Annotated in this window: 55 protein-coding genes and 3 tRNA genes (2 of these 58 running past the window's edge); 19 read left to right on the forward strand and 39 right to left on the reverse strand. The window is 69.0% G+C overall.

The genetic code is table 11. From position 1 onward, the window contains the following. Positions 1–117: the beginning of a UDP-glucuronic acid decarboxylase family protein gene (locus tag ACGFW6_RS21830; protein WP_393512186.1), read on the reverse strand. 837 nt of this gene lie to the left of the window's left edge; the window shows 117 of its 954 coding nt (coding positions 1–117); the start codon lies at positions 115–117; its stop codon lies off the left edge, out of view. Positions 118–369: 252 nt separating this feature from the next. Here ACGFW6_RS21830 and ACGFW6_RS21835 point away from each other — a divergent pair, with 252 nt between their 5' ends. Next, on the forward strand, positions 370–1,857 hold the full coding sequence (locus tag ACGFW6_RS21835) for an oligosaccharide flippase family protein (protein ID WP_393512189.1): 1,488 nt from the start codon (positions 370–372) through the stop codon (positions 1,855–1,857). On the opposite strand, the gene ACGFW6_RS21840 is transcribed toward ACGFW6_RS21835, so the two are convergent. Next, positions 1,851–3,263 carry a sugar transferase gene (locus ACGFW6_RS21840; protein WP_393512191.1) on the reverse strand — a complete coding sequence of 471 codons (1,413 nt, stop codon included), beginning with the start codon at positions 3,261–3,263 and terminating at the stop codon, positions 1,851–1,853. The genes ACGFW6_RS21835 and ACGFW6_RS21840 overlap by 7 nt on opposite strands. Positions 3,264–3,766: 503 nt before the next feature. On the opposite strand from ACGFW6_RS21840, the gene ACGFW6_RS21845 reads away from it, so the two are divergent. Genes ACGFW6_RS21845 through ACGFW6_RS21860 form a run of 4 tightly spaced genes read left to right on the forward strand, consistent with a single transcriptional unit; the run spans position 3,767 to position 8,264 of the window. Continuing rightward, positions 3,767–4,930: a glycosyltransferase family 4 protein gene (locus ACGFW6_RS21845; RefSeq protein WP_393512193.1), complete on the forward strand. Its 1,164-nt coding sequence runs from the start codon at positions 3,767–3,769 to the stop codon at positions 4,928–4,930. A 57-nt stretch (positions 4,931–4,987) separates the two neighbouring features. Continuing rightward, a complete protein-coding gene (locus ACGFW6_RS21850) occupies positions 4,988–6,373 on the forward strand; it encodes an O-antigen ligase family protein (RefSeq protein WP_393512195.1) in 1,386 nt (461 codons plus the stop codon). Next, positions 6,370–7,443 carry an NAD-dependent epimerase/dehydratase family protein gene (locus ACGFW6_RS21855; protein ID WP_393512197.1) on the forward strand — a complete coding sequence of 358 codons (1,074 nt, stop codon included), beginning with the start codon at positions 6,370–6,372 and terminating at the stop codon, positions 7,441–7,443. Before ACGFW6_RS21850 ends, ACGFW6_RS21855 begins: the two co-directional genes overlap by 4 nt. An 11-nt stretch (positions 7,444–7,454) precedes the next feature. Continuing rightward, a complete protein-coding gene (locus tag ACGFW6_RS21860; RefSeq protein ID WP_393512199.1) occupies positions 7,455–8,264 on the forward strand; it encodes a WecB/TagA/CpsF family glycosyltransferase in 810 nt (269 codons plus the stop codon). Here ACGFW6_RS21860 and pqqE read toward each other — a convergent pair whose 3' ends face one another. From pqqE to ACGFW6_RS21980, 24 genes are all read right to left on the reverse strand, one after another. Next, entirely contained in the window at positions 8,265–9,395 is a 1,131-nt protein-coding gene (pqqE, locus tag ACGFW6_RS21865) for a pyrroloquinoline quinone biosynthesis protein PqqE (RefSeq protein ID WP_393512201.1), read from the reverse strand. It lies immediately after the preceding gene. Beyond that, positions 9,392–9,664 carry a pyrroloquinoline quinone biosynthesis peptide chaperone PqqD gene (gene pqqD, locus ACGFW6_RS21870; protein WP_393512204.1) on the reverse strand — a complete coding sequence of 91 codons (273 nt, stop codon included), beginning with the start codon at positions 9,662–9,664 and terminating at the stop codon, positions 9,392–9,394. The genes pqqE and pqqD overlap by 4 nt, the downstream gene beginning before the upstream one ends. Further along, positions 9,661–10,398 carry a pyrroloquinoline-quinone synthase PqqC gene (pqqC, locus tag ACGFW6_RS21875; RefSeq protein WP_393512207.1) on the reverse strand — a complete coding sequence of 246 codons (738 nt, stop codon included), beginning with the start codon at positions 10,396–10,398 and terminating at the stop codon, positions 9,661–9,663. Before pqqC ends, pqqD begins: the two co-directional genes overlap by 4 nt. Then, positions 10,395–11,294 carry a pyrroloquinoline quinone biosynthesis protein PqqB gene (pqqB, locus tag ACGFW6_RS21880; RefSeq protein WP_393512210.1) on the reverse strand — a complete coding sequence of 300 codons (900 nt, stop codon included), beginning with the start codon at positions 11,292–11,294 and terminating at the stop codon, positions 10,395–10,397. Before pqqB ends, pqqC begins: the two co-directional genes overlap by 4 nt. Before the next feature lie 8 nt (positions 11,295–11,302). Continuing rightward, complete coding sequence (gene pqqA, locus ACGFW6_RS21885) at positions 11,303–11,443, reverse strand: pyrroloquinoline quinone precursor peptide PqqA (RefSeq protein WP_393512213.1); 141 nt, start codon at positions 11,441–11,443, stop codon at positions 11,303–11,305. A gap of 48 nt (positions 11,444–11,491) precedes the next feature. Further along, positions 11,492–12,598, reverse strand: a complete 1,107-nt coding sequence (locus tag ACGFW6_RS21890; RefSeq protein ID WP_393512216.1) for a PQQ-dependent sugar dehydrogenase — start codon at positions 12,596–12,598, stop codon at positions 11,492–11,494. A 223-nt stretch (positions 12,599–12,821) separates the two neighbouring features. Beyond that, positions 12,822–13,922, reverse strand: a complete 1,101-nt coding sequence (locus ACGFW6_RS21895) for a PQQ-dependent sugar dehydrogenase (RefSeq protein WP_393512219.1) — start codon at positions 13,920–13,922, stop codon at positions 12,822–12,824. Between the two features lie 202 nt (positions 13,923–14,124). Continuing rightward, positions 14,125–15,318, reverse strand: coding sequence for an elongation factor Tu (gene tuf, locus ACGFW6_RS21900; protein WP_030046358.1), 1,194 nt, complete (start codon positions 15,316–15,318; stop codon positions 14,125–14,127). Between the two features lie 154 nt (positions 15,319–15,472). Next, positions 15,473–17,599 (reverse strand): elongation factor G, encoded by a 2,127-nt coding sequence (gene fusA / locus ACGFW6_RS21905; protein ID WP_030046357.1) that lies wholly within the window; start codon positions 17,597–17,599, stop codon positions 15,473–15,475. A gap of 38 nt (positions 17,600–17,637) precedes the next feature. Beyond that, a complete protein-coding gene (gene rpsG / locus ACGFW6_RS21910) occupies positions 17,638–18,108 on the reverse strand; it encodes a 30S ribosomal protein S7 (protein WP_003992340.1) in 471 nt (156 codons plus the stop codon). 2 nt (positions 18,109–18,110) lie between these two features. Continuing rightward, positions 18,111–18,482 (reverse strand): 30S ribosomal protein S12, encoded by a 372-nt coding sequence (rpsL, locus tag ACGFW6_RS21915; protein WP_003948652.1) that lies wholly within the window; start codon positions 18,480–18,482, stop codon positions 18,111–18,113. 411 nt (positions 18,483–18,893) lie between these two features. Continuing rightward, on the reverse strand, positions 18,894–19,358 hold the full coding sequence (locus ACGFW6_RS21920; RefSeq protein WP_393512224.1) for a DUF1707 and DUF4190 domain-containing protein: 465 nt from the start codon (positions 19,356–19,358) through the stop codon (positions 18,894–18,896). Positions 19,359–19,668: 310 nt separating this feature from the next. Further along, positions 19,669–23,568: a DNA-directed RNA polymerase subunit beta' gene (locus ACGFW6_RS21925; protein WP_393512226.1), complete on the reverse strand. Its 3,900-nt coding sequence runs from the start codon at positions 23,566–23,568 to the stop codon at positions 19,669–19,671. 98 nt (positions 23,569–23,666) lie between these two features. Continuing rightward, the gene (gene rpoB, locus ACGFW6_RS21930) at positions 23,667–27,152 is read right to left on the reverse strand and encodes a DNA-directed RNA polymerase subunit beta (RefSeq protein WP_393512229.1); all 3,486 of its coding nucleotides are present in this window, start codon (positions 27,150–27,152) and stop codon (positions 23,667–23,669) included. A 579-nt stretch (positions 27,153–27,731) separates the two neighbouring features. After that, positions 27,732–28,115 (reverse strand): 50S ribosomal protein L7/L12, encoded by a 384-nt coding sequence (gene rplL, locus ACGFW6_RS21935; protein WP_393512789.1) that lies wholly within the window; start codon positions 28,113–28,115, stop codon positions 27,732–27,734. 122 nt (positions 28,116–28,237) lie between these two features. Continuing rightward, a complete protein-coding gene (rplJ, locus tag ACGFW6_RS21940) occupies positions 28,238–28,768 on the reverse strand; it encodes a 50S ribosomal protein L10 (RefSeq protein WP_380853549.1) in 531 nt (176 codons plus the stop codon). Between the two features lie 282 nt (positions 28,769–29,050). Continuing rightward, positions 29,051–29,899 carry a hypothetical protein gene (locus tag ACGFW6_RS21945; protein WP_393512232.1) on the reverse strand — a complete coding sequence of 283 codons (849 nt, stop codon included), beginning with the start codon at positions 29,897–29,899 and terminating at the stop codon, positions 29,051–29,053. Positions 29,900–30,006: 107 nt separating this feature from the next. Further along, positions 30,007–30,822, reverse strand: a complete 816-nt coding sequence (locus ACGFW6_RS21950; protein WP_393512235.1) for a hypothetical protein — start codon at positions 30,820–30,822, stop codon at positions 30,007–30,009. Between the two features lie 130 nt (positions 30,823–30,952). Continuing rightward, positions 30,953–31,678, reverse strand: coding sequence for a 50S ribosomal protein L1 (rplA, locus tag ACGFW6_RS21955; protein ID WP_393512238.1), 726 nt, complete (start codon positions 31,676–31,678; stop codon positions 30,953–30,955). An 80-nt stretch (positions 31,679–31,758) separates the two neighbouring features. Beyond that, positions 31,759–32,193 carry a 50S ribosomal protein L11 gene (gene rplK / locus ACGFW6_RS21960; RefSeq protein WP_028805116.1) on the reverse strand — a complete coding sequence of 145 codons (435 nt, stop codon included), beginning with the start codon at positions 32,191–32,193 and terminating at the stop codon, positions 31,759–31,761. Positions 32,194–32,453: 260 nt separating this feature from the next. Next, complete coding sequence (locus ACGFW6_RS21965) at positions 32,454–32,981, reverse strand: hypothetical protein (RefSeq protein WP_393512241.1); 528 nt, start codon at positions 32,979–32,981, stop codon at positions 32,454–32,456. Between the two features lie 263 nt (positions 32,982–33,244). Then, on the reverse strand, positions 33,245–34,063 hold the full coding sequence (nusG, locus tag ACGFW6_RS21970; protein ID WP_393512244.1) for a transcription termination/antitermination protein NusG: 819 nt from the start codon (positions 34,061–34,063) through the stop codon (positions 33,245–33,247). Positions 34,064–34,143: 80 nt separating this feature from the next. Then, complete coding sequence (secE, locus tag ACGFW6_RS21975; protein WP_380853560.1) at positions 34,144–34,428, reverse strand: preprotein translocase subunit SecE; 285 nt, start codon at positions 34,426–34,428, stop codon at positions 34,144–34,146. 108 nt (positions 34,429–34,536) lie between these two features. After that, positions 34,537–34,609: transfer RNA gene (locus ACGFW6_RS21980), tRNA-Trp, on the reverse strand. Between the two features lie 284 nt (positions 34,610–34,893). Between ACGFW6_RS21980 and ACGFW6_RS21985 the strand changes: the two genes are divergently transcribed. Both ACGFW6_RS21985 and ACGFW6_RS21990 read left to right on the forward strand, forming a co-directional pair. After that, on the forward strand, positions 34,894–36,120 hold the full coding sequence (locus ACGFW6_RS21985) for a pyridoxal phosphate-dependent aminotransferase (RefSeq protein WP_393512248.1): 1,227 nt from the start codon (positions 34,894–34,896) through the stop codon (positions 36,118–36,120). A 123-nt stretch (positions 36,121–36,243) separates the two neighbouring features. Next, the gene (locus tag ACGFW6_RS21990; protein ID WP_393512250.1) at positions 36,244–37,281 is read left to right on the forward strand and encodes an adenosine deaminase; all 1,038 of its coding nucleotides are present in this window, start codon (positions 36,244–36,246) and stop codon (positions 37,279–37,281) included. Positions 37,282–37,554: 273 nt separating this feature from the next. Here ACGFW6_RS21990 and ACGFW6_RS21995 read toward each other — a convergent pair whose 3' ends face one another. Next, entirely contained in the window at positions 37,555–38,151 is a 597-nt protein-coding gene (locus ACGFW6_RS21995; protein ID WP_393512253.1) for a TetR/AcrR family transcriptional regulator, read from the reverse strand. A 107-nt stretch (positions 38,152–38,258) separates the two neighbouring features. On the opposite strand from ACGFW6_RS21995, the gene ACGFW6_RS22000 reads away from it, so the two are divergent. Further along, entirely contained in the window at positions 38,259–38,891 is a 633-nt protein-coding gene (locus ACGFW6_RS22000; protein WP_393512256.1) for an NAD(P)-dependent oxidoreductase, read from the forward strand. A 172-nt stretch (positions 38,892–39,063) separates the two neighbouring features. Here ACGFW6_RS22000 and ACGFW6_RS22005 read toward each other — a convergent pair whose 3' ends face one another. The 9 genes from ACGFW6_RS22005 to ACGFW6_RS22045 all read right to left on the reverse strand — a co-directional run bounded on the left by ACGFW6_RS22005 (position 39,064) and on the right by ACGFW6_RS22045 (position 44,395). Continuing rightward, complete coding sequence (locus ACGFW6_RS22005; protein WP_393512259.1) at positions 39,064–40,119, reverse strand: UDP-N-acetylmuramate dehydrogenase; 1,056 nt, start codon at positions 40,117–40,119, stop codon at positions 39,064–39,066. An 86-nt stretch (positions 40,120–40,205) separates the two neighbouring features. After that, entirely contained in the window at positions 40,206–40,586 is a 381-nt protein-coding gene (locus ACGFW6_RS22010; RefSeq protein ID WP_393512262.1) for a DUF3291 domain-containing protein, read from the reverse strand. Positions 40,587–40,653: 67 nt separating this feature from the next. Beyond that, positions 40,654–42,114: a DHA2 family efflux MFS transporter permease subunit gene (locus tag ACGFW6_RS22015; protein ID WP_393512265.1), complete on the reverse strand. Its 1,461-nt coding sequence runs from the start codon at positions 42,112–42,114 to the stop codon at positions 40,654–40,656. Positions 42,115–42,212: 98 nt separating this feature from the next. Next, a complete protein-coding gene (locus ACGFW6_RS22020; protein ID WP_393512268.1) occupies positions 42,213–42,776 on the reverse strand; it encodes a TetR/AcrR family transcriptional regulator in 564 nt (187 codons plus the stop codon). Between the two features lie 112 nt (positions 42,777–42,888). Then, entirely contained in the window at positions 42,889–43,317 is a 429-nt protein-coding gene (locus ACGFW6_RS22025; RefSeq protein ID WP_393512271.1) for a MaoC family dehydratase, read from the reverse strand. Positions 43,318–43,323: 6 nt separating this feature from the next. Further along, entirely contained in the window at positions 43,324–43,788 is a 465-nt protein-coding gene (locus ACGFW6_RS22030; protein WP_393512274.1) for a MaoC family dehydratase N-terminal domain-containing protein, read from the reverse strand. Between the two features lie 161 nt (positions 43,789–43,949). After that, positions 43,950–44,114 (reverse strand): 50S ribosomal protein L33, encoded by a 165-nt coding sequence (rpmG, locus tag ACGFW6_RS22035; protein WP_003948671.1) that lies wholly within the window; start codon positions 44,112–44,114, stop codon positions 43,950–43,952. Positions 44,115–44,203: 89 nt separating this feature from the next. Continuing rightward, positions 44,204–44,276, reverse strand: a tRNA-Met gene (locus tag ACGFW6_RS22040). 46 nt (positions 44,277–44,322) lie between these two features. Beyond that, positions 44,323–44,395 (reverse strand) — tRNA-Thr (locus tag ACGFW6_RS22045). Positions 44,396–44,625: 230 nt separating this feature from the next. Between ACGFW6_RS22045 and ACGFW6_RS22050 the strand changes: the two genes are divergently transcribed. Together ACGFW6_RS22050 and ACGFW6_RS22055 are read left to right on the forward strand one after the other, a co-directional pair. Continuing rightward, positions 44,626–45,888, forward strand: coding sequence for an amidohydrolase family protein (locus ACGFW6_RS22050; protein WP_393512277.1), 1,263 nt, complete (start codon positions 44,626–44,628; stop codon positions 45,886–45,888). Between the two features lie 508 nt (positions 45,889–46,396). After that, on the forward strand, positions 46,397–47,053 hold the full coding sequence (locus ACGFW6_RS22055) for an SDR family oxidoreductase (protein WP_393512280.1): 657 nt from the start codon (positions 46,397–46,399) through the stop codon (positions 47,051–47,053). A gap of 308 nt (positions 47,054–47,361) precedes the next feature. Here the strand turns inward: ACGFW6_RS22055 and ACGFW6_RS22060 are convergent, their stop codons facing one another. Further along, a complete protein-coding gene (locus ACGFW6_RS22060) occupies positions 47,362–47,574 on the reverse strand; it encodes a hypothetical protein (RefSeq protein WP_393512282.1) in 213 nt (70 codons plus the stop codon). A gap of 426 nt (positions 47,575–48,000) precedes the next feature. On the opposite strand from ACGFW6_RS22060, the gene ACGFW6_RS22065 reads away from it, so the two are divergent. Next, the gene (locus ACGFW6_RS22065) at positions 48,001–48,816 is read left to right on the forward strand and encodes a hypothetical protein (protein WP_393512285.1); all 816 of its coding nucleotides are present in this window, start codon (positions 48,001–48,003) and stop codon (positions 48,814–48,816) included. 2 nt (positions 48,817–48,818) lie between these two features. Next, entirely contained in the window at positions 48,819–49,982 is a 1,164-nt protein-coding gene (locus ACGFW6_RS22070) for a helix-turn-helix domain-containing protein (protein ID WP_393512288.1), read from the forward strand. Between the two features lie 78 nt (positions 49,983–50,060). Here the strand turns inward: ACGFW6_RS22070 and ACGFW6_RS22075 are convergent, their stop codons facing one another. Both ACGFW6_RS22075 and ACGFW6_RS22080 read right to left on the reverse strand, forming a co-directional pair. Continuing rightward, positions 50,061–50,738 carry an AAA family ATPase gene (locus ACGFW6_RS22075; protein ID WP_393512291.1) on the reverse strand — a complete coding sequence of 226 codons (678 nt, stop codon included), beginning with the start codon at positions 50,736–50,738 and terminating at the stop codon, positions 50,061–50,063. Further along, complete coding sequence (locus tag ACGFW6_RS22080) at positions 50,735–51,493, reverse strand: GntR family transcriptional regulator (protein WP_393512294.1); 759 nt, start codon at positions 51,491–51,493, stop codon at positions 50,735–50,737. Before ACGFW6_RS22080 ends, ACGFW6_RS22075 begins: the two co-directional genes overlap by 4 nt. Positions 51,494–52,078: 585 nt before the next feature. Between ACGFW6_RS22080 and ACGFW6_RS22085 the strand changes: the two genes are divergently transcribed. The 7 genes in view from ACGFW6_RS22085 to traB are tightly spaced (at most 28 nt apart) and all read left to right on the forward strand, a layout consistent with a single transcriptional unit that may run on beyond the window. After that, positions 52,079–52,336 carry a DUF6284 family protein gene (locus ACGFW6_RS22085; protein WP_393512297.1) on the forward strand — a complete coding sequence of 86 codons (258 nt, stop codon included), beginning with the start codon at positions 52,079–52,081 and terminating at the stop codon, positions 52,334–52,336. Continuing rightward, positions 52,336–52,623: a DUF6303 family protein gene (locus ACGFW6_RS22090; RefSeq protein WP_393512300.1), complete on the forward strand. Its 288-nt coding sequence runs from the start codon at positions 52,336–52,338 to the stop codon at positions 52,621–52,623. Before ACGFW6_RS22085 ends, ACGFW6_RS22090 begins: the two co-directional genes overlap by 1 nt. Further along, positions 52,620–53,627, forward strand: a complete 1,008-nt coding sequence (locus ACGFW6_RS22095) for a DUF2637 domain-containing protein (RefSeq protein WP_393512792.1) — start codon at positions 52,620–52,622, stop codon at positions 53,625–53,627. Before ACGFW6_RS22090 ends, ACGFW6_RS22095 begins: the two co-directional genes overlap by 4 nt. Then, positions 53,627–54,010 carry an RRQRL motif-containing zinc-binding protein gene (locus tag ACGFW6_RS22100; RefSeq protein ID WP_393512303.1) on the forward strand — a complete coding sequence of 128 codons (384 nt, stop codon included), beginning with the start codon at positions 53,627–53,629 and terminating at the stop codon, positions 54,008–54,010. Before ACGFW6_RS22095 ends, ACGFW6_RS22100 begins: the two co-directional genes overlap by 1 nt. Before the next feature lie 28 nt (positions 54,011–54,038). Continuing rightward, a complete protein-coding gene (locus tag ACGFW6_RS22105; RefSeq protein ID WP_393512306.1) occupies positions 54,039–54,527 on the forward strand; it encodes a hypothetical protein in 489 nt (162 codons plus the stop codon). 19 nt (positions 54,528–54,546) lie between these two features. Beyond that, a complete protein-coding gene (traA, locus tag ACGFW6_RS22110) occupies positions 54,547–55,113 on the forward strand; it encodes a plasmid transfer protein TraA (protein WP_393512309.1) in 567 nt (188 codons plus the stop codon). Positions 55,114–55,125: 12 nt separating this feature from the next. Continuing rightward, positions 55,126–56,167, forward strand: partial view of a plasmid transfer protein TraB gene (traB, locus tag ACGFW6_RS22115; RefSeq protein ID WP_393512312.1) — the 5' portion only. It continues 1,010 nt past the right edge of the window; the window shows 1,042 of its 2,052 coding nt (coding positions 1–1,042); the start codon lies at positions 55,126–55,128; its stop codon lies beyond the right edge, outside the window.

A 56,167-nucleotide genomic window follows, 5' to 3' on the forward strand; every position in this document is an offset into this window, starting at 1 on the left:
CTCGGGCCGCCCCGTGCTCAGGTCGTCGAGGCACACCACGGCGTCTCCACGCCGCAGCAGCGCCTCACACAGATGCGAACCCAGAAAACCGCCCCCACCCGTCACGGCAACGCGCATGGCTTTTCTCCAGATACAGGAAAAGGAGGGACGTGCTCACACAGAGCCTCGAAAGGATATAAGCGGATGTTCGCTCTCTTCGGCGTGCGGCAAAGGCTGTGCACTGTTTGGCGGACACGCCACGGAGGACAGGAATTCGGCGTTACGGCGAGACAATCCACGTTGCTGCGATCCGGCCGATCACTCGCACGTGTGATGGAGCGCCCCGCGCGTCGCGCATTTCGCCGCGCAGGGTGACTGGATCCTGTCCCCATGTCGCAGCTGACGTCCGTCACGGTCCGGGGAATGCGCTGGACCTATCTCGCCGGCGCGGCAAGCGCCGCCGTCCAGATTCCCTACGCGGCCGCGATGGCCCGGCTGCTCACGCCCGAGGACTTCGGTCTGATGGCCCTGGCCTACCTGGTGCCGCGTTTCGCCCACCACTTCGCGCAGGGCGGCCTGAGCTCCGCGGTGGTCCAGCGGCCCTCACTCACCGACCGGGACCTACGCGTGATCTTCGCCCTGGCCCTCACCGTGGGCGGCTGCTGCTCCGCGGCGGTCTGGCTCCTCGCGCCGTACGGCACCGAGCTGATCCGTGGCCCGGCCGAACTGACCGGCATGATCCGGGCACTCGCCCTGGGTCTGCTGATCGCGGCTCTGGGCGCCCCCGCCACCGGACTGCTGAGCCGCGGTATGCGCTACCGGGCGGTCGCCGTCGCCGACTTCTTCTCGTTCGCCGTCGGCCATTGCGCCGTCTCGATCTGCTCCGCGCTTCTCGGCGCCGGCGTGTGGAGTCTGGTCTACGGCACGCTCGGCTGGGCTCTGCTGCAGACTCTGCTGTCCTACGCCCTCGTCCGGCACTCCCTGCGTCCCCTGTTCGACGTGCGGGCGATGCGGGAGGTGATGCGCTTCGCCGGCAAGGTGTCGGTGAACGGCTTCCTTGAGTACCTCACCGCGGATCTGCCCAAGCTCGCCATCGGCCGCCACGTGGGTGTCGCCGCCGCCGGACTCTACGACCGCGCCGCGCTGCTGGCGTCGTTTCCGCTGCAGCAGGTCCAGCAGGCGGCGAGCAAGGTGCTGCTGCCGGCCCTCAGCCGCATCCAGCACGAGACCGGCCGGCTCGCCTCCTCCTACGCCGACGCCACGTCCGTGACCGCGCTCGTCCTGTTCTCCCTGTGGGCGGTGATCGGCGCGAGCAGCGAGCAGTTGGTGGCCCTGCTGCTCGGCGGCCAGTGGCGGGGCAGTGCGGACCTGGTCCCGCTTCTGGGTCTGGTCAGTGTGCTCAGCCTGGTGGCGCAGTTCTCGGGCACGCTGGTGGAGGCGATGGGTTCGGTGGGACGCAAGGTGCTCATCCATCTCGTGCAGCTGCTGGTTCTCGTCGCCGGCACCGCCGTCGCGCTTTCCCTGGGTCACGGCATTCTGGGCGTGATGACGGCGATGCTGGTGAGTCAGCTCGTCAAGCAGGCCCTGTTCTCCTTCTGGCTGAACCGGCTCTTCCCCGCCGCTCGCCGGCCGGTCGCGCAGGCGTACGCGCAGGCTGTCGCCCTCTCCGGCGTGATCTGGTGCGCCCTGTGGTCCGTTCAGCGGGCACTGCAGGGAACCTGCCCCGTGCCGGTGATCCTCGCGGCCAAGCTCGCGGTCGCCGCCGTGGTGGCGCTTTCCTGCGTGCGGTACGGCACGGCCCTGCACGGTGTCCGGGTCGCCCGGGAACGCGGGCTGCTGCCGGCCGCGCTCACGCGCCCGCCGGCCCGGGGTCAGTAGGCGCCGTTGCCTTCGACGACGGCGCGCAGCGTGCGGGAGAGGATGCCCAGGTCGACGCCGGGAGACCAGTTGTCGACGTAGTGCAGGTCCAGGGCGACGGTCTCGTCCCAGGACAGGTCGGAACGCCCGCTGACCTGCCACAGACCGGTGAGCCCCGGCTTGACGCTCAGCCGCCGCAGCTCCACCTCGTTGTACTGCGCGACCTCTTCGGGCAGCGGCGGCCGAGGTCCCACCAGGGACATGTGACCCTGCAGCACGTTGACCAACTGGGGCAGCTCGTCCAGCGAGAACCGGCGGAGCACGCGGCCCACCCGCGTGGTCCGGGGATCGCGGCGCATCTTGAACATCAGGCCGTCGTGTTCGTTGGTCTTCGCGAGCTCGTGCTTGAGCTGTTCGGCGTCGGCGACCATGGTGCGGAACTTCGCCAGGGTGAAGCGGCGGCCCTGATGGCCGACGCGGACCTGGCGGTGCAGGACCGCCCCCGGCGAGTCCAGCCGTACGGCGACGGCCACCGCGGCGAGCACCGGGGCGAACAGGACCAGCAGCACCGCGGCGCCCACACGGTCCAGCACGTTCTTCACGAGGAGGGCGGCGCCCCGGGCGGGCGGAGTCACCTGCAGCGTCGTCAGGCCGGCCAGGGTCGAGACGGTGACGCGGCGCTGTACCACCTCGGTCAGACCGGGGACGACGACGAGCGGGCAGCCGTCCTCGTGCAGGGCCCAGGACAGCCGTCGCAGTCGCTCGGCGGCCATGGTCGGTCCGGACACGACGAAGGCCAGATCCACCTCCAGCTCGCGGACCGCGGCCAGTACCGGCGCGGAATCGTCGGACAGATGTGTGGGAAGCCGCGGGGCCAGCCGTGCCGCGACCGGGGCGATCAGGTTCGGGGCACCCTCACCGATGGGGCACACCCCGACCACCACGAACTCGTGGTCGGTGCGGCGGGAGAGACGGTTGACCAGGCCGTTCAGGGCGGTGGTCTCCCCGATCACGAGGGCCCTGCGGACACCGCGCCCGTCACGTCGCCGGGCCAGCAGATGGCGGTGTGTCAGGGCCTGGCAGGTGCCGGTGAAGGCGAGGCACATGACCAGGGCGGACGGCACGAGAGGGAACGGGGAGTCCTCACCCGTCGCCGCCCTCACGACGGTGAGCAGTCCCACCAGGACCATCCCGTCCCGCAGCAGGGGCCGGGCGCGGCCGCGTTCCCCCAGGGCGCGCCACGTGTACCGGGTGCGCGCGGCCCGTACGAGGACCCAGGCCACGGCCACGGCCGTGGCGTACCACGCGGCGTGCGCCTCACCGAAGAGACGGAAGGCGGTGTACACGGGTACGGCCGCGCCCACCGCGTCGACCGCGACGGCGGCCGGCGCGTACCAGGCCGGCTTGCCGCGCCGTCTTCGCCGCACGCGGGACGGCCCCCCGCCGGGACGCATCCGCGTGCGCCCCGGCAGCGGGACATGAGGCACCTCTCCCCGAACAGTCACTGCCACCATCTCCAACCGGCTCCAGCGGATCACTTGGGGTCCATGCGCCTGTCCATGGGATGAAGCCGGCGACGGTGGCCGTGAGGACCAGGGCCTCGGGCGAGGCGCGGCAGGCTGCGGACGGCATCGAGTCTGTCCGACGCACCCACGGCGGGACGGCCGGCGACGCTCATCACAACAAAACGATCACCCGATGAGCAGCATCGGCATCCCGAACCGGGTGCCGAACACCGGGCACGGGTTCGCTCGGCCAGGCGGGTGGACTCACCGCAACCGCCCCACCCAAACGTCACGGAGAGTCATCGACTGCGGAACGCTGTCCGGTATGCCCGAGTTGATGTGTGACGGCCGGAGGAACTAGTCGTGGCTGATACCGATGCGGTGGCACCCAGGACGGCGGGCGCCACGACCGAAGGCACGTCGCCATGAGGATCGCGGTGGTCCACAGCTTCTACACGGCCGCGACGCCCAGCGGGGAGAACGCGCTCGTACGGGATCAGGTGCGCGCGCTCGGCCGGGCGGGCCACGAGGTGGAGCTGTTCGACGCCCACACCGACGACCTCGCGCGTGACCCGCTCTATCCGCTGCGCGCGGCGGCACGTGTGGCGTCCGGCCGGGGCAGCAACCCGCTGGCCCGGCTGCGTGCGTACGCCCCCGATCTGGTGCACGTCCACAATCTCTTCCCCAACTACGGCCGATCCTGGGTACGGCACTGGTCGGGCCCGCTCGTGGCGACCCTGCACAACTACCGGCCGATGTGCGCCGCGGCGACCCTGTACCGAGCGGGGTCGGTGTGCACACGCTGCCCCGACGGCGACCGCTGGGCGGCCCTGCGGTACGGCTGCTACCGCGACTCCAGGGCGGCGACACTGCCGCTGGCCTGGGCCGGACGGCACGGCCCCGCACACGACCCGTTGCTGGCCCGCGCGGACCGGCTCGTCGTGAACTCCCGGCTGAGCGAGCGGACGTACCGGGACGCCGGTGTACCGGCCGAGCGCCTGCTGCTCGTCCCCAACTTCGTCGACGCGCCGCTGTCCGGCGACACCCCTGGCCCCGACAACGGCCGCTGGCTCGTCGCCGCGCGTCTCTCGGCGGAGAAGGGCGTCCTGGAACTGCTGCAGCAGTGGCCGGCCCACGAACCGCTGGACGTCATCGGCGACGGCGACCTCCTCGCCGCCTGCCGGGCGGCGGCCCCCGCCTCCGTCCGCTTCGTCGGTCAGCTCGACCGGGCGGAACTGTGCCGGCGGATGCCGTCCTACCGCGGCCTCGTCTTCCCCAGTCGCTGGTACGAGGTCCAGCCCTGTGTCCATGTCGAGGCCCTGGCGGCCGGGCTGCCGGTCCTGGCGTTCGAGGGCTCGTCGGTGGCCGAGGCGGTACGGGACCACGGCACCGGCCTGGTCACGAGGTGGAGCGAGCCGTTCGGTCCGGTCCTGGCTCAGGCGGCCGCCCGCTTCCCGGGGCTGCGCGACCACTGCCGTCGGGTCTACGCCGACCACTTCACCGAGCAGGCCTGGCTCAACCGCATCTCGGAGGCGTACGAGGAGGCGGCGCATGTCGCCCATGGCCGCGTCGCGGCGCCCAGCTCGTAGGAGGGCCTGCGTGGACAGGCGGGCGAGCGAGGGCGCTACGTGACAGCGAGAGTGGACATGGCGTATCCGAGAACCGACGTGGCCGCGCGCCCGCCCGCGCACCACCGCCCGCCGGGGCCCCCGGCGGGCGGACCGGGCGCCTCCGCGGACCGCAGGCTGGTCGCCGGCGTGGTCGCGGTCACCGTTCTGCTCGCCGGGAGCCGCTGGGGTTCACACATCCATGTCGGGCCTCTCTACATCGGCGACGTCCTGCTGTGTGCCGCCTTCCTGACCGCCACCTGGACGGCGTTGCTCTCCGGGAAGGAGACGAAGCGTGTCCACGGGCCGGGCATCCTCGTCCGGCTGCTGCTGCTGGTGACGGCGTTCCGGCTGCTCACCGTGCAGGACGACCTGCGGGTGGCCCTGCGGGACGCGGCGCCGTTCGCCTACGTGGCCATCGCCTGTCTCTCCGCGGGCGCCTACCAGAGAGTGGGTGAGCGCGGCCGGGAGCGCACGGTCCGGCTGCTGCACGGGGGACTGCTGCTGCACCTGGCGTGGATGGTGGTGGCCACGCTCGCACCGGGCTTCGTCGCGACCCTGCCCACCGTGGGCAGTACCCGCGTCTTCGAGATCAGGACCGACTTCGACGTGGCGGTGCTCGGTGTGCTGGCGGGCCTGTCGATCCTGCGGATGAGGCGGGGCCGGATCTGGCTGCACGCGTCAGTGACGGCCGCCGCGCTGGTGACGGGCCTCGCCCAGGTGAACAGAGCCGGGCTCTTCTCGTGCTGTGCGTGCGTCCTGGTGGCCGTCATGCTCCGGGTGGGCGGCGACGGTCGCCTCCGGCTCCGCGCGGTGGTGCTCGGCGCGATCGCGGTCCTCGCCGCGGTCGCGGTGCTCCCGATCTCCCCGGCCGGCCAGCGCCTCCTCGCGCTCAACAAGACCGCCACGGCGTCCTCCGAACTCGTGGAGAACGCGCACGGCACCACCCGCGCCCGGCTGATCGCGTGGGAGCGGGTGGTGACCTACACCCTCGACGATCCGGTGCGTTCGGCCGTCGGCGTGGGCTTCGGGCCGGACTTCCTGCAGCAGTCCAACGGTGATCTCCCCATCGGCCGGGGGATGGGTGTGCGCTCCCCGCACAACTACCTGGTCACGGCCTTTGCCCGGCTGGGCTTCGTCGGCCTCACCGTCGTCGTCGCCCTGCTGGCGAGTCTGGTGACCATCGCTGTCAGAACCGTCCGCAGAGGGCCGCCCGACGAACTGACGTCGTTGTGCGTGCTGGTGGTGGTCTCCCTGCTCATCGTCGCCCTGCTGGGCGTCATCCTCGAGTCGCCCTTCGGCGCCGCGCCCTTCTTCTGGGCAGCCGGAATCCTCCTCGCCGGCGAACGGTCGCGGCGGGCCCGCGTCCGACGGGAGCCGGAACGGCATCCCCTGGTCAGCTCTCCTCAGGAGGCGATTGCATGAGTGTCGCGGTGGTGACCGGCTCGGCCGGCCTGATCGGTGCCCAAGCGGTACGGCACTTCGCGCGCTTGGGCCTCGATGCCGTCGGCATCGACAACGACATGCGCGCACGGTTCTTCGGACACGAAGCGTCGACCGCGTGGAACGTGCGGCGGCTGTCGGCGGATCTCGGCAGCGCCTACACGCACCACGACGTGGACATTCGTGACCGGGACGCGCTGGCGGCCGTGTTCCGGAAGTACGGCCGGGACATCGCCGTCGTCATCCACACCGCGGCGCAGCCCTCCCACGACTGGGCGGCACGCGACCCCCTGCTGGATTTCGACATCAACGCCGGCGGCACCCTCAACGTGCTCCAGAACGTCCGCGAGCACTGCCCCGACGCCCCGCTGATCCACTGTTCCACCAACAAGGTGTACGGCGACCGCCCCAACTCCCTGCCGCTGGTGGAGCGGGAGACGCGCTGGGAGATCGCCGAAGATCACCCCTACGCCGGCGGCATCCGCGAGGACATGTCGATCGACGCCTGTCTGCACTCGGTGTTCGGCGCCTCCAAGGTGGCCGCGGACATCATGGTCCAGGAGTACGGCCGCTACTTCGGACTCAGGACCGCGTGCTTCCGCGGAGGCACCCTCACCGGCCCCGGCCACTGCGCCACGGAACTGCACGGATTCCTCGCCTATGTGATGCGCTGCGCCATGGAGGGACGTACGTACCGGCTCATCGGTTACAAGGGCAAGCAGGTGCGGGACGCCATCCACAGTCATGACGTGGTCACCGCGTTCGAGGCGTTCTTCCGCAACCCCCGCAGCGCGCAGGTGTACAACCTCGGCGGCGGCCGGCATTCCAACTGCTCCAATCTCGAGGCGATCGCCCTGGCCGAAAGGATCACGGGCAACGAGGTGCGGATCGAGCACGTGGAAACTCCCCGCACCGGCGACCACATCTGGTGGATCAGCTCCAACGCCCGTTTCGAGGCGCACTATCCGCAGTGGCGGCTGACGTACGACATCCCCATGATCATGAACGAGATCCACGAGGCCAACACGGACCGATGGACGCCGGCCCGGTGAGGGAGGAGCAGATGACGCCGGGGCCGGGGAAGAGGAACGTGCTGGGCGTCCTCGTCGACGCGACCACCTATGCCGCGGCGACGGACGCCGTGCTCGCCGCTGCCCGGGAATGCCGCCCGTTCGCCGTCACCGCGCTGGCCGTGCACGGCGTGATGACCGGCGTGCTGGACCGGGAGCACGGCGCCCGCCTCAACTCCTTCGACCTGGTGACCCCCGACGGCCAGCCCGTGCGCTGGGCACTGAACCTGCTGCACGGCACGGCCCTCCAGGACCCGGTGTGCGGCCCGGACCTGACGCTGCACGTCCTGCGTGCCGCGGCCGACGAGGGCCTGCCGGTGTATCTGTACGGCTCCACGGAGTCGACGCTGGAGAGTCTCGCGCTGCGCCTGGAGAACACCCTGCCCGCGCTGAAGATCGCCGGCCGTGAGGCGTCCGGCTTCCGCACCGCACGACCGGGCGAGGACATGGAGATCGCCGCGCGGATCACCGGATCCGGGGCCCGGCTGGTCCTGGTCGGGCTGGGCTGCCCACGCCAGGAGACGTTCGTGCACGCCATGCGCCCGCTGCTGCCGATGCCGCTGCTCGCCGTCGGTGCCGCGTTCGACTTCCACGCGGGAAATCTGCGCAGAGGGCCGCTGTGGATGCGCCGGCACGGGCTCGAGTGGCTGTGGCGGCTGTGCCTGGAACCGCGCAGGCTGTGGCGCCGGTACGTGGTGCTCAACCCGCACTACCTGCTGCTGCTCGCGGCCCAGTGGGCCCGGCTGAGGCCGGCCGTCCCGCCGCCCCCCGCTACGGACACACAGGTCGCGTTCCCGGTGTGATCAGCTCAGCCCGACCGCCTCGGGCCGGGCGGGTGCGCGCCGCGTGATGCGCTCGTGCCCGTCCGTGGCCCCGTCGGCCAGCTCCCGGATCAACCCATGGTCCGGGGAGAGTCCGCAGGCGGGATCCGTGCGGGCGGCGTCCCCCGTGAGCGCGTAGGCCTGGCAGCGGCAGCCGCCGAAGTCCTCCTCGCGGCGGGAGCAGCTCCGGCAGGGGTCGGGCATCCAGTCCGTGCCGCGGTAGCGGGTGAACGCCGGGGAGCGGTCCCAGATCCAGTCCAGCCGGTGGTCGCGGACGTTCGGGGGATCCAGGTCCGGCAGCGCGGCCGCGGCCGGGCAGGGCAGGACCGTGCCGTCAGGGGTGACGGTGAGCGAGACCGCCCCCCAGCCGCCCATGCACGGCTTGGCCACGCCGTCGAAGTAGTCGGGTACCACCCACACCAGCTCGGGGCCGGCCGGAAGCCGCTCGCGCCACCGCCGCACCGCCTCCTGCGCCCCGGCGAGCTGCTCGCGGGTGGGCAGCAGCGCGGCGCGGTTCAGCAGGCCCCAGCCGTAGAACTGCGCGTTGGCCAGCTCGACGCGGTCCACGCCCCAGGCCCTGCCCAGCTCGACGAGCGCGTCCAGGGCGTCGAGGTTCGCGCGGTGCAGGACGACGTTCAGGCCGAGGGGCAGGCCCGCGGCCCGCACCAGCTCGGCGGCCCGTTCCTTCTCGGCGAAGGACCGGCGCCCCGCGATGCGGTCGGAGGCGCGCGGGTCGGCGTGCTGCACGGACAGCTGGACGCTCTTCAGTCCGGCGGCGACGAGTGCGGCCAGGCGCGACTCGCTCAGGCCCACACCGCTGGTGACCAGCTGGGTGTAGATGCCCGCCGTCTCGGCGGCGGCGACGATCTCCGGCAGGTCCCGGCGCAGCAGCGGTTCGCCTCCCGACAGATGCATCTGCACGACGCCGAGTTCTCCCGCCTGGCGCAGCACGTCCGCCCACTGGTCCGTGGTCAGCTCCCTCGAACGGCGGGTCAGTTCAAGGGGGTTGGAGCAGTAGCCGCAGTGCAGCGGACAGGCGTGGGTGAGCTCGGCGAGCAGCGCCCAGGGGCGGGCCGGAGCGGCCGGGCCGGGGCTCGGGTCGGTCGGGGTCATCGCAGCCAGCCCTCCTCGCGCAGCCGCTCCAGGAACGGGGGCACGTCGGTGGCCACCGGCGCGCCGGGGAAGCGTCCGGCCAGTTCCGCGACGATGTCGCCGACGCCGCGGGAGCCGTCGCACAGGCCGAGCACCGCGACGGCCGAGCCGGTGAGGACGCCGACGCGCTCGGGGAGGAGCAGCAGGTCGGCGTGCCGTACGGGGTCGTGGCGGCGGACGGTGCCGGAGGCCAGGGCGGGCCGCCAGTCGGTGCCGGGCGGCGCGCTCACTCCCGCTCCCCGTCGCCCGCGCCGTCCACGGTGTCCAGCAGGGACCACAGGACGTCGCACTTGAAGCGCAGCGCGGCCACGGCCCGCTCCTGGTCGTCGCGGGTGCCGGCCCAGCGAAGCACCAGGTCGAGGGCCTCGCGGCTGTCGCGCCGACCCTGGGAGACCCGGGTGCGGAAGTAGGCGAGGCCGTCGGCGTCGATCCACGGGTAGTGGCGCTCGAAGGCGTCGATGCGGGTGCGCATCAGGTCCGGGGCGGACAGTTCGGTGAGCGAGGCGGCGACGGCTTCGAGGAGCGGGCGCAGCCGGCAGAAGTTGACGTATCCGTCGACCGCGAGGCGTACGCCCGGCAGTACCGCGTCGCCGCTCAGCAGCGTCTCGCGGTCCAGGCCCGCCGCCTCGCCGAGCCGCAGCCAGCGCTCGATGCCGCCCTCGCCGCTCTGCGAGCCGTCGTGGTCCTGGATGCGGCGCAGCCACATCCGGCGCAGCTCGGAGGTGGGCAGCTTGGCGGTGATGAGGGCGTCCTTGACGGGGATGTGGCGCTGGTAGTGGAAGCGGTTGACGATCCAGCGGCGCAGTTCCCCGGGATCGAGGTCGCCGCTGTGCATCCGCAGGTTGAAGGGGTGCCGGTCGTGATAGCGCTCCTCCCCCACCGCCCGCAGGCGTGCCTCGAACTCCGCGGGGCTCCAGGGCTCCGCGGCCGGTGCGCGGGGCGTGTTCACAGCTGCCGTGCTCATGGCTCGATCACCATCCCGTCGTGCGCCACCTCGATGCCCAGCCGGGCGAGCCGCTTGTGCTGGGGTGCGGCCGGGTCGACGAGGGGGTTGGTGTTGTTGAGGTGCGTGTACAGGCACCGGGCGGAGAGCGGGGCCAGCCGTTCGGCGGTGCCGCCCGGACCGTCGATGGGCAGATGACCCATGCCGGTGGCGGTGCGGGAGGAGATGCCGGTGCGCCGGGGCTCCTCGTCGTCCCAGAACGTGCCGTCGACGATGACGCAGTCGGCCTCGGCGGCGGCCTGCTGGAGGCGGTCCGGCCAGGCGGCCAGCGCCGGGGCGTAGAGGACCGAGGCGCCGGACGACGGGTCGTACAGCCGCAGCGCGACGACCCAGGCGTCGTCGTCCGGGGCGTCGGCGGCGTACCGCGGGCGCTTGCCGGAGACGGGGATGCCGCTGATCTGCAGGCCGGACGCCGTGCCGTCCAGCGGTTCGGCACCGTGCGCGGGCAGCTCCCGCCAGGCCACGTCGGTGTACGGCGCCAGGACCTCGCCGAGCCGCAGGCGCTCCAGCAGCGCCCCGCGGACCGGGGCCGTCGCCCGCACCTGGAAACCGTCGGCCTCGCGCAGCCGGGCGAGGCCGAGGGTGTGGTCGAGTTCGGCGTCGGTGAGGATCACGCCGGCGAGCGGGGTCTGCCGGGGGCCGGGCCCGGGGTGGAGTTCGGGCCGTTCCTCGATCTGGTCGCCGATGTCGGGGGTCGCGTTGACGACGTACCAGCGGCCCTCGCCGGTCCGCACCGCGAGGGAGGCGTGCCGGCGGCGCCGGTGCGGGTGGGCGCGTGCCCCGGAGCATCCGGGGCACGCGCAGTTCCACTGGGGGATGCCGCCGCCGGCGGCAGTGCCGAGTACCAGCAGCAGCATGGCAGCGGCTAGCGGGTGCTGAGCGAGTAGGCGGTGACCTCCAGCGCGGTGTCCACGACCTCGAAGGCGGGAGCCTGCCAGGTGGCGTCGTCCGGCTGCGCCGAGGTGGCCTGCTCGACCGGCTTCAGCGGTTCCTTGGTCTCGTGCATCGGTCGTACGTCCCTTCTGTCGGGGATACTCGGGGGAAGGGGCCGGGTTCACTTGATCGGGACACGGAGGATCTTGTCGTTGCCGTACCCCAAGTCGCTGGTGCCGACCCACAGTTCGTCCGCGCCGGGCACCTTGGCGATGGCGCGGAGCCGGCCGTATGTGCCGGGGTAGAAGGAGGTCTTCGTGCCGAGGCGTTCGCCGGTGCCGTCGATCGGGACCCGCCACAGCCGCTGCCCGCGCAGCGACGACACGTACAGCACGTCGCGTACGACGGCGAGCTGGGCCGGGACGCCCTTCTCGGGGCTGAACGTGGCCTTCGGGTTGGTCATGCCCTTGGCGGAGCAGACGCCCTCGCAGGTGGGCCAGCCGTAGTTGGCGCCGCGCTTGATCAGGTTCAGCTCGTCGTGGGTCTGCTGCCCGATCTCCACCGACCACAGCCGGCCCTTGCGGTCCCAGGCCAGGCCCTGCGGGTTGCGGTGGCCGTAGCTGTAGACGTGGTTGCCGAACGGGTTCCCGGGCGCCGGCTTGCCGGACTTCGTGATCCGCAGGATCTTGCCGTTGACCGAGCGCTTGTCCTGCGCGAGCTTGGGCTGGAGGGCCTCGCCGGTGGTGACGTAGAGGTACTTGTCGGGGCCGAAGGCGATCCTGCCGCCGTTGTGGTCCCCGCCCCGCCGGATGCCGGTGAGGATCGGCTTGTAGTGGCGCAGCGAGCGGCCGTCGTAGTCCATCCGCACCACACGGGTCTCGCTCTTGGTGGTGTGCATGAAGAACACCTGCTGGTCCTTCCTGCCGTCCCACGTCGGCGACGGAGCCACGCCCAGCAGTCCGCCGGCGCCCTCGTCATAGGGTTCCGGGACGGTGTACGGCACCTCGCCGACCCACTTCTTGGTGCCGTTCCGGTCCAGGCTGTAGACCTGGTAGGACAGGCGCTCGGTCACCAGGGCGGTCCGGCCGTTCGGCAGGAACGAGATGCCCCAGGGGGTGTGCCATCCCTTCGACAGCGTCTTGACGCCGGCCGGTGCGCCACCGTCGACGGCGGCCGGAGCGGCGGTGACCGGCTGGGCCAGGGCGGTCGCCAGCAGCGTGGCGGCGGTGGCGAGCACGGCAGCACCGAACCGGGAGGGATGCCGCGTCGAGCGGCGTATGTCGGTCATGTGGACGTCCTTCGTCGTTGCTCGATGTGACGGCTGAAGCGGCCGCCGGCCGACGGTGACGGCTGGGCGGCACCGGCCGACGGTGACGACGGCCAGGCGGTACCGGCCGAGGGTGACGGCTGGGCGGCACCGGCCGACGGTGACGGCTGGGCGGGCGACACCGGCCGACGGTCAGCGGCGGCCGAGCAGAGCTCGTCGACGGTCACGCGACGGCCGAGCGGCGCTAGCCGACGGTCACCCGGAGGATGCGGTCGCCGCCCGCGACTCTCGCGGTGCCCAGCCAGAGCTCGTTCCTGCCGGGGACCTTGGCGAGGGCACGCAGCGCGTAGCCCGAGAAGACCTTGGTCTTCTCGCGGTCGCCCCTGCCCTTCAGCGCGGCGGTGATGGGGACGCGCCAGAGCTGATAGCCCCGCAGCGACGACACGTAGAGGTTGTCGCCCACGACGGCGACCTGGGCAGGGGCCGTGGTGTGGTCCCAGGTGGCCTTCGGGTTGGTCATGCCCTTGGCGGAGCAGACGCCCTCGCAGCTGGGCCAGCCGTAGTTGGCGCCGCGCTCGATCAGGTTCAGCTCGTCCTTGGCCTCCTGCCCGATCTCCACCGACCACAGCCGGCCCTTGCGGTCCCAGGCCAGGCCCTGCGGATTGCGGTGGCCGTAGCTGTGGACGTGGTTGCCGAACGGGTTCCCGGGCGCCGGCTTGCCGGACTTCGTGATCCGCAGGATCTTGCCGTTGAGCGAGGTCCTGTCCTGCGCGAGCCTGGCGTGCGTGGCCTCGCCGGTCGCGACGTAGAGGTACTTGTCGGGACCGAAGGCGATCTTCCCGCCGTGGTGGTTGGAACCCCGTTTGAGGCCGCCGAGGACGACGCGGTAGCCGCTGAGCGACTTGCCGTCGTAGTTCATCCGCACCACCCGGCTCCCGGTCGCCGTGGTGTGCATGAAGAACACCTGCTGGTCCTTCCTGCCGTCCCACGTCGGGGACGGAGCGACACCCAGGAGCCCGCCCTTGGCGGCGTCACCGGGCTGGAGGACGGCGACCTTCGGCACCTTGCCGATCAAGGTCCGGCTGCCGTTGTCGCGCAGGCGGTAGACACGGGCGCTCTCGTTCTCCGTCACCAGTGCCGAGCGCCCGTCCGGCAGGAAGGAGATGGCCCACGGATTCGACCAGCCCGTGGAGAACCTGGCCACGTCGACGGCGGGCCGCGGAACGAGATCCGTGGCCGCGGCGGTCGTGGACGGCACCGCACCGGCCAGCAGAGCGGCCGCGGCGGTGAGCGAGGTTATGCAGAACCGGGACGAGTACCGCACCCAGTGACCTGAATGTGCCATGCCGACACCTTTCTTGATTCCTCACAGCAATCTTTGCGAGGCGTGATCGGCATGCCACTCGGGGTGAGCCGCGAGGGTGAGACCGCGACCGGCCCGCACCGCGTGACCCCCCTTCGGAAACAGCGAAAGGGCCCGTACGACCGAAGTCGTACGGGCCCCTTCAGGAGCTCGCGCTGGAGCTACCAGGTCAGACCGACAAGATTTACTTGTTGATCTTGGTGACCTGGCCGGCGCCGACCGTCCGGCCACCCTCACGGATGGCGAACTTCAGGCCCTCTTCCATGGCGACGGGCTGGATGAGCTCCACCTTCATCTCGGTGTTGTCACCCGGCATGACCATCTCGGTGCCCTCGGGGAGGGTCACGACGCCGGTCACGTCCGTCGTACGGAAGTAGAACTGCGGACGGTAGTTGTTGAAGAACGGCGTGTGGCGGCCACCCTCGTCCTTGGACAGGATGTAGGCCTGGGCCTCGAACTCGGTGTGCGGCGTGACCGAACCGGGCTTGATGATGACCTGGCCGCGCTCGACGTCCTCGCGCTTGATGCCACGGAGGAGCAGACCGACGTTCTCACCGGCCTGGCCCTCGTCGAGCAGCTTGCGGAACATCTCGATGCCGGTGACCGTGGTGGTGGTCTTCTCCTGCTTGATGCCCACGATGTCAACGGTCTCGTTGACCTTCAGGACACCACGCTCGATACGGCCGGTGACGACCGTACCGCGACCGGTGATCGTGAAGACGTCCTCGATCGGCATCAGGAACGGCTTGTCGACGTCACGCTCGGGCTGCGGGATGTTCTCGTCCACGGCCTTCATGAGCTCGAGGACGGTGTTGCCCCACTCCTTGTCGCCCTCAAGGGCCTTGAGCGCCGAGACCTTGACGACCGGCAGGTCGTCGCCCGGGAACTCGTACTCGGAGAGCAGCTCACGAACCTCGAGCTCGACGAGCTCCAGGATCTCCTCGTCGTCCACCATGTCGGCCTTGTTCAGGGCGACGACGATGTACGGAACGCCGACCTGGCGGGCCAGGAGCACGTGCTCCTTGGTCTGCGGCATCGGGCCGTCGGTGGCGGCGACCACGAGGATGGCGCCGTCCATCTGGGCAGCACCGGTGATCATGTTCTTGATGTAGTCCGCGTGACCGGGGCAGTCGACGTGGGCGTAGTGACGCGTCTCGGTCTGGTACTCGACGTGCGCGATGGAGATGGTGATACCGCGCTGGCGCTCCTCGGGAGCCTTGTCGATCTGGTCGAAGGCCGAGGCCTCGTTCAGGTCCGGGTACGCGTCGTGCAGCACCTTGGTAATGGCGGCCGTAAGGGTCGTCTTACCGTGGTCGATGTGACCGATGGTGCCGATGTTGACGTGGGGCTTAGTCCGCTCGAACTTCGCCTTCGCCACGGGGTCCTCCTGTGGAGTGGTTCTGAACGCCTTGCTTCATCGGCGCCAGGTGATCTTTGCTGGAAAGCCCGGGCCCGAGGGCATTCCCCCACGAATGCGGGTGAATGCCCCTCCAGGCTCCGGAGTCAAGCCTAAAGCGTGTGAACGCGGAGCGTTACTCGCCCTTGGCCTTCGCGATGATCTCCTCGGCGACGTTCCGCGGAACCTCGGCGTAGGAGTCGAACTGCATGGAGTAGCTGGCCCGGCCGGACGTCTTGCTGCGCAGGTCGCCGACGTAACCGAACATCTCCGAGAGGGGCACGAGGCCCTTCACGACGCGAGCACCCGCCCGCTCCTCCATGGCCTGGATCTGGCCACGGCGGGAGTTGATGTCGCCGATGACCTCACCCATGTAGTCCTCGGGCGTGGTGACCTCGACGGCCATCATCGGCTCGAGCAGCACGGGGCTGGCCTTGCGCGCGGCCTCCTTGAAGGCCTGCGAGCCGGCGATCTTGAACGCGAGCTCCGAGGAGTCGACCTCGTGGTAGCCACCGTCGATGAGGGTGACGCGCACGCCGGTCATCTCGTAACCGGCGAGGATGCCGAACTGCATGGCCTCCTGCGCACCGGCGTCGACCGAAGGGATGTACTCCTTCGGGATACGGCCACCGGTGACCTTGTTCACGAACTCGTACGAGGCGTCGCCGCCCTCGATCGGCTCGATCGCGATCTGCACCTTGGCGAACTGGCCGGTACCACCAGTCTGCTTCTTGTGCGTGTAGTCGACGCGCTCGACGGCCTTGCGGATCGTCTCGCGGTAGGCCACCTGCGGCTTGCCGACGTTGGCCTCGACCTTGAACTCACGGCGCATACGGTCGACCAGCACCTCGAGGTGCAGCTCGCCCATGCCACCGATGATGGTCTGGCCGGTCTCCTCGTCCGAGTGGACCTGGAAGGAGGGGTCCTCCTCCGCGAGACGCTGGATGGCGACACCCAGCTTCTCCTGGTCACCCTTGGACTTGGGCTCGATGGCGACCTGGATGACCGGCGCCGGGAAGTCCATGGACTCCAGGATCACCGGCTGCTTGTCGTCGCTCAGCGTCTCACCGGTGGTGGTCTGCTTCAGGCCCATGACGGCGACGATGTCGCCGGCGCCCACCGACTCGATCTCCTCACGCTTGTTCGCGTGCATGCGGTAGATCTTGCCGATGCGCTCCTTCTTGCCCTTGACGGAGTTCAGCACGGCGGTGCCGGACTCCAGGCGACCGGAGTAGATCCGGACGAAGGTGAGCTTGCCGAGGTGCGGGTCGCTCATGATCTTGAAGGCCAGAGCCGACAGGGGCTCCTCGTCGGACGGCTTGCGCTTGACGACGACCTCGGGGTCCTTGACGTCGTGGCCCTCGATGGCCTCGACGTCGAGGGGGGTCGGCAGGTAGCGCACGACCGCGTCGAGCAGGGGCTGGACGCCCTTGTTCTTGAACGCGGTGCCACAGAACACCGGGGTGACCGTGGTGTCGCTCGACTTGCCGGACGCGATGGTGATGCGACGGATCGCGGCGTACAGCTGCTCCTCGGTGGGCTCCTGGCCCTCCAGGTACAGCTCCATGATCTCTTCGTCGTTCTCGGCGACGCCCTCGATGAGCTTGCCGCGGTACTCCTCGGCAGCCTCGGTGTGCGTGGCCGGGATGTCGACGACGTCGTACATCTCGCCCTTGGCGGCCTCGGCGGACCACACGAGCGCCTTCATGCGGACCAGGTCCACGACGCCCTTGAAGTCGGCCTCGGCGCCGATCGGAAGCTGCATGACGAGCGGCTGGGCGCCCAGGCGGTCCGAGATCATGTCCACGCAGCGGTGGAACTCGGCGCCGGTACGGTCCAGCTTGTTCACGAAGCAGATACGCGGCACGCCGTAACGGTCGGCCTGACGCCACACCGTCTCGGACTGCGGCTCGACACCGGCGACACCGTCGAACACCGTCACGGCACCGTCGAGCACACGCAGGGAGCGCTCCACCTCAACGGTGAAGTCGACGTGCCCCGGGGTGTCGATGATGTTGATGGTGTAGTCGTTGTCCTCGAGCGGCCAGTGACAGGTGGTCGCAGCAGACGTGATCGTGATGCCACGCTCCTGCTCCTGCTCCATCCAGTCCATGGTGGCAGCGCCGTCGTGGACCTCACCGATCTTGTAAGACACACCGGTGTAGAACAGGATCCGCTCGGTGGTGGTCGTCTTGCCCGCGTCGATGTGGGCCATGATCCCGATGTTGCGGACCTTGGCCAGGTCAAGTGAAGTGGTAGCCATAGTGGCTCAGTCTTCTCTCGGTCTCGATGGGGTAGCGACTACCAGCGGTAGTGCGCGAAGGCCTTGTTGGACTCGGCCATCTTGTGCGTGTCCTCGCGCTTCTTGACGGCCGCACCGAGGCCGTTCGAAGCGTCGAGAAGCTCGTTGAGCAGACGCTCGGTCATCGTCTTCTCGCGACGGGCGCGGGAGTAACCGACGAGCCAGCGCAGCGCGAGCGTGTTGGCACGACCGGGCTTGACCTCGATCGGAACCTGGTACGTCGCACCACCGACACGGCGGGACTTGACCTCGAGGGTCGGCTTGATGTTCTCCAGCGCGCGCTTCAGCGTGATGATCGGGTCGTTGCCCGTCTTCTCACGCAGACCCTCCATGGCGCCGTAGACGATGCGCTCGGCGGTGGAGCGCTTGCCGTTCAGCAGCACCTTGTTGATGAGCGACGTGACAAGAGGAGAACCGTAGACCGGGTCGATGATGACCGGGCGCTTCGGGGCGGGGCCCTTACGAGGCATTCTTACTTCTCCTTCTTGGCGCCGTAGCGGCTGCGGGCCTGCTTGCGGTTCTTCACACCCTGGGTGTCAAGGGAACCGCGGATGATCTTGTAGCGAACACCCGGCAGGTCCTTCACACGGCCACCACGCACGAGCACGATGGAGTGCTCCTGCAGGTTGTGTCCCTCACCCGGAATGTAAGCGGTGACCTCGATCCCGCTGGTCAGACGCACACGCGCGACCTTACGCAGGGCCGAGTTCGGCTTCTTCGGGGTGGTCGTGAACACACGCGTGCAGACGCCACGACGCTGAGGGGAACCCTCGAGTGCGGGCGTCTTGTTCTTCTCGACCTTGTCCTGCCGGCCCTTACGGACCAGCTGCTGGATCGTAGGCACTACTTCTCCGGTTTCTGTGTGCCGAATGGTGAAGCTAACCTGGAACGTCGCCGACCCACGCGGTCGGGTGTGTCGAATCCGGCGGACTCCCGCCGCGAGGCGAAAAGAGCACAGATTGCGGTGGCCGCTCACAGCTCGTTATGCGGTTGAAGGCACGCACGAGAGCCAGGGCACACCCCAGGCACAAGGTCTGAGCGTACCTACCTCATTCGCTGCGGTCAAAACAAATGAACCTCGCCCGCATCGCCATACGGCCGATGTCAAGACCACGCGGCGGGTTTGATCTTCGAATCCACCTCCCGCCGAAGTGAGCGACGGTGCGGCGACGCCCCCGAAGGGGCGCGGGGAACCACGCGACCAGCGACGACGAAGCCCGCCCACGGTCACGTCCGCACGGCACCCCGCGGAGCACTACGCGGAGACCGCCGCGGCCACCAGCATCAGCGTCAGCAGGACCGCCCAGGCCGCGTTCGACAGCCACCCGAGCACCAGCCCGGTCAGGGCGAGCCCGTCACCGCCCTCCCCGGTCCGCCGTATCTCGGCACGCGCCGCGTGTCCGAGGACCACGGCCGGGATGCCGGTCAGCCCGAAGCTCACCAGGCACAGCACACCGCAGACGACCGAGCCGACCGCTTTGCCGTTGGTCTGCGGCCGGGCGACCGGCAGGAAGGTCCGCGGCACCGGCGTCACGGGGGCCGGCAGCGGCATCGGGCCCTGGGGCAGGTCCGCGACGAGCAGAGCCAGATCCCCCACCGTACGGGCCGTATAGGCGCGGGCGACCCGCTTCTCGAACTCGGGCTGCTCCAGCCGCCCCTCGCCGTACCCGGCCCGGAGCACGTCCACGGCCCGCTCGCGGTCGGCGTGCGAGGCGAGCATCCCCGCGGCGGTGGGCCCGGGCCACGGCTGGGGAGGCCCGCCGCCCTGCCACGGCTGCGGGACGCCCTCGGCGTGCCACGGCCGCGGTGGGCCGCTCCCCTGCCCCGGCTGCCACGGTTGCCCGGGCCTCCACGACGGTTGCCCCATGAAGAGCACCTCCCCCGTACTGGTCGGAGTCTCTCCATGATGCGCCGAACCGGCATTCCAGGCATCGGGGTCCACCCCGATAAAACCCCGACACTTCCGGGAACGCCGAAGGGCGGCCACCCCGGGAGGTGACCGCCCTTCAGTGCGTCAAGCCGACGCTCGCTTACTGGTTGTACGGACCGTAGTCGTAGTCCTCCAGCGGAACGGCCTGGCCGGAGCCGGTGCCGAACGGCGAGTAGTCGATGTCGTCGTAGCCGACGGCCGAGTACATCGCGGCCTTGGCCTCCTCGGTGGGCTCCACCCGGATGTTGCGGTAGCGGGACAGACCCGTACCGGCCGGGATGAGCTTACCGATGATGACGTTCTCCTTGAGGCCGATGAGGCTGTCGGACTTGGCGTTGATCGCCGCGTCCGTCAGGACTCGGGTCGTCTCCTGGAAGGAGGCGGCCGACAGCCAGGATTCCGTCGCCAGCGAGGCCTTGGTGATACCCATCAGCTGCGGACGACCGGAGGCCGGGTGACCGCCCTCCTGGACCACACGACGGTTCTCGGTCTCGAACTTCGAGCGCTCGACCAGCTCGCCGGGCAGCAGCTCGGCGTCGCCGGACTCGATGATCGTCACACGGCGCAGCATCTGCCGGATGATGATCTCGATGTGCTTGTCGTGGATCGACACACCCTGCGAGTTGTAGACCTTCTGGACCTCGCCGACCAGGTGGACCTGGACGGCACGCTGACCCAGGATGCGCAGCACGTCGTGCGGGTTGGTGGCACCCACGGTGAGCTTCTGGCCCACCTCGACGTGCTCGCCCTCGCTGACCAGGAGTCGGGCACGCTTCGAGATCGGGTACGCCGTCTCGTCGCTGCCGTCGTCCGGGGTGACGACCAGCTTCTTCGTCTTCTCGGTCTCCTCGATCCGCACGCGGCCGGTGGCCTCGGAGATCGGGGCGACACCCTTCGGGGTACGGGCCTCGAAGAGCTCGACGACACGCGGCAGACCCTGGGTGATGTCGTCACCGGCCACACCACCGGTGTGGAAGGTACGCATCGTCAGCTGGGTACCGGGCTCACCGATGGACTGGGCGGCGATGATGCCGACCGCCTCACCGATGTCGACCAGCTTGCCGGTGGCCAGCGAACGGCCGTAGCACATCGCGCAGGTGCCGACCTGGGACTCGCAGGTCAGGATCGAACGGGTCTTGACCTCCTCGACACCGTGGTGCACCAGCTGGTCGATGAGCACATCGCCCAGGTCCACGTTGGCCGGCGCGATCACCTTGCCGTCGATGACGACGTCCTCGGCGAGCATGCGGGCGTAGACGCTGGTCTCGACGTCGTCCGCCTTGACCAGAACGCCGGCGGCGTTCTTCGAGGCGATCCGCAGCTTCAGACCGCGCTCGGTGCCGCAGTCCTCCTCGCGGATGATGACGTCCTGGGAGACGTCCACCAGACGACGGGTCAGGTAACCCGAGTCGGCGGTACGAAGGGCGGTGTCCGCCAGACCCTTACGGGCACCGTGCGTGGAGATGAAGTACTCCAGCACGGACAGACCCTCACGGAACGAGGCCTTGATCGGACGCGGGATCGTCTCGTTCTTGGCGTTCGACACCAGACCACGCATACCGGCGATCTGACGCATCTGCATCATGTTGCCTCGTGCACCCGAGTTCACCATCATGAAGATCGGGTTGGTCTTCGGGAAGTTCTCGTTCATGGCCTCGGCAACCTCGTTGGTCGCCTTGGTCCAGATCGCGATGAGTTCCTGGGTGCGCTCGTCCTTGGTGATCAGACCGCGCTCGTACTGCTTCTGGACCTTCTCGTCCTGCGCCTCGTAGCCGCGGACGATCTCCTTCTTCGCCTCGGGAACGACGACGTCGGAGATGGCCACGGTGACACCGGAACGGGTCGCCCAGTAGAAGCCGGATGCCTTCAGGTTGTCGAGCGTCGCCGCCACGATGACCTTGGGGTAGCGCTCGGCGAGGTCGTTGACGATCTCGGAGAGCTGCTTCTTGCCGACCTCGTAGTCGACGAACGGGTAGTCCTCGGGCAGCAGCTCGTTGAAGAGCGCACGGCCCAGGGTCGTCCGCAGACGGAACGAGTCACCCTGCTGCCACTCCGGCTCGCCCTCCTCCTGCGCCGGCGGCATCCAGCCGCGGGGCGGGATGGTGCCGACCGGGAAGCGGATGTCGATCTTCGACTGGAGCGAGAGCTCGCCCGCGTCGAAGGCCATGATCGCCTCGGCCACGGACGCGAAGGAGCGGTCCTCGCCCTTGACGTTCCGCATCTCGGAGTCGGTGGTGAGGAAGAACAGACCGAGGACCATGTCCTGGGTCGGCATCGTCACCGGACGACCGTCGGCGGGCTTGAGGATGTTGTTCGAGGACAGCATCAGGATGCGGGCCTCGGCCTGCGCCTCCGCGGACAGCGGCAGGTGCACGGCCATCTGGTCACCGTCGAAGTCCGCGTTGAACGCGGTGCAGACGAGCGGGTGGATCTGGATGGCCTTGCCCTCGACCAGCTGCGGCTCGAAGGCCTGGATGCCGAGGCGGTGCAGGGTGGGAGCACGGTTCAGGAGAACCGGGTGCTCGGCGATGACCTCTTCGAGGACGTCGTACACGACCGTGCGGCCGCGCTCCACCATGCGCTTGGCGCTCTTGATGTTCTGCGCGTGGTTCAGGTCGACCAGGCGCTTCATCACGAACGGCTTGAAGAGCTCCAGCGCCATCGCCTTGGGCAGACCGCACTGGTGCAGCTTCAGCTGCGGACCGACGACGATCACGGAACGCGCGGAGTAGTCCACACGCTTACCGAGCAGGTTCTGACGGAATCGACCCTGCTTACCCTTCAGCATGTCGCTGAGGGACTTCAGCGGGCGGTTACCGGGACCGGTGACCGGGCGACCACGACGACCGTTGTCGAAGAGGGCGTCGACGGCCTCCTGGAGCATGCGCTTCTCGTTGTTCACGATGATCTCGGGCGCACCGAGGTCGAGAAGGCGCTTCAGTCGGTTGTTGCGGTTGATCACACGGCGGTACAGGTCGTTCAGGTCGGAGGTCGCGAAGCGGCCACCGTCCAGCTGCACCATCGGGCGAAGGTCCGGCGGGATGACCGGCACGCAGTCGAGCACCATGCCCTTGGGGCTGTTGGAGGTCTGCAGGAAGGCAGACACGACCTTCAGCCGCTTCAGCGCACGGGTCTTCTTCTGACCCTTGCCGGTGCGGATGATCTCGCGGAGCTTCTCGGCTTCCTCGTCGAGGTCGAAGGACTCCAGGCGCTTCTGCAGCGCCGCGGCACCCATCGAGCCGTCGAAGTACGTGCCGAAGCGGTCACGCAGCTCGCGGTAGAGGAGCTCGTCGCCCTCCAGGTCCTGGACCTTGAGGTTCTTGAACCGGGTCCAGACCTCGTCGAGGCGGTCGATCTCGCGCTGCGCACGGTCGCGCAGCTGCTTCATCTCACGCTCGGCACCCTCGCGCACCTTGCGGCGCACGTCGGCCTTGGCGCCCTCGGCCTCCAGCTCGGCCAGGTCGGTCTCGAGCTTCTTGGCGCGGGCCTCCAGGTCGGCGTCCCGGCGGTTCTCGACCTGCTGACGCTCCACGGAGACGTGCGCCTCCAGGGAGGGCAGGTCGCGGGTACGGCGCTCCTCGTCGACGAACGTGATCATGTACGCCGCGAAGTAGATGACCTTCTCGAGGTCCTTGGGAGCCAGGTCGAGCAGGTAGCCCAGCCGGCTCGGGACACCCTTGAAGTACCAGATGTGCGTGACGGGCGCGGCCAGCTCGATGTGGCCCATCCGCTCACGACGCACCTTGGCGCGAGTCACCTCGACGCCGCAGCGCTCACAGATGATGCCCTTGAACCGGACACGCTTGTACTTGCCGCAGTAGCACTCCCAGTCCCGGGTCGGACCGAAGATCTTCTCGCAGAAGAGTCCGTCCTTTTCGGGCTTGAGGGTGCGGTAGTTGATGGTCTCGGGCTTCTTGACCTCGCCGTGGCTCCACTGACGGATGTCGTCAGCGGTGGCCAGACCGATCCGGAGCTCATCGAAGAAGTTGACGTCGAGCACTATGCGTCAATCCCTCTCAGGGTTGTAAGTCTTGGGGTCTGAAACGGGGGCCTGGGGGTCGGCGGGGCCCTGTGGGTGAGGGCCCCGCCGGACTCCCGTCAGACCTCTTCGACGCTGCTCGGCTCGCGCCGGGACAGGTCGATGCCGAGCTCCTCCGCAGCGCGGAAGACGTCCTCGTCGGTGTCACGCATCTCGATGGACATACCGTCGCTGGACAGCACCTCCACGTTCAGGCAGAGCGACTGCATCTCCTTGATGAGCACCTTGAAGGACTCGGGGATGCCGGGCTCGGGGATGTTCTCGCCCTTGACGATGGCCTCGTAGACCTTCACGCGGCCGGTGACGTCGTCGGACTTGATGGTCAGCAGCTCCTGGAGGGCGTACGCGGCGCCATAAGCCTCCAGCGCCCACACCTCCATCTCGCCGAACCGCTGGCCACCGAACTGGGCCTTACCACCCAGCGGCTGCTGGGTGATCATGCTGTACGGACCGGTCGAGCGGGCGTGCAGCTTGTCGTCGACCAGGTGGTGCAGCTTCAGGATGTACATGTAGCCGACGGAGATCGGGTCCGGGAACGGCTCACCCGAGCGACCGTCGAACAGTCGCGCCTTACCGGTCGGGAGCACCATGCGCTCGCCGTCGCGGTTGGGGATGGTGTGCTGGAGCAGACCCGCGAGCTCGTCCTCACGCGCACCGTCGAAGACCGGGGTGGCGACGTTGGTGCCGGGCTCGACGCTGTCGGCGCCGATCACCTGCAGGCGCTGCGCCCACTCCTCCGCGAGGCCGGAGACGTCCCAGCCGCGGCTGGCGAGCCAGCCGAGGTGGATCTCCAGGACCTGTCCCGGGTTCATTCGGGACGGGACACCCAGCGGGTTCAGGATGATGTCGACCGGAGTTCCGTCCTCGAGGAACGGCATGTCCTCGATGGGCAGGATCTTGGAGATGACACCCTTGTTGCCGTGACGGCCGGCGAGCTTGTCACCGTCGGTGATCTTGCGCTTCTGCGCCACGTACACGCGCACCAGCTGGTTCACACCGGGGGGAAGCTCGTCGCCCTCCTCGCGGTCGAAGACGCGGACGCCGATGACCTTGCCGGTCTCGCCGTGCGGCACCTTCAGCGAGGTGTCACGGACCTCACGGGCCTTCTCACCGAAGATCGCGCGCAGCAGGCGCTCCTCGGGGGTCAGCTCGGTCTCACCCTTCGGGGTCACCTTGCCGACGAGGATGTCGCCGGCGATGACCTCGGCACCGATGCGGATGATGCCGCGCTCGTCGAGGTCGGCGAGGACCTCCTCGGAGACGTTCGGGATGTCCCGGGTGATCTCCTCGGGGCCGAGCTTGGTGTCACGGGCGTCGACCTCGTGCTCCTCGATGTGGATCGAGGAGAGGACGTCGTCCTGCACGAGGCGCTGCGACAGGATGATCGCGTCCTCGTAGTTGTGACCCTCCCACGGCATGAACGCCACGAGCAGGTTCTTGCCCAGCGCCATCTCGCCGTTCTGGGTGGCGGGACCGTCGGCGAGCACCTGGCCCGTGATGATCCGGTCGCCCTCGTTGACGATGACCTTCTGGTTGACCGAGGTGCCCTGGTTGGACCGGGAGAACTTGGCCAGGCGGTACGTGATGTACGTGCCGTCGTCGTTGGCGGTGGTGATGTAGTCCGCGGAGACCTCCTGGACCACACCGTCCTTCTCGGCCTTGACCACGTCACCGGCGTCGACGGCGGAGCGGTACTCCATGCCGGTGCCGACGAGCGGGGACTCCGACTTAATCAGCGGCACGGCCTGACGCATCATGTTCGCGCCCATGAGGGCACGGTTGGCGTCGTCGTGCTCGAGGAACGGGATCATGGCGGTCGCGACCGACACCATCTGGCGCGGCGAGACGTCCATGTAGTCGACGTCCTCGCCACCGACGTAGTCGACCTCGCCGCCACGGCGGCGGACCAGGACGCGGGCCTCGGCGAACCGCATGTCGTCGTTGAGCGTGGCGTTGGCCTGCGCGATGACGAAGCGGTCCTCCTCGTCGGCGGTCAGGTAGTCCACCTCGTCGGTGACCTGGCCGTCGACGACCTTGCGGTACGGCGTCTCGACGAAGCCGAACGCGTTGACCCGGCCGTAGGAGGCGAGCGAGCCGATCAGACCGATGTTCGGGCCTTCGGGCGTCTCGATCGGGCACATGCGGCCGTAGTGGGACGGGTGCACGTCGCGGACCTCGAAGCCGGCCCGCTCACGGGACAGACCACCCGGGCCGAGCGCGGACAGACGACGCTTGTGCGTCAGCCCGGACAGCGGGTTGTTCTGGTCCATGAACTGCGACAGCTGGCTGGTGCCGAAGAACTCCTTGATGGAGGCGACGACCGGCCGGATGTTGATCAGGGTCTGCGGCGTGATCGCCTCGACGTCCTGGGTCGTCATGCGCTCACGCACGACGCGCTCCATACGAGCCAGACCGGTGCGGACCTGGTTCTGGATGAGCTCGCCGACGCTGCGCAGACGACGGTTGCCGAAGTGGTCGATGTCGTCGGTCTCGACGACGATCGTCTGGCCGTTGTCCGCGGCCGTCTCGGTCTCGCCGGCGTGCAGCTTGACCAGGTACTTGATCGTCGAGATGACGTCCTCGACGGTCAGGACGCCCGCGTCGAGCGGAGCCTCCGCACCCAGCTTCTTGTTGACCTTGTAGCGGCCGACCTTGGCGAGGTCGTAGCGCTTCGGGTTGAAGTACAGGTTCTCCAGAAGCGTCTGCGCGGCCTCACGCGTGGGGGGCTCGCCCGGACGCAGCTTGCGGTAGATGTCGAGCAGCGCGTCGTCCTGGCCCTGGGTGTGGTCCTTCTCCAGGGTGGCGCGCATGGACTCGTACTCGCCGAACTCCTCGAGGATCTGCTCGGTCGTCCAACCGAGAGCCTTGAGCAGGACGGTCACGGACTGCTTGCGCTTGCGGTCGATACGGACACCGACCATGTCGCGCTTGTCGATCTCCATCTCCAGCCAGGCACCCCGGGACGGGATGATCTTGGCCGAGAAGATGTCCTTGTCGGACGTCTTGTCGATGGAGGAGTCGAAGTAGACACCGGGGGAACGGACCAGCTGCGACACCACGACACGCTCGGTGCCGTTGATGACGAAGGTGCCCTTGTTCGTCATGAGCGGGAAGTCGCCCATGAAGACCGTCTGGGACTTGATCTCACCGGTCTCGTTGTTGGTGAACTCCGCCGTCACGAAGAGCGGGGCGGCGTAGGTGAAGTCGCGCTCCTTGCACTCGTCGATCGAGTTCTTCGGAGGCTCGAAGCGGTGGTCCCGGAACGTCAGCGACATCGACCCGGAGAAGTCCTCGATCGGGGAGATCTCCTCGAAGATCTCCTCGAGGCCGGACTTGGTGGGGACGTCCTGACCGGACTCCAGAGCCTCCTCGACCCGACTCTGCCAGGCGGTGTTCCCGAGCAGCCAGTCAAAGCTCTCGGTCTGCAGCGCGAGCAGGTTGGGAACCTCGAGGGGCTCCTTGATCTTTGCAAAGGAGATGCGCAGCGGGGCGGTGCTGGCGCCGTTGTTCATATTCGCGGTCGAGGCGTTGCGCGAGGCGGCCAAGAGGGGGTCCTTCCGAGGGCTCGGACTCACTACGCGCGTACCGGCCCCTCACCGGCGCACAGAGACAGGGGTTTCCTTGTCCAACCAAAGAATGGCCAGGTCAGGGATGGTCCGGTCATCGATGCTCAAGCGAGGGCATGCCCCTGGTGACGGGCAGGGGACAGCTAACAGGCAGCGCAAAGGGTCAGTGTAGCCACTTGGCACACTGATGTCCAGTGCGGGTTTTTCGCGACCCTCGTTGTTCTCAACGCCCTCGGCATGCTCGCCCTCAATGCACGTTGATACTGCCCTCTTCGTCGCCGATCCATGCCTCGGATTCGGATCCTTGTGGCGACGCGTCCTGAGAATTGCGCGCTGCGTGCGGTTCGTCAAGGCCCCCATGCCCGAACCCTGGGGGCCCGGAGACACGACGAAGATCACCATACCCGCCGCCGTAGCGGGCGCAAGGCAACCGTGGCCGCGCCCCCAGGAACGCCGAAGAGCGACCACCCGAATGGATGATCGCTCTTCGATGCGACTGCGTTACAGCCTCAGAAGGCCGGATTCTGCAGCGCTACGGCCGTACTCGGCCGAGAGGTGTTACTTGACCTCGACGGAGGCGCCGGCGCCCTTGAGGGACTCGGCGGCCTTCTCGGCGGCGTCCTTGGCGACCTTCTCGAGAACGGGCTTCGGGGCGCCGTCCACGAGGTCCTTGGCCTCCTTCAGACCCAGGGAGGTCAGCTCACGCACGACCTTGATGACCTGGATCTTCTTGTCGCCGGCACCCGTGAGGATGACGTCGAACTCGTCCTTCTCCTCGGCCTGCTCGGCCGGGGCGGCCGGGCCGGCCGGGCCGGCAACGGCGACGGCGGCAGCGGCGGTGACGTCGAACTTCTCCTCGAACGCCTTCACGAACTCGGAGAGCTGGATGAGGGTCATGCCCTCGAACTCGGCGAGCAGTTCGTCCTGGGTGAGAGCCACGATGGCTTTCCTTCCACTAATTTCGGCTGGTGCCGGATGTACATGTCTGGCGGGCGTACGTTCGGCCCGCTACGACCACTGCCTCAGGCGAGCTGCCTCAGGCGGCGATCATGATGCGAGCCGAGTTACTCGGCACCGCCCTGCTCGTCCTGCTTGGCGCGAAGCGCGTCCACGGTGCGGACGAGCTTCGACGGGAGCGCCTGGAAGACCTGAGCAGCCTGGGTCTGCTTGCCCTTCAGGGCGCCCGCCAGCTTGGCGAGCAGAACCTCGCGGGACTCGAGGTCCGCAAGCTTCTTGATCTCGTCGGCGGACAGCGCCTTGCCGTCAAGGACACCGCCCTTGATGACGAGGTTCGGGTTGTCCTTGGCGAAGTCACGAAGACCCTTCGCCGACTCCACCGGGTCACCGGTGACGAAGGCGACCGCCGTCGGACCGTTGAACAGGTCGTCAAGCGTGTTGATCCCGGCCTCGTTGGCCGCAATCTTGGTCAGCGTGTTCTTCACCACGGCGTACTGGGCGTTCTCACCGAGCGAACGACGCAGCGTCTTGAGCTGCGCCACGGTGAGACCCCGGTACTCGGTCAGCACAGCGGCGTTCGAGCTGCGGAACTGCTCCGTCAGCTCGGCTACCGCGGCAGCCTTGTCGGGCCTTGCCATAGAGCGTCGGCCTCCTTCCGGGTGATGGGACCGCTCAGAAGGGGCTGGGAAAACGAAACGCCCCGGCGCAGGCGCACGGGGCGTAGCTCGACCGGGCATTCACAGCGTGAGCAGCGAACTCCGGGAGCACTTCCACAGTCACCTGCGCGGGTCGTCCGCAGTTCAGCGGATCCTTCGGCCACCGTGCTCTCTTACGAGGACACGGCAACGACCAGCGGTCTTTGGCTTCTGTAGGAGAGTACGGGACACGGTCACCGTCAGGCAAATCGGTCCCCGCGCTCGTCAGCTCCCCTTCTTCTCCAGCGGCTTCCGCAGGTCAGCGGTGTCGTCGGGGCGGGGGGCGCGGATCGTCACCGGCCTGTCGTCGAGGAGGGTGACGGTGAGATCGAGCTCACCGTGCCGGCCGAAGCCCTGGGTGCGCAGCCGTCGGACACGGTCGTCGCCGTCGATCCAGACGTCGAGGGTGAGCTCGTCGACGCCGGCCTTCTCGTACTGGTCGAGGCTGCGCTCGCGGCCCTCGCGGGCGGCCTTGTCCTCGACGTCCGCGAGCGAGGCGCGCAGCTCGTCGACAGCGGCCGTCCCCGTGTAGTGCGTGGTGTCGCCGCCGTCGATCTCCTCGTCGCCGACCCGCTTCACGTCCGGGGCACCGGCCAGGAAGGCGGCCTCGCGGGCCGGGTTGCGGGTGACGGAGTCACGCAGCGCTCCGACGTCCATGCGCAGACCGCCGTGGGTGGTGAAGTGGGCGGCCGGGCCGTAGCTGATCCAGTGCCGGCCACCGATCTCCCCGGCCATGTCGCCGGTCGCGCTGCCGTACAGCACCCCGTCGACCAGCCGCAGCTCGGTCTCGCCGCGCTCCGCGCCGCTCAGGGTCGCGGTCCGCAGGCTGCCCGTGACCGGCTTCGTGCGGACGGTTCCCTCGTCGGCTATGCGTCCCCGCTCCGGGAAGCGGCCGGTCACCTTGTAGTGCAGCGACGTGACGTTCTCGGTCTCCTCCACGGCACGCGCGACGGCGTCGGCGGCCGAGGTGCCTCCAGCGGTCCGTTCGGCGCCGGCTCCGGTGGCGCAGCCGGCGAGGAGCAGCACGGCGGCGGGCACGCCGGCCCGCGCGGCGGCACGTACGGAAAGCCTCATCGAATTCCCCCGGGGAACGCTCGGCCGGCGCACGGTGAGCGCACAGCAAGATCGGGAGCGTAGCCCAGCAGGCCCGACCGGTCCTGCGCATATGTACGCGCGCGGACTCAGGAGGCGCCGCCGAGAGTCCCCTCCTTCAGCAGTTTCTCCAGGTCCGCGGTGTCCCCCGCCGGGGGCCTGGCGACCGCGGCCTTCACGCCGTAGTCGCTGTAGTACGCGGTCTGGGTCAGCTGCCCCGTGGCCGTGCTGCCCTTCTCGACCTTCTTGACCAGCAGGTCCCGGTCGTCGACCCATATGTCGACGGTCTGCGACATGGCGCCCGCCGCCTGGACCGTGCCGGAGTAGCGCGTGGTGCGCTCGCCGCTCACGGTCTCCTCGCCGACCTTGCGCACGTCCGCGGAGGACAGCAGCAGCTTCACGGAGGTGTGCGGGGCGTTGCCGCGCATCTGGTCGGCGAGATCGGCGCCGGAGCTGCCGGCGAGCCGCTCCAGGTCGTCGTAGGCGTACTTGATCCAGTGCTTGCCGCCGGTCTTCTCGGCGAACGCCTCGCCCATGCGGGCGTAGTAGGCGTCGGGGAGATAGCGGGCCTGCATCGAGGTGGTGCCGAGGCGGCGCATCGTCTCCGCCGTGGTGCCGCCGGTGTACGTGATCGTCAGGGCGCCGGTGAGGCCGTCGTGCCAGGCGAGGGTGCCGTGGGCCTTCATGGACAGGGCCGAGCCCATCGTGGTCGTGGAGCGCACGCGCGCGGACTCGGCGCCGTCGGTGGACCGCTCGACGGTGCGCAGGGCGGCCGTGACGGCACCTGAGGGCGCCGGGCGGTCCCGCTCCTCGGAGCCGTCGGACGAGGTGCAGGCGGCCAGGGCCGCCGACGCGGTCAGCAGCGCCGTCCAGAACGCCGACCGGCGCGCCCTCGTGCTCGTCATCCGTCCCCCCAGTGCGAATCCCGTGAATGCACGTTAACCCAGGGCACTGACACACGGGGGCGGGAAAGGGGACGGGCCCCGCACCCGGGAAGGGTGCGGGGCCCGTCGTCGAGCCTGGTGAGCCGTTGGCTCAGACCGCGGCCGGGTCCTCCTCGACGAGGAGGTTGCGGGTGCGGTTGGGGTCGACCGGAATGCCGGGGCCCATCGTGGTGGTGATGGCGGCCTTCTTGATGTAGCGACCCTTGGCGGCGGACGGCTTCAGACGGAGGATCTCCTCCAGCGCGGCGCCGTAGTTCTCCACCAGCTTGGAGTCCTCGAAGGACGCCTTGCCGATGATGAAGTGCAGGTTCGAGTGCTTGTCGACGCGGAACTCGATCTTGCCGCCCTTGATCTCGGTCACGGCCTTGGCCACGTCCGGGGTCACGGTGCCGGTCTTCGGGTTCGGCATCAGACCACGCGGGCCGAGGACACGGCCGAGGCGGCCGACCTTGCCCATGAGGTCCGGGGTGGCGACGACGGCGTCGAAGTCCAGACGGCCCTTCGAAACCTCGTCGATCAGTTCGTCGGCACCGACGATGTCGGCGCCCGCGGCACGTGCGGCCTCGGCACGGTCACCGGTCGCGAAGACCAGGACCCGGGCGGTCTTACCGGTGCCGTGCGGAAGGTTCACGGTGCCACGGACCATCTGGTCGGCCTTGCGCGGGTCGACACCCAGGCGGAAGGCGACCTCGACGGTGCCGTCGAACTTGGTCGTGGACGTCTCCTTGGCGAGACGGACGGCCTCGAGCGGGGCGTAGAGCTTGTCCCGGTCGACCTTGGCGTCCGCAGCGCGGAGAGACTTGCTGCGCTTGCTCACTACTGCTCCTGTGTTGTCTTAGGAGTTGTGGTCCGGGCCGAGCAGGCCCCGCCACTCACTTCTGCTGGGGAGGGTTGAGGTCAGCCCTCGACCGTGATGCCCATGGAACGGGCGGTGCCGGCGATGATCTTCGCGGCGGCGTCCAGGTCATTGGCGTTGAGGTCGGGCATCTTGGTGGTGGCGATCTCGCGGACCTGCGCCTCGGTGATCTTGGCGACCTTGGTCTTGTGCGGCTCGCCGGAGCCCTTCTCGACACCAGCAGCCTTGAGGATCATCTTCGCGGCCGGCGGGGTCTTGGTGATGAAGGTGAAGGAACGGTCCTCGTAGACCGTGATCTCCACCGGGATGACCCAACCACGCTGCGACTCGGTCGCGGCGTTGTAGGCCTTGCAGAACTCCATGATGTTGACGCCGTGCTGACCCAGCGCGGGGCCGACCGGCGGAGCCGGGTTGGCCGCGCCGGCCTGGATCTGGAGCTTGATAAGCCCCGTGACCTTCTTCTTCTTGGGAGGCATGCTCTCTCCGGGTCCTTAGTGAGAGGTGTTCCGCCGCCATCCGTACCGCTGGTCACCTTCAACGGCGAACGTCCGGATCATCCGGATGGAGGCATACCGCACAACGATAACGGGTAACGCGTCAGGGCCAAAACCGGCAGCTCAGGCCACCGGTCGCCCGCCCCCTGACAGCGGTCGGCCCCCGGCGGCCCGTGCCCCGGACAGGAACGGGCCCCGGCCGCCGCGCGTCGGCCGGGGCCCGCAAGGGGGCGAGAGCGGGCTCAGCAGCGCTTGGCCGTGGTGGCCTGGCCCGGCACGGGGTCGCCGGGGGCACGCAGCGTGCCGATGGCCGAGGTGCACTCGCTGATCGTGTCGGCGGGGAAGGACCAGAACTCCTGGCTGTTGGTGGCGTTCCACCAGTCCTGGCCGACGACCTCGTCACGGGAGTAGCTGTAGACGCCGGTGCTGACGTCGTAGTCCTTGATCTTGTCGCGGAAGCTCTGCCAGACCCAGACGTAGCCGTAGTTGGCCTTGCAGCTGGGCGAGTAGAACTGCTTGACCGAGGCGGCGTGCACGCCACCGCGGTTGATGTAGGCGGTGGCGCCGATCTGATAGGCGTCGGAACAGACGCCGGCCGCCTGCGCCTTGGTGCTCAGCGGGTTGCCCGCCTCGGACGGGGCGGCCGAACGGGCGGTCGGGTTCTGCTTGTTGGGCGACGGGGCGGGTCCGGTGCCGGCCACCGCGGAGGTCGTCGGCAGCAGGACACAGGCGGACGCGGCCGCCACGACCAGGAGGGTGCGAGTGCGCATGAGGAAGGTCCCCCACTTCTCGGTCGGTGCGCGGGCAGCGAGCAGCGCAGGGCAAACCACCACAAAGAGTTGGAGATCACCGTGAAGAACGCTGTCCACGCGTTTCGGTCATCAAGTCAGACCGGCAGGGGCCGCCGATGGTTGTGGTGCACCACACATTTAATGGGAAACGGCGTCGGGCATCCGCCGACGCATACGACGAAAGGGCCTTCCACCAGCGGAGTCCGCCGGTGGAAGGCCCTTCGTTCAGAGCTGCTGTGCCGCTAGTTCTTCTGGATCTGGTCGAAGGAGAGCTCGACCGGCGTCTCGCGACCGAAGATCTCCACGAGGCCCTTGACCTTCTTGGAGTCGGCGTTGATCTCGTTGATCGTGGCCTGGAGCGTGGCGAACGGGCCGTCGGTGACGGTGACCGAGTCGCCGACCTCGAAGTCCAGGACCTGGACCTCGACCTTGCGCTGCGGGGCGGGCTTGCCCTCGGCCTCGGCGGCCTCGCGGGCGGCCTTCTCCTCGGCCTCCGGGGCGAGCATCTTGACGATCTCGTCCAGGGTCAGCGGGTACGGGTCGTAGGCGTTGCCCACGAAGCCGGTGACGCCGGGGGTGTTGCGGACGACACCCCAGGACTCGTTGGTCAGGTCCATCCGGACCAGCACGTAACCCGGCAGCTTGTTCTGCTTGATCGTCTTGCGGTCGCCGTTCTTGATCTGGACGACCTCTTCCTGCGGCACCTCGGCCTGGAAGATGTAGTCCTCGACGTTCAGCGAGACGGCGCGCTGCTCCAGGTTGGTCTTCACGCGGTTCTCGTAACCGGCGTAGGTGTGGATGACGTACCACTCGCCGGGCAGCGTCCGAAGCTCCTCGCGCAGGGCGGCGATGGGGTCGACCGGCTCGGTCTCCTCCTCGGCGGGCTCTTCCGCGTCCTCGGCGTCCTCGACGTGCAGCGCGGCCTCCTCGGCCGGCTCGCCCGCCTCGGCGTCGGCCACCTCGACCTCGTCCAGGTCCTCGTCCGCGCCCTCGACGATGTCGAGCTCGTCTTCCACGGACTCGTCCGGCTCGACGGCGTCGTTCAGGTTCTGGTCAGACACGGTGGCTGCTTCTTCCTGGATACAAGGGGTGGAACATGCGAAAAGGGGCGCCGGTAACCACGGCGCCCTTCGCTGTCGGCTCAGCCGAAGACGTACTTGGCGGCGTGGTCGAGCCCATAGTCAATCACGGTCACCAGGGCGATCATGATGGCGACGAAGAAGATCACCACGGTGGTGTACGACGTCAGCTGATTGCGCGTCGGCCAGACGACCTTGCGCAGCTCCGCGACGATCTGGCGATAGAAGAGGGCAAGCCGCTTCAGCGGGCCCTTCTTCGCGCGCTTACCGCCCTTGCGGGACTTCTTCTTTTCCTGCGCCTCATCCTGGGCGTCAGGCGTATCGATGGAGCCCACGGCGTCCGCCATCCGTCCTCACCTGATCCCGGGTCGTGGCCGTGCCGCGCCCGGTCTGAGCCGCACGGCGTTGCAATGCTGTACGTACATGCGCACACATCCTGGCGAAGGTGTGTGTAGCAGGGCCGGAGGGACTTGAACCCCCAACCGCTGGTTTTGGAGACCAGTGCTCTACCAATTGAGCTACGACCCTTTGTGTGTCCCCCAACGTACCGCATCCGGTCGAGTGCTCGCTGTGCACCGTGCGACTGCGGGCTGCTGAAGGCCAACGAGGTGAGAGTGTACGTGGTCCTGGGCGCGCCGTCGAACAGAAAGTGCCCGATGGGGGCTTGATAGGCGAAAGATCGCCGGGAGTTCGGCGGGGCCGCACCGCAAGATCGCCCAGGCCGCGGGCCGGATCCGTACGGATGTTCAGCCGATGTTCAGTCCGTGAAACCCGCGTGCCGCGCGCGTTTCCTGTCTGAAACGATGGGGCCCATGAGCGCTGCAACCCCTTCCACCGAGCGCCGGGTCTCCGCCCGAGTCGGCGCGATCTCCGAGTCCGCCACTCTCGCCGTGGACGCCAAGGCCAAGGCCCTCAAGGCCGCCGGGCGTCCGGTGATCGGCTTCGGCGCCGGTGAGCCCGACTTCCCGACCCCGGACTACATCGTCGAGGCCGCCATCGAGGCGTGCAAGAACCCGAAGTTCCACCGCTACACGCCGGCCGGCGGTCTGCCGGAGCTGAAGTCCGCGATCGCCGCCAAGACGCTGCGCGACTCCGGCTACGAGCCCGACGTCTCCCAGATCCTCGTCACCAACGGCGGCAAGCAGGCCATCTACGAGGCCTTCGCCGCGATCCTCGACCCGGGCGACGAGGTCATCGTCCCGGCGCCGTACTGGACGACGTACCCGGAGTCGATCCGCCTCGCCGGCGGTGTCCCCGTCGAGGTCGTCGCCGACGAGACCACGGGCTACCGCGTCTCCGTGGAGCAGCTGGAGGCGGCCCGCACCGAGCGGACGAAGGTCGTCCTCTTCGTGTCGCCGTCCAACCCGACCGGCGCCGTCTACACCGAGGCCGAGACCGAGGCCATCGGCCGCTGGGCCGTCGACAACGGCCTGTGGGTGCTGACCGACGAGATCTACGAGCACCTGGTCTACGGCGAGGCCGCCGCGGTCTCCCTGCCGGGGCTCTTCCCCGAGCTGCGCGACAAGTGCATCGTCGTCAACGGTGTCGCCAAGACGTACGCCATGACGGGCTGGCGGGTCGGCTGGGTCATCGGCCCGAAGGACGTGGTGAAGGCCGCGACCAACCTGCAGTCCCACGCGACGTCCAACGTCTCGAACGTGGCCCAGGTGGCCGCCCTCGCCGCCGTCTCCGGCGACCTGGACGCGGTCGCGAAGATGCGTGAGGCCTTCGACCGCCGCCGCAAGACGATCGTGCGGATGCTCAACGACATCGACGGCGTGGTCTGCCCCGAGCCCGAGGGCGCCTTCTACGCGTACCCGTCGGTCAAGGCGCTGCTCGGCAAGGAGATCCGCGGCAAGCGCCCGCAGAGCAGCGTCGAGCTGGCCGAGCTGATCCTGGAGGAGGCCGAGGTCGCGGTCGTCCCGGGTGAGGCGTTCGGCACGCCGGGCTATCTGCGGCTGTCGTACGCGCTCGGTGACGAGGACCTCGTCGAGGGCGTAAGCCGGATCCAGAAGCTGCTCGCGGAGGCCACGGACTGACATCCGCCCTCCGCCCACGGGGCCACCTCCGGTTTCGGAGGTGGCCCCGTTTGTTTGTGCGAGCAAGACCACTAAAGGGGAAACCGCTACCGGGACGGCGCGGGCGTGCGGCAGGATCCTGGAATGGAGCGTGTACGTGATGTCTCTGAACTGCCGAAAGCCCATCTGCACCTGCACTTCACCGGCTCGATGCGGCCGACGACCGTGCTGGAACTGGCCGACAAATACGGTGTGCGCCTGCCCGAGGCCCTGACCGACGCGCTGACCAGTGGGGAGCCTCCGAAGCTGCGGGCGACGGACGAGCGCGGCTGGTTCCGCTTCCAGCGCCTGTACGACGCCGCGCGCTCGTGCCTGCGGGAGCCGGAGGACATCCAGCGGCTGGTCAGAGAGGCCGCGGAGGAGGACCTCAGGGACGGCTCCGGCTGGCTGGAGATCCAGGTCGACCCGACGTCGTACGCGCCCCGGCTGGGCGGTCTGATCCCGGCGCTGGAGGTCATCCTGGACGCGGTGGAGACGGCGTCGCGGGACACGGGGCTCGGGATGCGCGTGCTGGTCGCCGCGAACCGTATGAAGCACCCGCTGGACGCCCGCACGCTGGCGCGGCTCGCGGTGCGCTACGCCGACCGCGGCATCGTCGGCTTCGGGCTGTCGAACGACGAACGCCGCGGCATGGCGCGGGACTTCGACCGTGCCTTCCACATCGCCCGCGAGGGCGGCCTGCTGTCGGCCCCGCACGGCGGCGAGCTGACCGGACCGTCCTCGGTCCGCGACTGCCTGGACGACCTGGACGCGCACCGGATCGGGCACGGGGTGCGGGCGGCGGAGGACCCGCGGCTGCTGAAGCGCCTCGCCGACCGGGGCGTGACGTGTGAGGTGTGCCCCGCCTCGAACGTCGCCCTCGGCGTCTACGAGAAGCCCGAGGACGTCCCGCTGCGGACCCTGTACGACGCGGGTGTGCCGATGGCCCTCGGCGCCGACGACCCGCTGCTCTTCGGCTCGCGGCTCGCCGCCCAGTACGACCTCGTGCGCCGCCATCACGCCTTCACGGACGAGGAGTTGGCGGAACTGGCCCGGCAGTCGGTGCGCGCCTCGGCCGCACCCGAGGACGTGAAGGGCAAGCTGCTGGCGGGCGTGGACGACTGGCTCACCCAGCCCGTGTAGGAGCGGGCTCACTCGGCCCGTCCAGGAGCAGGCTCACCCGGCCCACGCAGGAGCGGGCTCACTCGGCCGGTCTAGGAGCAGGCTCACCCGGCCCACGCAGTGACGGCTCGCCCAACCCGCGCAGGGACGGCTCGCCCAGGCCGTCGCACTCGCGAGGCCGGTCGGCTCGTCCGGTCCGCGTCGGGACCGGCCGGCCCGGACCGCCTCGGGACCGGCTGGCCCGGACCGCCTCGGGACCGGCTGACCGGTCCGCCTCGCTCGCGGGGCCGGTGGTCAGTCGGCGATGCCGGCGAGGAGCGTGCGGGCCAGCCGGGCGGCGAAGTCGTCCACGGGCGGCCGTACCGCCTCCCTGGTCGCGTCGTAGGCGAACGCCCGCTGCGCGCAGGCCCCCATCAGCAGCGAGGCCGCGGCGAACGTGTCCGCGTCCGTGCGGACCCGGCCCATCTCCTGCTCGGCCCGCAGATAGGTGTCGAGCTCCTGGATCGGTACGTGCGGGCCGGCCCCCATCTGCCGTACGGCGTCGTCGTGCCGCCGCTTGAGCTCGGTCTGCGCGTACAGCGACGCCGCGATCGGGAAGCTCTGCTCGTAGAACAGCGCGGCCTGACGGGCGATCTCGGTGAGGTTCTCCTCCAGGGAGTGCCGGCCGGGCTCGGCCGCGAGGCCGCTGAGCAGCGGGCGCAGCGGGGGCAGCCGCTCGGTGAGCACCTGGATGAAGAGCTCCTCCTTGCTGGCGAAGTGCTTGTACAGCGCCGCCTCGGAGCACCCGGCCGCCCGCGCGATCTCCTTCGTCGTGGCCCGCGCCAGCCCGACACTGAGCATCAGGTCGTGGGCGGCGTCGAGCAGTCGAACGCGGGTGGGTCGGTTCTCCATGAATCGTCCAATCGCCCTTGACGGGTGGGTGAGTACTTACTCACTCTAGAGGAGATGGGGGTGAGTGAATACTCACCCACCCGAATCCCACCCCTACGGGAGACCTCATGAAACTCACCGTCCTCGGTGCCACGGGAGGCATCGGCAAGGAGATCGTCCGTCAGGCGCTGGACGCCGGTCACGAGGTCACGGCCGTCGTACGGGACCCCGCTCGCTTCCCCGTCACCGGCGACCGGCTGGAGGTGTTCCGCGCGGATCTGACCGACCCGCAGGCGTTGCGCCCCGCCGTCGCCGGACGGGACGCGGTGCTGTCCGGGCTCGGTGCCCGCAGCCGCAAGGACGCGGGGATCGCGGCGCGTCTGACGCGTACGGTGCTCGGTGCCCTGGAGGCGGAGGGGGTGCGGCGGCTGGTCGTGGTGAGCGCGGCGCCGGTCGGCCCCGAACCTGACGGGGACGGCATCGTCGACCGGGCGGCGCGCGGCATCGTCTCGGCTGTCCTGAAGGACATCTACGCCGATCTGCGGGAGATGGAGGCCGAGTTGGCCCGCAGCGCCACGGAGTGGACGGTCGTACGGCCGCCCCGCCTCCAGGACAAGCCGCTCACCGGCTCGTACCGCAAGGTCCTGGGCGGGTTCCCGGCCCGGGGCCGCTTCCTGGGACGGGCCGATGCGGCGCACGCCATGCTGGCGGCGGTCACGGACCCGGCCACGGTGAAGCAGGGCGTGGGCGTCGCCTACTGAGGCGTGGGCGTCGCCTATTGAGACGGGCCGCGCCCCGCGAACGCGCGCTGGAGGCAGACATGCCCCCTGTGAACGCCCGCTGGGGGCTGCCGTGCCGACGCGAACCCTCCTAAGAGGCTGCGTGCACCCGCGAACCCGGGCGAGCGGCTGCCGTGCCCCCGCGGAACGCGCGCTAGAGGCTGACGCCGACCGTCACCGGCTCGTTGACCAGCGTGATGCCGAAGGTCTCGCGGACGCCGGCGACGACCTCACGGGCGAGCGCGAGGAGGTCCTCGGTGGTCGCCTCACCGCGGTTGGTGAGGGCGAGGGTGTGCTTGGTGGAGATACGCGCGGGGCCCGTGCCGTACCCCTTGGTGAAGCCCGCCTTGTCGATGAGCCAGGCCGCGGAGGTCTTGATGTGCCCCTCCCCCGCCGGGTAGGCGGGCGGCTCGGCGCCGTCGCCGAGGTGCTCGCGCACGCGTGCGTGGAACGCCGCGAACTGCTCGTCGGTGAGGATCGGGTTGGTGAAGAACGATCCGGCCGACCAGGTGTCGTGGTCCTCGGGGTCCAGCACCATGCCCTTGCCGCTACGGAGCTTCAGCACCGTCTCCCGGGCGGCGGCCAGGGGCACGCGGTCACCGGCCTCGACGCCGAGGGCGCGCGCGGTCTCGGCGTACTTGACCGGGGCGGAGAGCCCGTCGGCGTCCTCCAGCCGGAAGCGGACGCGCAGGACGACGTAGCGCTCCGGGTCGGCCTTGAAGCGGCTGTGGCGGTAGGAGAAGGCGCAGTCGGCGTTCGGGATCACGACCGTCTCGCCGGCCCGGCGGTCGTACGCGATCACCTCGGTGATCGTCGAGGAGACCTCCTGGCCGTAGGCGCCCACGTTCTGGATCGGCGTGGCGCCCGCGGAGCCGGGGATTCCGGCGAGGCACTCGACTCCGGCGAGCCCGGCCTCGACAGTGCGAGCGACGGCGTCGGTCCACACCTCGCCGGCGGCCAGTTCGAGTGTGGTGCCCTCCAGCTCGACGCCCTTGGTGGCGATGACGAGCGCGGTGCCCGCGAAGCCCTTGTCGCCGATGACCAGGTTCGATCCGCCGCCGATCAGCAGCAGCGGGGTCCCGGTGGCGTCGGCCTCGCGCACGACGTCGATCACGTCGGCGTCGGAGGTGGCGGTGACCAGGCGGGTGGCCGGGCCGCCCAGCCGGAAGGTGGTGAAGGGGGCGAGGGGGGCGTCGTGGAGTTCCTGCACGCGCTCAAGACTACGAGACGGCACCGACAGCCCCGGCACCCCTGTGGAGTGCCGGGGCCGATACGCGCTCCACGCGCGCGTGGCGTTCAGGTCAGCCGTCGCAACGCCTCCGCCCAGTCGAGCGGAAGCTCGTCGCTCGGCACCTGCCAGGTGGCGAACTTCGCGTCCCGCATCTGCGCCGCCAGCCCCCGTGAGGTCGGGGCGTGGGTGCCGGAGCGCGCGAAGTCCTTCAGCGCCGCGGGCGACTCCCAGGCGGACAGCGTCCAGAAGGTCCGCTTGAAGGGCTCGGCCTTCAGGGAGGCGCCGTACGCGCCGGGCGCCCGGCTCACCTGCCACCACACGCCGGGCGTGCGGGCCAGGAAACGGAACGCTCCCCAGAGGGTGCGGGTCTCGAAGCGGGAGGCGAAGACGTGCGCCTCGGTGCCGGGCGGTGCGGGGTTCGGGACGGTCCAGGGAAGGGTGGGCATGACTGCTCCTCGGGTCCTCGTGGTCCGGATTCGGTGCCCTCGATGAGGTGGAGCCAGGGCGGACGGATCAGCCTGCGGCCGTCTCCAGCACCCGCTTCGGGGCCTGCTCGGCCTCGCTCCCGGCCGCGCCGGCACGTCGCCGGGACGGGATGATCAGAGCCGCGACGCCGGCGAGGGCGACGACGGTGCCGCCGGTGACCAGTGCGGGCCGCAGGCCGTCGACGAAGGTCTGGCCGGTCTCGTAGCCGCCCTGCGCGGAGAAGATCGACGCCATGACGGCGATGCCGAGCGCGCCGCCGACCTCGCGCAGGGCGTTGTTGGCGCCGGACGCGATGCCCTGCTCCGAGGCGCGGACGCTGGACATGACCAGGTGGGAGGCCGGGGCGAAGAACAGGGCCATGCCGACGCCGCTGATGATCAGGCCGGGCAGCTGGGCGGCGTAGGAGACGTCGACGGTGACCACGGACGCCAAGTAGGCGAGGCCGGCCGCCTGGAGGAACAGGCCGGTGGCGACGACGGGCCGGCCGCCGATGCGGTCGGCGAGGATGCCGGCGATCGGCGCGACGAGCATCGGCATACCGGTCCACGGCAGCATCCGCAGCCCCGCCTCGGTCGGCGAGTAGCCGAGCACGATCTGCATGTACTGGCTGAGCAGGAAGATCGACCCGAACATGCCGAGGAACATCAGCATGCTCGCGGCGTTGATCCCGGAGAACGCCCGGGAGCGGAACAGCCGCATCGGCAGCATCGGGTTCTTGGCGCGGGTGCTGTAGAGGACGAACCCGACGAGCAGCGCGCCTCCGGCGAACAGGCCGGTCAGGACCAGACGTCCGGTCCAGCCGTCGGCAGGGCCGCGCACGAGCCCGTACACGATCCCGAACAGGCCGCCGCTGGCGAGCAGGGTGCCGGGGATGTCGAGCCGGGCGCCGGCGCCGTACGACTCGGCCAGGCGCAGGCGGGCCAGCGGCAGCAGGGCGATGCCCAGCGGAACGTTCAGCCAGAAGATCCACTGCCAGGAGATGTGCTCGGTGAGGCTGCCGCCGACCAGCGGCCCGGAGGCGATCGCGAGCCCGTTGACGGCGCCCCAGATGCCGTACGCCATCCCGCGCTTGGCGGCGGGCACCGCCGCCGTCAGCAGGGTCAGCGTCAGCGGCATCATGATCGCCGCGCCGGCACCCTGCACCGCGCGGGCGGCGATCAGGGAGTCGATGCCGGGCGCCAGGGCCGCGGCGGCGGACGCGACGGTGAAGATCGAAATGCCGACGAGGAAGAGCCTGCGGCGGCCGAAGCGGTCGCCGAGGGCCGCGCCGAACATCAGCAGGACGGCGAAGGTGAGTGTGTACGCACTCACCGTCCACTCCAGGTCGTGCAGCGCTCCGCCCAGGTCCTCACGGATGGAGGGCAGTGCGGTGGTGACGACGAGGTTGTCGAGTGCCGCCATGAACCCGGCGACGCTGGTGATGACGAGAGCCCATACGGCCCCGCCCGGGCGGGTGGCCCGCGCGTTCTGATCGGTGTGGTGTGACATCGCTCCCCCTGGGGTGATGCGTTCCGCCTGCATGGATAGTTATCGATCACTAACTTTCGCGGTCATAAAAACGCAGGGTAACCTTCGCCACCCCGCCGCTACGCCCGCTCGTCGTCCGGCTCCGCCGGCTCCATCCCCGCCCAGACCCGGTGATCGGGCGGGAAGCCCATGGCCACCAGGCAGTTGATGAGCATCCCGTACGCCATGAAGGTCGTCGTCTGCTGGACGTCGGCCCCCAGCGGCAGATGCACGGTGTCCCACAGCCGGGTCCAGCCGGTCCGCACGGCCTCGCCGAACTCGCGGTCGCCCTCCTGCTCGGCGGCCGCCACGGCGAGGTACATCTGCATCTGCATCATCAGCCGCTCGGGCTCCTCCGAGACGACCCTCCGATAGGCGTCGCCCATGGCGTGCAGGGCCTCTTCGCCCTCCACCCCTTCGGAGGCCTCCTCGAACATTCGGATGGTGTCCTCCACACAGCGTTCGGCGGCCGCGAGGAAGATCGCCTTCTTGCCCGGGAAGAGCCGGAAGAGATACGGCTGCGAGACACCGACCCGCTTGGCGATCGCCTCCGTGGACGTGCCGTAGTAGCCACCACGGGCGAACTCGGTCATCGCCGCGCGGACGACACTCTCGCGCCTCTCCTCTGCACTCATCCTGACCATGAAGCTAAGTTAGTACTCAATCACTAACTAGGTCAAGGGGACTCGGCCGGAAACACGTAAGGGGCGCCTCACCAGGGAGAACGCCCCTTACTTCACGGCACGCGCGTGCCGTTCACGCGAGCTGTACGACCGCTCGCGACATACCGAGCACCTTGCGGCCCTCGCTGACCACGGTCAGGTCCACCCGGACCCGGTTGTCGTCGAGCAGGGCCGCGACCTTGCCGCTGACCTCGATCGTGGCGCCCTGGTCGTCGTTGGGCACGACGACGGGCTTGGTGAAGCGGACGCCGTACTCGACGACCGCCGCCGGGTCGCCGGTCCAGTCGGTGACCACACGGATCGCCTCGGCCATGGTGAACATGCCGTGCGCGATGACGTCCGGCAGTCCGACCTCCTTGGCGAACTTCTCGTTCCAGTGGATCGGGTTGAAGTCGCCGGAGGCGCCCGCGTACTGGACGAGCGTGGCGCGGGTCACGGAGAAAGTCTGGGCGGGCAGTTCGGTGCCGACCTCGACGTCGCCGTACGCAATCTTCGCCGTCATAGCCGCTCAGGCCTTCCCTTCTTCGGCGTCCGCCCCACGGGCCACGAGTTTCGTCCAGGCGGTCACGACGTGCTCCCCCGCCTCGTCGTGGACCTCGCCGCGGATGTCGACGATCTCGTTGCCGGCCATGGACTTGACGGCCTCGATGGTCGAGGTGACGGACAGCCGGTCACCGGCGCGCACCGGCCGGGTGTAGGCGAACTTCTGGTCACCGTGCACGACCCGGCTGTAGTCCAGGCCCAGCTGGGGGTCCTCGACGACCTGTCCCGCCGCCTTGAACGTGATGGAGAAGACAAAGGTCGGCGGGGCGATCACGTCCGGGTGGCCCAGCGCCTTGGCGGCCTCCGGGTCGGTGTACGCCGGGTTGGTGTCCCCCACGGCCTCCGCGAACTCACGGATCTTCTCCCGGCCCACCTCATAGGGCTCGGTGGGCGGGTAGCTCCGCCCCACGAAGGACTGGTCGAGCGCCATGGCTCGGTACCTCCTGCTGTCTACTGCGGTTGACCTGCTGGTTCGCCTGACTGATGCGCCTGGCTGATGCGCCGGGGCCGACCGGAACCGGCCGGTAACCGGGCCCGAAACGACGCGAGGCCGCCCCCACTGTCGGGGGCGGCCTCGCGTACGAGCCTGATTTATCGCGTCTCGCGGTGCGCGGTGTGCGCGTTGCAACGCGGGCAGTGCTTCTTCATCTCAAGACGGTCCGGGTTGTTACGCCGGTTCTTCTTGGTGATGTAGTTCCGCTCCTTGCACTCCACGCAGGCCAGCGTGATCTTCGGGCGGACGTCGGTGGCAGCCACGTGAGTGCTCCTTGACGAACGGATGGGATGGTTTAACGCATAGAAGAGTAGCCGATCGAAGGACCGACCCCGCAATCGGCTACTGTCAGTAGCGGTGACCGGACTTGAACCGGTGACACAGCGATTATGAGCCGCTTGCTCTACCGACTGAGCTACACCGCTTTGATGTGATCCGTTCCCGCCTCGCGGCGGGAACCTCTCACACCAGAGCCCCAATACGGAATCGAACCGTAGACCTTCTCCTTACCATGGAGACGCTCTACCGACTGAGCTATTGGGGCGAGCGATGAAGACATTACACGCTCAGCCGCCGTTCACCCAAATCCGTTTCACGGCCCGCTTCTGGGGCCGATCGGCGGAGCACACGGACACCTCGCAGGCCATCGCGGGTCCCGCGGACGCGCTCCCGTTCGGCGGACCACACCGGTACGACTATTGCGCTCCTGCGCTTCCGTGCCCCCTCGTCACCCTAGGCTCGACTCACTCTGCGTGATCTTGCCTCTGGAGCGCGATGCCCGACAGCCACCCCCAGCCGCCCCACTCGTCCTCCTCGTCGGGCTCGTCCGGACCGGCCGATCCCAGTGCTCTCCTGCTGTGCGGAGCACGGCTCACCGACGGCCGGACCGTGGACGTACGGCTGGACGGCGGACGCATCGAGGCGGTCGGCACGGCCGGCAGCCTGGCGGGCGGCACGCGTGCGTGCGGTGCGCGCGTGGACCTCGGCGGCTATCTCCTCCTGCCGGCCCCGGCCGAGCCGCACGCCCACGGCGACACCGCGCTCTCCGCCGACGAGGGCGGACCGGTCTCCTACGACCCGCCTGACGTGCAGCGCCGGGCCACCGAGGCCGCTCTGCTCCAGCTCGGGCACGGGGCGACCGTGCTCCGGGCGCATGTACGCGTGGACGAGATCCAGGAGCTGAACGCGCTCGCCGCCGTACTCCAGGCACGGCGTTCGCTGCGCGGGCTCACCGAGTTGACGACGGTGGCGATGCCCCGGCTGCTGACCGGCGTCGCCGGGGCCGACGGGCTCGCGATGCTGCGGGACGCCGTGAAGATGGGCGCGTCGGTGGTCGGCGGCTGTCCCGACCTCGACCCGGATCCGACCGGCTACGTGGAGGCGGTCCTGGAGGTCGCCTCCGAGCACGGCTGCCCCGTCGACCTGCACACCGACGCCACCGACCCGGCGCGCCTCTCCCGCCTCGCCGCGATGGCCGGCGGCCTCCGCCCCGGTGTGACGCTCGGCCCGTGCGGCGGCCTGGGACGCCTGCCGTCCCAGGTGGCCTCCCGCGCCGCGGACCAGCTCGCCGCGGCCGGTGTGACGGTCGTGTGCCTGCCGCAGGGCGGCTGCGGGGGCGTGGAACGACGGGCCACGGCGCCCGTACGACTGCTGCGCGCCGCCGGCGTACGCGTCGCCGCCGGCAGCGGTGCCCTGCGGGACGTGTCGAACCCGGTCGGCCGCGGGGACCCGCTGGAGGCCGCCTATCTGCTGGCCTCCCGCCACGGGCTGCGCCCCGAGGACGCGTACGACTGTGTCAGCGCGTCGGCGCGCGCGGCAATGGGTCTGCCCGAGGTACGGGTGGAGGCGGGCTTCCCGGCCGAACTGCTCGCGGTCCGCGGGGACCGGCTGTCGGGCGCGCTGTCGCTGGCGTACAGCCGGATCGTGGTGCACCGGGGGCGGGTTGTCGCGCGGACGAGCGCGGTACGGGAGTACTGCAACTCCGCCGTGGCCGCGGAGTTGGGGCTGCCCCGGCAGGGGCGGGGGGAACTGTCGTGAGGCGGTCAGGGCGAGGGTGACTTGGGGGCCGGGCGAGGGTGATTTGGGGGCCGGGCGAGGGTGATTTGGGGCCGGGCGGGTCGCTTGAGGGGCGGGTGGCGCGGCTTGAGGGGCGGGTGGCGCGGCTTGAGGTCCGGGTGGCGCGGCTTGAGGGGCGGGTGACGTGGCTTGAGGTCCGGGTGACGGGCTTGAGGGGCGGGTGACGTGGCTTGGGGGCGGGTGGCGTGCCTTGAGGTCCGGGTGACGGGCTTAAGGTCCGGGTGACGGGCTTAAGGTCCGGGTGACGGGCCTGAGGGCGAGTGGCGCGGCTTGAGGAGCGGGTGGCGCGGCTTGAGGTCCGGGTGACGGGTTTGAGGGGCGGGTGGCGTGGCTTGAGGGGCGCACGGTCACCCACGTGCGCCCTCGACTCGCACCCCGGCGCCCGTTCATGATGCGCACGCCTCCAAGGCGGTGGGGCGTGGCTGAAGTCGTGCGGCGGATGCGGCTGTCCGGGCGTACGGTCGGAATCATGCGCATTGTCATCGCTGGTGGTCATGGTCAGATCGCGCTGCGGCTGGAGAAGCTGCTCGCCGCGCGCGGAGACGAGGTCGCGGGGATCATCCGCAAGGCCGAACAGGGCGACGATCTGCGGGCGGCCGGTGCCGAACCCGTCGTACTGGACCTGGAGTCGGCCTCGGTCGAGGAGGTCGCCTCTCATCTCCAGGGCGCGGACGCGGCGGTCTTCGCGGCCGGCGCGGGCCCGGGCAGCGGAACGGACCGCAAGGACACGGTGGACAAGGGCGCGGCCGTCCTGTTCGCGGACGCGGCGGTCCGGGCGGGCGTCAGGCGCTTCCTGGTCGTGTCGTCGATGGGCGCGGACCCGCGGCACGAGGGCGACGAGATCTTCGACGTCTATCTGCGCGCCAAAGGCGCCGCCGACGAGTACGTCCGCGGCCTGGACGCCCTGGACTGGACGATCCTGCGGCCCGGAATGCTCACGAACGACGCCGGAAACGGCCAGGTACGTCTGGAGGCCCACACCGGCCGCGGTCCGATTCCGCGCGACGACGTGGCCGCCGTCCTGGCGGAGTTGCTCGACACCCCGGCGACACACGGCCTGACGCTCGAAGTCATCAGCGGCTCGGCCCCGGTGTCGGTAGCCGTGAAGTCGGTGGCGGGGAACTGAGGACGGCCACCGCCGGGGTCCGCAACGGCCCCGGCACGATCTGAACGGGGTCGGGCCGTCATGACCTGGACGGGGTCGGGCCGTCATGACCTGGACGGGGTCCGGCCCTCACGACCGAACGGGCCCTGCCCTCACGACCGAACGGGCCCTGCCGTCACGACCTGAGCGGGTCCTGCGTCACCGTCGCAAAGCGGTACACGCGTACCGGGCACGGCAGTTCACGACCGCACGGTAGCGGGGTTCAGGACAGCGGCAGCTGAACGGGGACTCGGGGTTCAGAGCAGCGGCAGTTGGCCGGGCACTCGGGTTCAGAACAGCGGAAGCTGACCTGAAAACTCGGGCACGACGTACCCGTCCAACGCGGGCTGTGCCGCCCCGAGTTCCGCCTGCCGTCGCGACCCGGGGCACGACACCAGTTCCCCGTGCTCCCGCGCGCCCGGCGGGTCGTGCCGTGCGAACCGGCCGGCGACGACGGCGATCTCCCGACGGCACTCGGGGCAACTTCTGCGACGCGTGCTCATGGGGTCAGTGTGCCCCGGGCGCACCCCGGGAACGCGAAAACCCCTCCGCTCTACGTTTCCGCAGATCGGAGGGGTTTTCCCCAGTGTGGCGGCGCCAGGATTCGAACCTGGGAAGGCTGAGCCGGCAGATTTACAGCGGGCTCCCCTCATTCGCTCTGACCATGGGCTTCACCTCGCTGGGGTCCCTCCGGGGGACGCCTGGGGGAATCGCGCCTCCTCTACGACGCTCAACAGCAGATGCACGACCGGAAGAGGTCGCCCTCCACCAGCCCTCAGACCCCTGGCGCCATGCCTCGCATCAGGACAGGGTTGTCAGTGCTCGGTTGTACAGTGCGCCACAGCAGAGACAGGTTCTCTCCAGGTCGCACTAGCGGCCACACGGTTCACTTTGATGCGCAGATTACTGATTCTGGGTATAGTGCCGCCATGACTGAGCAGGAGGAGGTCGTCAGCGACCTCTCGAAGGCCGGCGTGCTTGCCGGCATCTCGTGGGCGGTGGCTTCCGCGTACGCGGAGACCATGCGGGACTACGACCCACGCCGCGGATACGGGCCTGGCTACGTCGGCTACACCGCTCATGGCCTCATCTGTGACCGCATGGACCGCGTCTTCTCATGCGGCGACTTCCATCTGCCTGCCGGCCTCCCGTCAGACGCCGGGATGGACACCGTCCGAGAGGGGCTACACCCTGACGATTTCGACAGGATGCCCCGCCTGAACCCACACCTTGTCTCGTACGCTCCCCTGAACAACTCGCCGGGGTGGCAGTTCGGGTCCCGACGATGGCTCTTGCAGTCCTTTCACTTTGGGCAGAGCCGAAAGATTCGATGGGCCACAAAGAGCGAAACCAAGCGTCGGGTCGCCTCGCACCCCGACCCTGACCCTGAGCCTGAGTACGACTTGTTCGCGGCGGGTGTCCTCATGCTGGATGGATTCGAACCCTTTCCCCCAGCCATGGACCCGGACGACGAAGAAACAAGCAACACTTTCGTTGTCGGCCACAGCATCCACGAGGAGTTCAAGGAGCGAGAACTCGTATTTGGTCGCCCCAACCTAATAACCCACCAGTCATGGCACTGGAAGCACAACCTGATGACACTTCCGCCCGAGCCTGGAGGGGGCATGCCGGTCGGCCGCGACCCGCAGCCGTACACTCCTAACCCGAACGAAGTTGTCTCTGACGCTCCGGTACGTCTCCGTAAGACGCCAAATGAGCGCAACAGTAGCGAAACGAGTGGTTAAGCATGAATTCTCGTCACCGATCCTCAGTGCAGATCGGTGATGTTGCGCAGCTCTTCGATGGAAGGCGCTTGCGGTTGGCCCGCCACCTTGCGGGCCTCCGCAAGAACGGCTTGGCCGATAAAGTCGGGAAAACACCCACAGCAATCGCTTCGTACGAAAAGAACACTAAGCGGCCAGCCCCAGCCACCGTTGCGCAACTAAGCCTAGCCCTGGGCGTGGATCCTTCATTCTTCCTACCAGGCCCCGTGGAGCTGGAATTCGCGGATGTGGTTGCACACTTCCGCTCCCTCAGGTCCACGACCCAACTAGCCCGAGATCAAGCGTTGGCATATGGCCTGGCCACTGTCGAAGTATCTGCCACGCTTGAGAGGCATGTAGAGTTTCCCGCTGCGAATATTCCGCACTTTGAAGTCAGGGATGACGCTGATTCTCCGGAGGAGGCCGCAAATCTCCTCCGGTCCTCTTGGGACATGCCACTAGGGCCGCTCCCGCACCTAGTGCGCGGCGCAGAGAATCGAGGGATACTCGTAGTTTTTAGTGCACTCGCGAGCGCGAGCGTAGACGCATATTCGTTCGAGGGAATGTCACGCCCGGTTGTCGCACTAAACCCTGCCAAGCGTGACTATTATAGACAACGATTCGACCTGGCTCACGAATTGGGGCATCTAGTCATGCACACAGACGCAGAGCCAGGTTCAGCCAAGACTGAAGCGCAAGCGGACCGATTTGCCTCAGAATTTCTAATGCCCAGAGATCAGATTCACGATCTCCTTCCCGGCAAAGCAGACTGGGGACAACTGCAACGGCTAAAGGAATCTTGGGGGGTCAGCCTCCAAGCCCTCCTTTACCGCTCTCGCGCGTTGGGCGTAATGAGCGATGTAACATACCGAAATGCAATGATGTACCTGAGCTCCAAAGGATGGCGACGACAGGAGCCTGGGGTGATGCCAGTTCTGGAACAACCATCGCTATTGCCAGGAGCCGTCACTCTCCTTGAAGGATCAGGAGTGAGTCAGCACACACTTGCCGAGGAAGCTCGCGTTCCCTTGGATCTCTTCCGGCAAATCTGCTCAAGATTTCCGCAGTACGAGCCAGAAATTGATGGGGAACCTGACGAAAAGCTCCTTCCAGTTGGCGTTGTGTCTCTCTTTTCGAAGCGTCATTAATCAAGAAGTATGCTCCGACTCGACAGGGAATCGCCCCTCTCATCCACCTACCTGGGCAAGCAGATGAGAGGGCGATAGTCAGGAGCGGGTGGCATCGAGCACCGCAGTCACGGCTGCGAGGTCGCCGTCGTACGTAACGTGCGGCTCACTCGGCTCCGGTGGCACGAAGCGAGTGCGGTAGCGCTGAAGATCACTCTCGGAGAAATAGATCGAGTTGGGATCGTGCGCGTGGGCTTTATTGCGCTCGCTGATCCTTTCCCAGAGTTCGTCATGGCTCGCTTCGAGGTAGACAAGCACCGGAGTTGCGCCAGCGTCGGCGGCAATGGCTCGCCACCGAGCACGGTCGTCCGGCGTCCAGAAACCATGGTCCACCACGACGTCTCGCCCTGCCTGGAGATGTTCGCGGAGTTCAATCGCGACCTCCTCCAGGACCGGACGCTCCAGGGTGGGGAAGGTGCCTCGCGGGAAGTCCACCCCATACACGCCGTGACGGCGATACATCTCCTCATCCGGGCACAGACGCACGAAGCCGCGAGCGGTCAGGGCCCGGGAAAGGGTGGTCTTGCCGGAGCCGGGGAGGCCGGCCATGAGGACGCAGAACGGCGGGCGTGAGGGCATCGGTCTCGTCAAGGTCCGGGAGATCTCAGACATCTTCGCTTCGGCTTCGGGGGTGAGCGGGCCAGCACGGTGAGCGGCAAGCAGAGCGTCCAAACGGTCTTCAAGCACGCTCATCAGTGTGTCGTCGACCGCCGTCACGGGGAAACCTCCGATTCCGTCCGCCATGTGCGACCAGGGCCCCCGAGGTCGACACCGTACTCGACGACATTCCCCTCGCTGTCGATGAACTTCGCTGTCATGACGACCACGGGTTCTGTCGGCGGATTCTCAGGGTCAAGCTCCAGAAGCTGTGCGTCCTCCGCTGCCAACAGGCGCGCTGAGGCACTATCGATGCGATGACTGATCGGGAGCCCGGTCGCTTCGGCGATGAGCTGAAGCGAAGTTCCCCCAGTCAACCGCTCGCTCTTCGCCAACTGCGGGATCAGCTTCCCGTACTGAGACGGGATCCAAGACGTACTGTGCGCCACGATGCCGTGCCGGTCCCTATACACCCGGCGCCGGCGGATCACATCGGAGCGAGGTTCGATGCCCAGAGCCTGCGCTACCTCTGGGGGCGCCGGAACTACAGCGGCTTGGTGCGAGTCGGACTTTTCACCGGACCCCCAACTTGATCCGGTACGGCGGCCCCGGTCTTGACGCTGAGATCCCGAAGACATGGGAGCGGGCTGGTCCAGGACTTCCGTCCCGATCCCATGGATCCCTCGGACTAGGCCGTCGTTGCGTAGCTTGCGCAACGCCTTCTCGGCCGTTGCCGTGCTGACACTCCACTCCGCCGCGAGGTTTTTGATGCTCGGCAGCAGCGTCCCCGGCGGCATCTGACCAGACGCGATCTGCTCCGCGTAGTGGGCGGCAATCTTCGCGTACGGCGCCCGATTGTCGGCCTGACCAGCCATTTCGCTAGCTCCTTCGCATCTAGTTCCCTGCGGTTCCCTAGCTTACCGCTTGACACCCCAGGGAACCCTAGGGAACCTTAGGGATGTGCCCGCCGGTCCGGTCGGGAGCCCGAAAGGGGCTCATCCGGCCTGCGCGAGCACGCCTCAACAACTCCACAGCGTGATCCACCGCAGACACGACGGCTGTGACGACACCCCGGCCGAGGCGAGTGGAGACCAGTCGGTCATCTCCCGTCAGGGACACGCGCCGACTCAAAAGAACGGATCTGCCCAAGGGCACGCACGCCGCGCGAAGAGACCGAGATGCGATTCCTCGGAAGAGCGGGACTGAGGCACAGATCCATATCGCGTACGACGGGCCGTCACCTCCCGCAAAAGGTGGCCGGCGCGGCTCAGGCCCGCGCACTCGCCCCGGCATCCAGCCGTGAGGGCGCGGGATCGACTCCCGCCCGGGGCACTCCGGCCGCTGCTCTGTGGCCGTGCCGCGCTAAGCCGCGGCTGATCACCCACAACGGCGCGCACCCCCGGAGGGGCAACTCCGGGGGTGCTGTTCGGGCCGTTCACCTGTGAGAGGAACACGACCCTATGAACCCCATCGTGACTGTTCAGGATGCTGTTACCGCGTTCGCCGACTACATGGAGCCGACGGATGCGGAGCTGGACGCGATCGACCGCGAGATGCCCGTCATCCTCGCGGACATCGACCTGCTTGACGCGCACATCGCCACCCTGGATCGCACTCCGACCGAGCTGGACGAGCGTCGCCTTCGCCGTGCCCGCCGCCGGGCGCTGGCCGCGCGGGTGGAGCTGGTCAACTCCGTCGACTCCGGCGTGGTGGCCTGATGGAGCAGAGGTTCACGGCGCAGATGTCCATGTACCGCGGCTCTTGGCGCCTGTACGTGGTCCTGCTGAACACCACGGAGTGCTGGCCGCAGTTCGGCTTTGCACGGGCTCTGCCGGTGCCGACGTTCACGGAGCGTACGGAGGCGCTCAGCGTGCTGGGCTTCGAGCCGGTACCGGGCGCTGATTGGGCGTGGACCGAGGACAGCGAGACCCACGGTGACCCTGCCTCGCCGGTCGTTCTGATCGCCGCGACGCGGGTGCGTTCATGGACGGGGGCGAGCGCGTGAACGCCGTTCAGATCCGTTCAGCCGAGCGCGCGCTGTCGGTCGGTACGTGGCTGATCGTGGCGGGCGCGATGCTCTACTCGATCCTCGCCGTCACCCCCCTCGCTGCCGCGCACACCCAGGACAAGTGGGACTGGACGGCACCGATCCTGCCGCTCGTGGTGGATGCCGCGGTGGTGATCGTGGTCCGTCTGGATGCGGTGCTGGCCCGGCTCGGAGGGCACGGCGGGCGGTGGCCGGTCGTGCTGCGCTGGATGACCGGCTGCATGACTCTCGCTCTCAACGTCGCGGACTCTGCGCTGCAAAAGGACCTGGTGGGTGTGGCTGTGCACGCGGTCGCGCCGCTGCTGCTGATCGTCACCGCGGAAACCGGGCTCGCCTACCGGCGTGCGATCGCCGCCGCCGTGGCCGAGCTGGAGACACGGCAGCAGGAACAGCGGGAAGCCCGCGAGCGGGCGGTTGCCGAGCGGCGTGAGACGGCCGCGCGCCTGGCCCGTGAGGAGCGCGAGCACGCCGCGCTGCTGGCGCGTGAACAGCGTGAACACGAAGCACACCTGATCCGCGAGCAGGCCGAGCGCGAGGAAGCCGCCCGCCGTGAGGAACGCGAGCGCGCCGCGGCCCGTGAGCAGGCTGAGCGGGAGGCGCGTGAACGCGTAGAGCGCGAGCGTGAACAGCAGGCCCGGGAGCGTGAACGCCGTGAGCGCGAGGCCGCTGAGCGGGCCGAGCAGGAGCGGGCCGCGCGTGTGGAGCGTGAACGCCGTGAACAGGCTGAGCGTCAGGCCCGTGCCGAGCGTGAACGCGCCGCGCTGCTCGCCGCCGGGCCCGCTGTCGAGAAGCTCCCCGAGGATCGCGCCCGTGCCACCGTGCAGGCCGCTTTCGAGGCGGGGTTGCCGGTGCGGTCCGCTGCCGAGCTGTGCGGCTGGTCGGTCGGGTGGGTGTCCACCCGCTACCAGGAGCTCCGGGACGCCGGCCACCCCACCTTCGAGGCTGACGGGGCGATGGTCTGATGCCGACCGCCTACGCCAAGTGCTTCGACCCGAACGGGGTCCGCTACGGCATACCGACCTACCCATGGCGCATGGCCCCGGACGGCTACGCCACCCGCCGACAGCTCCGCACCCGCGGCTTACGGCCCGGCGGACAGCCAGTCGCCGCTCAGGTCATGCGCATCAACCGCAAGGCGGGGACGCCTCGGGTCGCCTTCCTCTACCGCGTGGACCTGGCACTGCCGGTCCGCCCCATGACCTCGCGCAAGTGGGGCGCCCTGGCGCTGGCGATGCTCGCCCGCCGCACTTGCCCGAGCTGCCAGGTCACCTACAGCTACTGCCTGTCGACCAGGCACGGCATCTGCGGTCTCTGCATCGCTTCTGAAGAACAGCGCGCCGCCTGAACACCCCCTTCAACCTGGGAGTTTCGCTGTGTCCAGCCGTACCCGAACCCGCGGTGGCGCGGGTGTCCACACCGTTCGTATCCCGCATCAGCGCGGTCGCCGCTCGCAGCCGTTCCTGATCGTTGTCCCGGACCGGCCCTCGCTGACCCGCGAGGCGTTCGGCTTCCTGGGACGCGCGCTGTGGCGCTTCCGCGGCGCGCTCGCCCCCACCGGTTTCGCCCTGCTCGCGCTGGTCGTCACCGCGCTCCTGCACGTCCTGGGCTGGTGGTCGGGGCTGGTGCTCGCGCCGCTGGCCGTGGCCCCGGCGGTCTGGCTCGGCATCATGCAGCGCCGCCGCGCCGCCCACGGTTCCGTGCTGGCCTGGCGCATCGGCCTGGCCGTGCTCGCCATGCTCACCGGCTCGTGGGCGGCGCTGGCCGCCGGGTTCGGCCCGCTGGCGGGCCCGCTCGGGCTGGTCTGGCTGCTGGGCCTGATCGTGGCGCAGACCGCGTGGCTCATCGTCCGCCGCACCCGCTGACTTCAAGGGAGATTGCCTGATGGCTCAGACCACCAACGGCCAGCGTCGGCAGGCGCCGGCGAACAACCGCAACGGCGCGAACCCGCAGAACAAGGGTGCCAAGTTCACCAACGCGGGGGCCGCCGTGGGCGGGTTCGTTGGCGCGGTGGGCGGCTCGTTCGTCCCGCCGATCAACGTCACCGTCAACAACAACAAGGCTGCCGGACGTGCCCACGGCGGCCGTACGCACGCGGACTCCCTCCTGCCAGCACCGGAGTTCACCTCCCCGGCGCAGGTGCGGAACTACTGCAACACCCTGCGGGCCGCGGCCGTGACGCTGTCCATCGAGGTCGCCATGGGTGCGGAGATCCTCAAGGGCGTCCTGGCCGCGGTGCCGGACCCGGAGGGCCGCGCGTTCGGCTCCCGGGTTCGCGCCCGGAAGGTCTCCCGCAAGATGCAGCGCTCCGCGGACTCCCTACGGGATGCCGCGAAGAACGCAGCGGCCTGCTACGCGACCTTCCAGCAGGAGTTCGAGGAAGAGATCAACCGGGTCCGTCACCGCGCCCGCAAGCCCGCCCAGCCGGTCATGAACTGGGCTCAGCAGTAAGGAGGTTGAGCCATGACTCACCAGTGGACTGACCAGGACGGCCGGACCTACCCGCTCACCGTCCCCACCACGAACGAAGGTACGGGCGGCACCGTCCGCGCCTACCTGCTGAACCGGGCCAAGCCGCACCTGCCGCCGTGGCTCGGCTGGGCCGGTACCGGGCTGGTCGGGGCGGTGGGCAACTGGCAGTGGGGCGAAAGCCCCTGGGCTGGCGTGGGGCTGACCCTGGCCTCCGTCGCGCTGACCGGCGGGACGTGGCTGATGGGCAAGAACACGACTCAGCAGCGGCGCCTGCACTCCGCCATCACGGTGGCCGCGGGCTCCGCCTGGGTGACCGCGGCCTGCCTGTCCGGGCCGACAGCCGGGCCGATCGACGACCTGTATCTCATGGGCGGCCCGGTTCTGGCTCTGTCCTGGAACATCCGCATGGTCCTGCGCCACACCCCCGACGCCACCGCAGCCGGAGGCGACAAGGGCCTGCTGGAGAAGATCGGGCTTGCGCGGGCGCAGATCGGTGCGGCGAAGGTGGAGACCAACCGGGTCACTGCCCCGGTCGCGCTGGATGCGGGGACGCAGACCAACGACGACATGGCCAAGGCGTTGGGCAACCTCGCCTCCGCCCTGGATCTGCCGACCTCCGCGGTTCGCTACACCCCCGACCCTGATTCCAATCGCCGTGGCGACCTGGTGATCGTGCCGGAGGACATGTTGTCCGAGGTGGTGGAGTGGCAGGGCCCCTCGAACCTGGGTGGGTCGATCGCCGATCCGCTGGTCATCGGCCGCTACGACGATGGCTCCGTGCTGGTGATGTGGCTGCCGGGTGACCCGGAGTCGGGCCGCAACTCCACGCACGGGCTGATCGCGGGCGGGACCGGTTCCGGCAAGGGCGATGCCGCCCTGAACCTGCTCACGGAGATCCTCTCCCGCCGGGACGTGATCGTGTGGTTCTCCGACCCCAAGGCGTTCCAGGACTTCGCCCCGCTACGCCCCGGTTTGGACTGGGGTGTCGAGGGCGGCTCGGGTACTGAGGTGATGGTGGCGGCTGTCGAGGCTG

This window comes from Streptomyces sp. Y7, from assembly GCF_043195415.1.
Taxonomy (GTDB): Bacteria; Actinomycetota; Actinomycetes; order Streptomycetales; family Streptomycetaceae; genus Streptomyces.

Bases quoted from the DNA above. Each gene is read 5' to 3' on its own strand.
- ACGFW6_RS21835 (WP_393512189.1), top strand. From the start codon at position 370: ATGTCGCAGCTGACGTCCGTCACGGTCCGGGGAATGCGCTGGACCTAT.
- ACGFW6_RS21845 (WP_393512193.1), top strand. From the start codon at position 3,767: ATGAGGATCGCGGTGGTCCACAGCTTCTACACGGCCGCGACGCCCAGC.
- ACGFW6_RS21850 (WP_393512195.1), top strand. From the start codon at position 4,988: ATGGCGTATCCGAGAACCGACGTGGCCGCGCGCCCGCCCGCGCACCAC.
- ACGFW6_RS21855 (WP_393512197.1), top strand. From the start codon at position 6,370: ATGAGTGTCGCGGTGGTGACCGGCTCGGCCGGCCTGATCGGTGCCCAA.
- ACGFW6_RS21860 (WP_393512199.1), top strand. From the start codon at position 7,455: ATGACGCCGGGGCCGGGGAAGAGGAACGTGCTGGGCGTCCTCGTCGAC.
- pqqE (WP_393512201.1), bottom strand. From the start codon at position 9,395: ATGACCCCGACCGACCCGAGCCCCGGCCCGGCCGCTCCGGCCCGCCCC.
- pqqC (WP_393512207.1), bottom strand. From the start codon at position 10,398: ATGAGCACGGCAGCTGTGAACACGCCCCGCGCACCGGCCGCGGAGCCC.
- pqqB (WP_393512210.1), bottom strand. From the start codon at position 11,294: ATGCTGCTGCTGGTACTCGGCACTGCCGCCGGCGGCGGCATCCCCCAG.
- pqqA (WP_393512213.1), bottom strand. From the start codon at position 11,443: ATGCACGAGACCAAGGAACCGCTGAAGCCGGTCGAGCAGGCCACCTCG.
- ACGFW6_RS21890 (WP_393512216.1), bottom strand. From the start codon at position 12,598: ATGACCGACATACGCCGCTCGACGCGGCATCCCTCCCGGTTCGGTGCT.
- ACGFW6_RS21895 (WP_393512219.1), bottom strand. From the start codon at position 13,922: ATGGCACATTCAGGTCACTGGGTGCGGTACTCGTCCCGGTTCTGCATA.
- fusA (WP_030046357.1), bottom strand. From the start codon at position 17,599: ATGGCTACCACTTCACTTGACCTGGCCAAGGTCCGCAACATCGGGATC.
- rpsG (WP_003992340.1), bottom strand. From the start codon at position 18,108: ATGCCTCGTAAGGGCCCCGCCCCGAAGCGCCCGGTCATCATCGACCCG.
- ACGFW6_RS21920 (WP_393512224.1), bottom strand. From the start codon at position 19,358: ATGCTCGCCTCGCACGCCGACCGCGAGCGGGCCGTGGACGTGCTCCGG.
- rplJ (WP_380853549.1), bottom strand. From the start codon at position 28,768: ATGGCAAGGCCCGACAAGGCTGCCGCGGTAGCCGAGCTGACGGAGCAG.
- ACGFW6_RS21945 (WP_393512232.1), bottom strand. From the start codon at position 29,899: ATGAGGCTTTCCGTACGTGCCGCCGCGCGGGCCGGCGTGCCCGCCGCC.
- ACGFW6_RS21950 (WP_393512235.1), bottom strand. From the start codon at position 30,822: ATGACGAGCACGAGGGCGCGCCGGTCGGCGTTCTGGACGGCGCTGCTG.
- rplK (WP_028805116.1), bottom strand. From the start codon at position 32,193: ATGCCTCCCAAGAAGAAGAAGGTCACGGGGCTTATCAAGCTCCAGATC.
- ACGFW6_RS21965 (WP_393512241.1), bottom strand. From the start codon at position 32,981: ATGCGCACTCGCACCCTCCTGGTCGTGGCGGCCGCGTCCGCCTGTGTC.
- secE (WP_380853560.1), bottom strand. From the start codon at position 34,428: ATGGCGGACGCCGTGGGCTCCATCGATACGCCTGACGCCCAGGATGAG.
- ACGFW6_RS21985 (WP_393512248.1), top strand. From the start codon at position 34,894: ATGAGCGCTGCAACCCCTTCCACCGAGCGCCGGGTCTCCGCCCGAGTC.
- ACGFW6_RS21990 (WP_393512250.1), top strand. From the start codon at position 36,244: ATGGAGCGTGTACGTGATGTCTCTGAACTGCCGAAAGCCCATCTGCAC.
- ACGFW6_RS21995 (WP_393512253.1), bottom strand. From the start codon at position 38,151: ATGGAGAACCGACCCACCCGCGTTCGACTGCTCGACGCCGCCCACGAC.
- ACGFW6_RS22000 (WP_393512256.1), top strand. From the start codon at position 38,259: ATGAAACTCACCGTCCTCGGTGCCACGGGAGGCATCGGCAAGGAGATC.
- ACGFW6_RS22010 (WP_393512262.1), bottom strand. From the start codon at position 40,586: ATGCCCACCCTTCCCTGGACCGTCCCGAACCCCGCACCGCCCGGCACC.
- ACGFW6_RS22015 (WP_393512265.1), bottom strand. From the start codon at position 42,114: ATGTCACACCACACCGATCAGAACGCGCGGGCCACCCGCCCGGGCGGG.
- ACGFW6_RS22020 (WP_393512268.1), bottom strand. From the start codon at position 42,776: ATGGTCAGGATGAGTGCAGAGGAGAGGCGCGAGAGTGTCGTCCGCGCG.
- ACGFW6_RS22025 (WP_393512271.1), bottom strand. From the start codon at position 43,317: ATGACGGCGAAGATTGCGTACGGCGACGTCGAGGTCGGCACCGAACTG.
- ACGFW6_RS22030 (WP_393512274.1), bottom strand. From the start codon at position 43,788: ATGGCGCTCGACCAGTCCTTCGTGGGGCGGAGCTACCCGCCCACCGAG.
- ACGFW6_RS22050 (WP_393512277.1), top strand. From the start codon at position 44,626: ATGCCCGACAGCCACCCCCAGCCGCCCCACTCGTCCTCCTCGTCGGGC.
- ACGFW6_RS22055 (WP_393512280.1), top strand. From the start codon at position 46,397: ATGCGCATTGTCATCGCTGGTGGTCATGGTCAGATCGCGCTGCGGCTG.
- ACGFW6_RS22060 (WP_393512282.1), bottom strand. From the start codon at position 47,574: ATGAGCACGCGTCGCAGAAGTTGCCCCGAGTGCCGTCGGGAGATCGCC.
- ACGFW6_RS22065 (WP_393512285.1), top strand. From the start codon at position 48,001: ATGACTGAGCAGGAGGAGGTCGTCAGCGACCTCTCGAAGGCCGGCGTG.
- ACGFW6_RS22070 (WP_393512288.1), top strand. From the start codon at position 48,819: ATGAATTCTCGTCACCGATCCTCAGTGCAGATCGGTGATGTTGCGCAG.
- ACGFW6_RS22080 (WP_393512294.1), bottom strand. From the start codon at position 51,493: ATGGCTGGTCAGGCCGACAATCGGGCGCCGTACGCGAAGATTGCCGCC.
- ACGFW6_RS22085 (WP_393512297.1), top strand. From the start codon at position 52,079: ATGAACCCCATCGTGACTGTTCAGGATGCTGTTACCGCGTTCGCCGAC.
- ACGFW6_RS22090 (WP_393512300.1), top strand. From the start codon at position 52,336: ATGGAGCAGAGGTTCACGGCGCAGATGTCCATGTACCGCGGCTCTTGG.
- ACGFW6_RS22100 (WP_393512303.1), top strand. From the start codon at position 53,627: ATGCCGACCGCCTACGCCAAGTGCTTCGACCCGAACGGGGTCCGCTAC.
- traA (WP_393512309.1), top strand. From the start codon at position 54,547: ATGGCTCAGACCACCAACGGCCAGCGTCGGCAGGCGCCGGCGAACAAC.